General features: G+C 48.3%; 50 protein-coding genes, 7 tRNA genes and 1 rRNA gene (1 of these 58 cut by a window edge). 13 read left to right on the top strand and 45 right to left on the bottom strand.

What is annotated here, in order from left to right; all coding sequences use genetic code 11:
- Window positions 1-413: the 3' portion of a nitroreductase family protein gene (locus KNQ14_RS14975; RefSeq protein ID WP_214861577.1), read on the top strand. 145 nt of this gene lie to the left of the window's left edge; the window shows 413 of its 558 coding nt (coding positions 146-558); its start codon lies beyond the left edge, outside the window; it ends in the stop codon at window positions 411-413.
- Window positions 414-533: 120 nt separating this feature from the next.
- Here the strand turns inward: KNQ14_RS14975 and KNQ14_RS14980 are convergent, their stop codons facing one another.
- Genes KNQ14_RS14980 through KNQ14_RS14990 form a run of 3 tightly spaced genes read right to left on the bottom strand, consistent with a single transcriptional unit; the run spans window position 534 to window position 3503 of the window.
- Window positions 534-1736, bottom strand: a complete 1203-nt coding sequence (locus KNQ14_RS14980) for a CDP-glycerol glycerophosphotransferase family protein (protein ID WP_082874235.1) — start codon at window positions 1734-1736, stop codon at window positions 534-536.
- Window positions 1737-1767: 31 nt separating this feature from the next.
- A complete protein-coding gene (locus KNQ14_RS14985) occupies window positions 1768-2793 on the bottom strand; it encodes a ribitol-5-phosphate dehydrogenase (protein WP_064300479.1) in 1026 nt (341 codons plus the stop codon).
- Complete coding sequence (locus tag KNQ14_RS14990) at window positions 2790-3503, bottom strand: IspD/TarI family cytidylyltransferase (RefSeq protein ID WP_056064491.1); 714 nt, start codon at window positions 3501-3503, stop codon at window positions 2790-2792. The genes KNQ14_RS14985 and KNQ14_RS14990 overlap by 4 nt, the downstream gene beginning before the upstream one ends.
- A 292-nt stretch (window positions 3504-3795) precedes the next feature.
- Here KNQ14_RS14990 and KNQ14_RS14995 point away from each other — a divergent pair, with 292 nt between their 5' ends.
- The 3 genes from KNQ14_RS14995 to KNQ14_RS15005 all read left to right on the top strand — a co-directional run bounded on the left by KNQ14_RS14995 (window position 3796) and on the right by KNQ14_RS15005 (window position 8184).
- Window positions 3796-5568: a CDP-glycerol glycerophosphotransferase family protein gene (locus tag KNQ14_RS14995; protein ID WP_064300478.1), complete on the top strand. Its 1773-nt coding sequence runs from the start codon at window positions 3796-3798 to the stop codon at window positions 5566-5568.
- A gap of 17 nt (window positions 5569-5585) precedes the next feature.
- Window positions 5586-6626, top strand: a complete 1041-nt coding sequence (locus tag KNQ14_RS15000; RefSeq protein ID WP_371743360.1) for an acyltransferase family protein — start codon at window positions 5586-5588, stop codon at window positions 6624-6626.
- 361 nt (window positions 6627-6987) lie between these two features.
- Window positions 6988-8184: an MFS transporter gene (locus KNQ14_RS15005; RefSeq protein WP_214861579.1), complete on the top strand. Its 1197-nt coding sequence runs from the start codon at window positions 6988-6990 to the stop codon at window positions 8182-8184.
- Window positions 8185-8263: 79 nt separating this feature from the next.
- Here KNQ14_RS15005 and KNQ14_RS15010 read toward each other — a convergent pair whose 3' ends face one another.
- The 3 genes from KNQ14_RS15010 to KNQ14_RS15020 form a co-directional block, all read right to left on the bottom strand.
- Window positions 8264-8563, bottom strand: coding sequence for a hypothetical protein (locus KNQ14_RS15010; RefSeq protein ID WP_214861581.1), 300 nt, complete (start codon window positions 8561-8563; stop codon window positions 8264-8266).
- A gap of 67 nt (window positions 8564-8630) precedes the next feature.
- Complete coding sequence (locus KNQ14_RS15015) at window positions 8631-9083, bottom strand: DUF4385 domain-containing protein (RefSeq protein ID WP_056064504.1); 453 nt, start codon at window positions 9081-9083, stop codon at window positions 8631-8633.
- A 49-nt stretch (window positions 9084-9132) separates the two neighbouring features.
- Window positions 9133-9762 carry a TetR/AcrR family transcriptional regulator gene (locus KNQ14_RS15020; RefSeq protein WP_214861583.1) on the bottom strand — a complete coding sequence of 210 codons (630 nt, stop codon included), beginning with the start codon at window positions 9760-9762 and terminating at the stop codon, window positions 9133-9135.
- A gap of 108 nt (window positions 9763-9870) precedes the next feature.
- On the opposite strand from KNQ14_RS15020, the gene kynU reads away from it, so the two are divergent.
- The 4 genes from kynU to kynB are packed head-to-tail and all read left to right on the top strand — an operon-like array spanning window position 9871 to window position 14038.
- Entirely contained in the window at window positions 9871-11148 is a 1278-nt protein-coding gene (gene kynU / locus KNQ14_RS15025) for a kynureninase (protein ID WP_214861585.1), read from the top strand.
- Between the two features lie 10 nt (window positions 11149-11158).
- Complete coding sequence (locus KNQ14_RS15030) at window positions 11159-12538, top strand: amino acid permease (RefSeq protein WP_152995538.1); 1380 nt, start codon at window positions 11159-11161, stop codon at window positions 12536-12538.
- Between the two features lie 23 nt (window positions 12539-12561).
- Window positions 12562-13401 (top strand): tryptophan 2,3-dioxygenase, encoded by an 840-nt coding sequence (gene kynA / locus KNQ14_RS15035; protein ID WP_214861587.1) that lies wholly within the window; start codon window positions 12562-12564, stop codon window positions 13399-13401.
- Window positions 13402-13414: 13 nt separating this feature from the next.
- Entirely contained in the window at window positions 13415-14038 is a 624-nt protein-coding gene (gene kynB, locus KNQ14_RS15040) for an arylformamidase (RefSeq protein WP_214861589.1), read from the top strand.
- 37 nt (window positions 14039-14075) lie between these two features.
- On the opposite strand, the gene KNQ14_RS15045 is transcribed toward kynB, so the two are convergent.
- From KNQ14_RS15045 to cydD, 3 genes are all read right to left on the bottom strand, one after another.
- A complete protein-coding gene (locus KNQ14_RS15045) occupies window positions 14076-14714 on the bottom strand; it encodes a cyclase (RefSeq protein WP_214861591.1) in 639 nt (212 codons plus the stop codon).
- Between the two features lie 124 nt (window positions 14715-14838).
- A complete protein-coding gene (gene cydC, locus KNQ14_RS15050; RefSeq protein WP_214861592.1) occupies window positions 14839-16548 on the bottom strand; it encodes a thiol reductant ABC exporter subunit CydC in 1710 nt (569 codons plus the stop codon).
- The gene (gene cydD / locus KNQ14_RS15055; protein WP_214748309.1) at window positions 16545-18275 is read right to left on the bottom strand and encodes a thiol reductant ABC exporter subunit CydD; all 1731 of its coding nucleotides are present in this window, start codon (window positions 18273-18275) and stop codon (window positions 16545-16547) included. The genes cydC and cydD overlap by 4 nt, the downstream gene beginning before the upstream one ends.
- A gap of 208 nt (window positions 18276-18483) precedes the next feature.
- On the opposite strand from cydD, the gene KNQ14_RS15060 reads away from it, so the two are divergent.
- Both KNQ14_RS15060 and KNQ14_RS15065 read left to right on the top strand, forming a co-directional pair.
- The gene (locus KNQ14_RS15060; RefSeq protein ID WP_214861594.1) at window positions 18484-18966 is read left to right on the top strand and encodes an Rrf2 family transcriptional regulator; all 483 of its coding nucleotides are present in this window, start codon (window positions 18484-18486) and stop codon (window positions 18964-18966) included.
- 22 nt (window positions 18967-18988) lie between these two features.
- Complete coding sequence (locus tag KNQ14_RS15065) at window positions 18989-19357, top strand: nuclear transport factor 2 family protein (protein ID WP_214861596.1); 369 nt, start codon at window positions 18989-18991, stop codon at window positions 19355-19357.
- A 55-nt stretch (window positions 19358-19412) separates the two neighbouring features.
- On the opposite strand, the gene KNQ14_RS15070 is transcribed toward KNQ14_RS15065, so the two are convergent.
- Window positions 19413-19580, bottom strand: coding sequence for a hypothetical protein (locus tag KNQ14_RS15070; protein WP_214861598.1), 168 nt, complete (start codon window positions 19578-19580; stop codon window positions 19413-19415).
- An 83-nt stretch (window positions 19581-19663) separates the two neighbouring features.
- Window positions 19664-20506 (bottom strand): KPN_02809 family neutral zinc metallopeptidase, encoded by an 843-nt coding sequence (ypfJ, locus tag KNQ14_RS15075; RefSeq protein WP_214861600.1) that lies wholly within the window; start codon window positions 20504-20506, stop codon window positions 19664-19666.
- A gap of 193 nt (window positions 20507-20699) precedes the next feature.
- Between ypfJ and KNQ14_RS15080 the strand changes: the two genes are divergently transcribed.
- Window positions 20700-21818 carry a glycosyltransferase family 4 protein gene (locus KNQ14_RS15080; RefSeq protein WP_214861602.1) on the top strand — a complete coding sequence of 373 codons (1119 nt, stop codon included), beginning with the start codon at window positions 20700-20702 and terminating at the stop codon, window positions 21816-21818.
- 60 nt (window positions 21819-21878) lie between these two features.
- On the opposite strand, the gene KNQ14_RS15085 is transcribed toward KNQ14_RS15080, so the two are convergent.
- The 10 genes from KNQ14_RS15085 to KNQ14_RS15130 all read right to left on the bottom strand — a co-directional run bounded on the left by KNQ14_RS15085 (window position 21879) and on the right by KNQ14_RS15130 (window position 29070).
- Complete coding sequence (locus KNQ14_RS15085; RefSeq protein ID WP_214861604.1) at window positions 21879-22538, bottom strand: peroxiredoxin-like family protein; 660 nt, start codon at window positions 22536-22538, stop codon at window positions 21879-21881.
- Window positions 22539-22578: 40 nt separating this feature from the next.
- Entirely contained in the window at window positions 22579-23646 is a 1068-nt protein-coding gene (locus KNQ14_RS15090; RefSeq protein ID WP_214861606.1) for a YcjF family protein, read from the bottom strand.
- A gap of 98 nt (window positions 23647-23744) precedes the next feature.
- Entirely contained in the window at window positions 23745-24227 is a 483-nt protein-coding gene (locus KNQ14_RS15095) for a GNAT family N-acetyltransferase (RefSeq protein WP_371743361.1), read from the bottom strand.
- Window positions 24228-24264: 37 nt separating this feature from the next.
- Complete coding sequence (locus KNQ14_RS15100) at window positions 24265-24702, bottom strand: GNAT family N-acetyltransferase (RefSeq protein WP_371743362.1); 438 nt, start codon at window positions 24700-24702, stop codon at window positions 24265-24267.
- A 107-nt stretch (window positions 24703-24809) separates the two neighbouring features.
- Window positions 24810-25511: a YjjG family noncanonical pyrimidine nucleotidase gene (locus KNQ14_RS15105; protein WP_214861611.1), complete on the bottom strand. Its 702-nt coding sequence runs from the start codon at window positions 25509-25511 to the stop codon at window positions 24810-24812.
- 2 nt (window positions 25512-25513) lie between these two features.
- Window positions 25514-25984: a DMT family transporter gene (locus tag KNQ14_RS15110; RefSeq protein ID WP_214861614.1), complete on the bottom strand. Its 471-nt coding sequence runs from the start codon at window positions 25982-25984 to the stop codon at window positions 25514-25516.
- A gap of 12 nt (window positions 25985-25996) precedes the next feature.
- Complete coding sequence (locus tag KNQ14_RS15115; protein ID WP_371743363.1) at window positions 25997-26659, bottom strand: Crp/Fnr family transcriptional regulator; 663 nt, start codon at window positions 26657-26659, stop codon at window positions 25997-25999.
- A gap of 12 nt (window positions 26660-26671) precedes the next feature.
- The gene (locus tag KNQ14_RS15120) at window positions 26672-27097 is read right to left on the bottom strand and encodes a DMT family transporter (RefSeq protein ID WP_023466686.1); all 426 of its coding nucleotides are present in this window, start codon (window positions 27095-27097) and stop codon (window positions 26672-26674) included.
- A 189-nt stretch (window positions 27098-27286) separates the two neighbouring features.
- The gene (locus tag KNQ14_RS15125; RefSeq protein ID WP_050676896.1) at window positions 27287-28141 is read right to left on the bottom strand and encodes a PPK2 family polyphosphate kinase; all 855 of its coding nucleotides are present in this window, start codon (window positions 28139-28141) and stop codon (window positions 27287-27289) included.
- 74 nt (window positions 28142-28215) lie between these two features.
- A complete protein-coding gene (locus KNQ14_RS15130) occupies window positions 28216-29070 on the bottom strand; it encodes an NAD(P)H-binding protein (RefSeq protein ID WP_214861616.1) in 855 nt (284 codons plus the stop codon).
- Window positions 29071-29192: 122 nt separating this feature from the next.
- Here KNQ14_RS15130 and KNQ14_RS15135 point away from each other — a divergent pair, with 122 nt between their 5' ends.
- Window positions 29193-29525 (top strand): winged helix-turn-helix transcriptional regulator, encoded by a 333-nt coding sequence (locus KNQ14_RS15135; protein WP_371743364.1) that lies wholly within the window; start codon window positions 29193-29195, stop codon window positions 29523-29525.
- A gap of 61 nt (window positions 29526-29586) precedes the next feature.
- Here the strand turns inward: KNQ14_RS15135 and KNQ14_RS15140 are convergent, their stop codons facing one another.
- The 5 genes from KNQ14_RS15140 to KNQ14_RS15160 all read right to left on the bottom strand — a co-directional run bounded on the left by KNQ14_RS15140 (window position 29587) and on the right by KNQ14_RS15160 (window position 32591).
- Window positions 29587-30579: an NAD(P)/FAD-dependent oxidoreductase gene (locus KNQ14_RS15140; RefSeq protein WP_035399314.1), complete on the bottom strand. Its 993-nt coding sequence runs from the start codon at window positions 30577-30579 to the stop codon at window positions 29587-29589.
- 64 nt (window positions 30580-30643) lie between these two features.
- Window positions 30644-31537 (bottom strand): phosphotransferase family protein, encoded by an 894-nt coding sequence (locus KNQ14_RS15145; RefSeq protein WP_214861620.1) that lies wholly within the window; start codon window positions 31535-31537, stop codon window positions 30644-30646.
- The gene (locus tag KNQ14_RS15150) at window positions 31534-31950 is read right to left on the bottom strand and encodes a GNAT family N-acetyltransferase (protein ID WP_214861622.1); all 417 of its coding nucleotides are present in this window, start codon (window positions 31948-31950) and stop codon (window positions 31534-31536) included. Before KNQ14_RS15150 ends, KNQ14_RS15145 begins: the two co-directional genes overlap by 4 nt.
- A complete protein-coding gene (locus KNQ14_RS15155) occupies window positions 31910-32017 on the bottom strand; it encodes a GNAT family N-acetyltransferase (RefSeq protein WP_214861624.1) in 108 nt (35 codons plus the stop codon). Before KNQ14_RS15155 ends, KNQ14_RS15150 begins: the two co-directional genes overlap by 41 nt.
- A 13-nt stretch (window positions 32018-32030) precedes the next feature.
- A complete protein-coding gene (locus KNQ14_RS15160) occupies window positions 32031-32591 on the bottom strand; it encodes an isochorismatase family protein (protein ID WP_023466677.1) in 561 nt (186 codons plus the stop codon).
- A 129-nt stretch (window positions 32592-32720) separates the two neighbouring features.
- On the opposite strand from KNQ14_RS15160, the gene KNQ14_RS15165 reads away from it, so the two are divergent.
- A complete protein-coding gene (locus KNQ14_RS15165; protein WP_158581864.1) occupies window positions 32721-32894 on the top strand; it encodes a hypothetical protein in 174 nt (57 codons plus the stop codon).
- A 37-nt stretch (window positions 32895-32931) separates the two neighbouring features.
- Here the strand turns inward: KNQ14_RS15165 and KNQ14_RS15170 are convergent, their stop codons facing one another.
- The 19 genes from KNQ14_RS15170 to rrf form a co-directional block, all read right to left on the bottom strand.
- Complete coding sequence (locus KNQ14_RS15170) at window positions 32932-33531, bottom strand: short chain dehydrogenase (RefSeq protein ID WP_195866251.1); 600 nt, start codon at window positions 33529-33531, stop codon at window positions 32932-32934.
- 38 nt (window positions 33532-33569) lie between these two features.
- On the bottom strand, window positions 33570-34337 hold the full coding sequence (locus tag KNQ14_RS15175) for an alpha/beta hydrolase (protein ID WP_214861626.1): 768 nt from the start codon (window positions 34335-34337) through the stop codon (window positions 33570-33572).
- 23 nt (window positions 34338-34360) lie between these two features.
- Window positions 34361-34927 (bottom strand): hypothetical protein, encoded by a 567-nt coding sequence (locus tag KNQ14_RS15180; RefSeq protein ID WP_214861628.1) that lies wholly within the window; start codon window positions 34925-34927, stop codon window positions 34361-34363.
- A gap of 115 nt (window positions 34928-35042) precedes the next feature.
- A complete protein-coding gene (locus tag KNQ14_RS15185; protein ID WP_214861630.1) occupies window positions 35043-35654 on the bottom strand; it encodes a hypothetical protein in 612 nt (203 codons plus the stop codon).
- A 190-nt stretch (window positions 35655-35844) separates the two neighbouring features.
- Complete coding sequence (gene glmS / locus KNQ14_RS15190) at window positions 35845-37641, bottom strand: glutamine--fructose-6-phosphate transaminase (isomerizing) (protein WP_023466669.1); 1797 nt, start codon at window positions 37639-37641, stop codon at window positions 35845-35847.
- A gap of 412 nt (window positions 37642-38053) precedes the next feature.
- Window positions 38054-39409: a phosphoglucosamine mutase gene (gene glmM, locus KNQ14_RS15195; RefSeq protein ID WP_023466667.1), complete on the bottom strand. Its 1356-nt coding sequence runs from the start codon at window positions 39407-39409 to the stop codon at window positions 38054-38056.
- Between the two features lie 29 nt (window positions 39410-39438).
- On the bottom strand, window positions 39439-40725 hold the full coding sequence (locus KNQ14_RS15200) for a CdaR family protein (protein ID WP_023466665.1): 1287 nt from the start codon (window positions 40723-40725) through the stop codon (window positions 39439-39441).
- Window positions 40725-41585: a diadenylate cyclase CdaA gene (cdaA, locus tag KNQ14_RS15205; RefSeq protein WP_023466663.1), complete on the bottom strand. Its 861-nt coding sequence runs from the start codon at window positions 41583-41585 to the stop codon at window positions 40725-40727. Before cdaA ends, KNQ14_RS15200 begins: the two co-directional genes overlap by 1 nt.
- Before the next feature lie 79 nt (window positions 41586-41664).
- Window positions 41665-42285, bottom strand: coding sequence for an anti-sigma factor (locus KNQ14_RS15210; RefSeq protein ID WP_023466661.1), 621 nt, complete (start codon window positions 42283-42285; stop codon window positions 41665-41667).
- 16 nt (window positions 42286-42301) lie between these two features.
- Window positions 42302-42865, bottom strand: a complete 564-nt coding sequence (gene sigW, locus KNQ14_RS15215; RefSeq protein WP_023466660.1) for an RNA polymerase sigma factor SigW — start codon at window positions 42863-42865, stop codon at window positions 42302-42304.
- Window positions 42866-42990: 125 nt separating this feature from the next.
- The gene (gene rocF, locus KNQ14_RS15220) at window positions 42991-43899 is read right to left on the bottom strand and encodes an arginase (protein WP_023466659.1); all 909 of its coding nucleotides are present in this window, start codon (window positions 43897-43899) and stop codon (window positions 42991-42993) included.
- 211 nt (window positions 43900-44110) lie between these two features.
- A tRNA-Ala gene (locus tag KNQ14_RS15225) sits at window positions 44111-44186 on the bottom strand.
- Between the two features lie 9 nt (window positions 44187-44195).
- Window positions 44196-44267 (bottom strand) — tRNA-Gly (locus tag KNQ14_RS15230).
- Window positions 44268-44273: 6 nt separating this feature from the next.
- Window positions 44274-44346, bottom strand: a tRNA-Lys gene (locus KNQ14_RS15235).
- Window positions 44347-44350: 4 nt separating this feature from the next.
- Window positions 44351-44434: transfer RNA gene (locus KNQ14_RS15240), tRNA-Tyr, on the bottom strand.
- A 38-nt stretch (window positions 44435-44472) separates the two neighbouring features.
- A tRNA-Thr gene (locus tag KNQ14_RS15245) sits at window positions 44473-44545 on the bottom strand.
- Window positions 44546-44558: 13 nt separating this feature from the next.
- Window positions 44559-44633: transfer RNA gene (locus tag KNQ14_RS15250), tRNA-Glu, on the bottom strand.
- Between the two features lie 2 nt (window positions 44634-44635).
- A tRNA-Asn gene (locus KNQ14_RS15255) sits at window positions 44636-44710 on the bottom strand.
- An 11-nt stretch (window positions 44711-44721) separates the two neighbouring features.
- Window positions 44722-44809, bottom strand: a 5S ribosomal RNA gene (rrf, locus tag KNQ14_RS15260); the annotation flags it as partial.

The raw sequence follows: 44809 nt of genomic DNA on the forward strand, positions 1-44809 counted from the left end.
TCGCAATCGAAGACGGACAAACACGGTATGTCGATGCCTTGATGGAATTACTGACAGCGCGTGGTCAATTCGAGACGAAAACGTCTGAACAACGTCAACAGGCTGAACAAAAATTACGGGAAGTCCCGGTTTATTTAACGGTACTTTGTCAGGTACAAGGGACACCGGATCAACAGCTAGAGGATACACTTGCAACAGCTGCGATGATTCAAAATCTGCAGTTGGTAGCAACAGAACGAGGTCTTGGGTGTTGCTGGAAGAGCGGAAAACACTGGTTCACACCAGAGTATGCCTCACTCGTTGACGCTTCTGAAAACGAACGCGTTCTCGGCGTCATTCAAATCGGCTGGCCTGCCATCGTTCCACCTGTCAAACCGAGAACGTCCGCAAAGGACAAGTTGACGCACTTTTAAGAGGTGCGCATTCTGCGAGCTACCCCTGCTCGCGCCAATCAAGCCCCAATTCAAAAATAAAAACGTTCCGATGACGTCTCTCTCCCCAAACGGAGACGCAATCGGAACGTTTTTCTGTATTCACACTGGTGTTTTCGTATAGACAGGCGCCTCTGGAATCGTGTCATATAACATATGGTCGACGATTCGTTTGGTCGCTTCTCCGTCCTGATACGTAAAGAACTGATTCGCAAATGTCTCGATCTTCTGTGTATCGAATTGCCCACGTTTAATCCAAGCAATGACGTCTTCGAACGTCGACACGATGGGTCCCGGTACGAACGTTTCATATGGGAAGTAGAAATCGCGTTCTGCTTTATACGACTGCAGATCGTTGACGAGAAAAATCATCGGCTTCTGCAACAAGGCAAACTCGAAGATGACAGACGAATAATCCGTAATCAGAATATCCGCAATCTGCATTAGATCATTGATGTCCGGGTAGTCTGTCATGTTAATGATTTGATCCGCATACGCATCCGGTACGACTGGTGGATTGAGAACAAACGGGTGCATGCGAAGCAAGAGGACTGTATCCGGTCCAAGCTCACGACGGAACTTCTCAAAATCGAGCTCTTGATCGTAATGTGCCGTTGTCTGTCCATTTCCTCGGAACGTCGGCGCGAGTAAGATGATTCGTTTCTTGCGCCATTCTGGATATCGGTCATACAACTTTTCTCGAACACGGGCTTGGCGTGCTGTGTTCAGTAGCTGATCCGTCCGTGGAACCCCTAATGGATAGATCCGTTTCTGCTCCATTCCGAAAGCATCCGCATATGGTGCGATACATGCTTCACCGGAAACATAGACCTTGCTATAGTTCCGGTGAATCTGGACCATCTTCAAATAATCATCATCCGGTGAATAGGATTTATCAAGCACACTATAGCCGAACTTTTTAAAGGCTCCGCAAGCATGCCATAGCTGAATGACTTCTGTCCCTTCCCGTAAGGACGACACATATACAGGGTAATAATAATCATCAATGATGAAGTAACGAGCAGTCGCTAACTCGTACGTCGCTCGCATCATATGAAAGACGTATTGAATTTGTCCCGCCAACGATTGAGGGAATCGCTTTAACAAAAAAACGTATTCATACCCTAAGTCGCGTCGTTCGAGTTCATCGTAGACGGCACGAAAGTTATCGACAAGACGATCGGAACGATACGTCGCAAAGACGACTTTTTTCGGTTGAATCGGTAGCCGTTTCGTCAACCAGTACGTCATAGCAAGCAAGTAGTGGACCGTCCGTCGTTGCAATAACCGAATTTTTTGTTTCATAGACGATTCTCCTCTTTTTCAATGCGCATCGTTACATGCACCATTCCATGACCGTCTTTCCGAACCGGTTCGTCAAATCGTTTTCAAACGCTTTATGAATATCTTCGATTTGTCGGATTTGGAATACGCCTGAAACCAGATTCGATAAATAAGCTGGAATATCAGGATGTGCTTGATACAATTCCATCGTCCGTGCGAAATCAGCCGGTGTACTCCGACTTGATCCGTAGACACGAAGTCCTTTTTCAAGAATCATCCGTGTGTTGATCGCGACGGCATCCTCTGATACGCCAAGTAACGCCATCGTGCCTTCCGGAATGATGTAGTCGATCATCTGATTGATCGCATATTGACTGCCAATTCCCCCGACACATTCGAAACCGTGGTTGAAGGAGACATCGGCTGGAATCTGGTCGATGTGGTACGTCTCGTCTGCAAACGAGAAATAATCAAGCTTCGACTGTGTTTTGCCAAAGACGAGTAATTTCGCTTCCGGATACAACTTACGTAGCAAGAGTGCTGTGATGAAGCCAAGATTCCCGTCACCCCACACTCCGAACGTCTCCCGACGCGGATGGGCAATCTTTTCGAAACGAGTCAAGGCATGGACCGATACACTGACGAGTTCAGTGAATGCCGCGACTTCAGGGTCAAGATCAGCCGGTACTTCGACAAGACGATCTGCTTTTAAGAACACATAGTCTTGCATATAGCCATCGTATCCACTCGAACGGAAACGACTCGTTCGCAAATAGTTTTCACCGATGATGTCATCTTCTTCCGTCGGTGTATTCGGAACCATCGCGACGAGTGTTCCCTTCTTGAATGTTCCACTCGGATCATGTACGACTTTTCCGATGCCTTCATGAATCATGGCCATCGGTAATTTTTTCGCCAATACTTCCGCACTACGGCTACCCGTGAAGTAGCGTTGATCCGCGTGACAAATCGACAAATACGTCGGACGCACGACAACCCGATCGGTATTCAATGACCGTTCATCATATGTCACTTCGATTTGACGCGGGGCGACGAGTTGATAGACTTGGTTAATCATTGATGAATCCGCTCCTTCAAGATAGCATTCGCAATCCGTAGGTCGTATGGTGTCGTCACTTTAATGTTGAACAGTTCCCCTGTGACGAGCGCGACATCTTCCCCTTTCAGAAGAAGAATCTTACACGCATCCGTCAAAATCGCTCGTTCTTCCGTTGAAAGCGACTCATAATGCGATTTCAACTTCGTGATCTGGAAACTTTGTGGTGTCTGCCCTTGATACATTTGATCACGAACCGGAATATCTGTGATCGTTTTACCGTTCGTTGACGCGACGATCGTATCGATTGCTGAAATGACTGTGTCGCATGAACCGAATTCTTGTGCTGCTTCAATGTTTTCTTTAATGATGCGGTGCGTCAAGAACGGACGGACAGCGTCGTGTGTGACGATGATATCTTCCTCAGACAGACCGTTTTTCTCTTCGATCCAGTTCACCGCTGCCATGATCGATTCATTTCGATCCTGTCCACCCGGTGTAATGACGAGGCGTTCATCTTTTCCGATGTATTTCTCCAAAATATCGCGCGTATAGTTAATCCAAGCAGTCGGTGTGACGATGATGATGCGGTCAAAATCCTCATGTAATAGGAATTTCTCTACTGTATGGACGATGATTGGACGTTCTCCGATCGATAAGAATTGTTTCGGTCGATCGACATTCCCCATCCGTGTTCCTTTTCCTCCAGCTAAAATGGCTGCATAAATCATCTTCTGGCGCAGTGTCTCGTTGACTCTTTCAAACGAGACGACCTGCTTCCCTCCCTTATGAAATAATCGAATTTCGGTTTTCTTTCCCTAGCGTTCAGGGTATGTGTAATCGTGCAGTCTGTGTTGAAGTGTTATTTTACAAAAACACAAAAAAATAAAGAAATCCCTATTAATTTTAATGTCTCACGATATAATGAGTGGTGATTTCTAGTTTCACTATACTATGTTCACGTAAAATTTAAAAATCTATCATGATTGTGTAAATGCATTGTAATTATTCGAGCGAGGAGAGATGGTTTTGATAGAAGAGACACTGACCCCTACTTTACATGCTGAGGTCACCTACTTGGAATTAGCTGGAACGACGTTTCGTTTCGAAGCACGTTTAAGTGGATTGGCTGATTTTTTGCGTGCCGAACAAACGTTATTTGAAAATCCTACATCGCAACAGCAACCTGAACTTGAGGAACATGACGATGAGTATATTCAGTCTGAACCTACTGAAGCATTGGTACCGCTTGAACGTGCCATCGTCTTCCGTAATAAACGAAACAAACGGACGTTCATTTGCCGCTTTCCATTCGAAGGTGACTGGACGGAAGAGTCCTTTACAGGCGAATTGAACCTGAATCATATCACGCCGACCGGTCGTCCATTGCCGATGGGCTATTTTGATGCGTTCTTCGCCATCGTCCAAGGAAAGACGATCTTACATGAAGCGCCTTTTGGTGACACGCGTTCGTTAATCCCGGTCGCTTACCGCGTCGATACAAAACATAGTAACGCCTTGATCTTACTCGAATATGAACTTGTCGTGCAGTATTCGGAATACAGCAACTCTTTAGGTTTCCATTCCCTGAAGAAAGGCGAATCGAAACGTCTAATCCAAGTCATCGATCGCTATAAGAAGTGGAAGAAGAACATGAAGAAGCGCGCGTTCAAGTTCCGTCGTTTCACATTCAAGGCGATTTATAACGTCACGAAATGGACGCAACCGATCCAAGAGAACAAAGTCATCCTCGCTTCGGATTCACGGAGTGATATCAGTGGGAACTTTGCTTATATCTTGGATGAAGTCAAGCGTCGCGATCTCGATCTCGATGTGAAGACCTTCTTCAAACCGAATCTCCAGTCTCGTCGTGATTGGCGTGACAAGTTTGCCTTGCCATACCATTTAGCGACAGCAAAGACGATTCTTGTCGATGACTTCTATCCGATGATCTATCCGTTGAACATTCGTAAAGGCAGTGATTTGGTTCAAGTCTGGCATGCCGTTGGCGCCTTCAAGACATTCGGGTACAGCCGTCTCGGAAAACCAGGTGGTCCAAGCGCGAACTCGCTTAGTCACCGGAACTATACGAAAGCCATCGTCAGCTCCCATAATGTCGCCCGTCATTATGCTGAAGGCTTCGGGTTACGGGAAGATCAAGTCATCGCGACCGGTATTCCACGGACGGATATGTTCTTCGATCAACCGTTCATCGAGGAAGCGAAAGCACGTATCTATGAGGAATATCCCATCTTCAAACAAAAGAAAGTCATCATGTTCGCGCCGACGTTCCGAGGAAATGGTGCGAAGAGTGCCTATTATGATTTTGATCAACTCGATCTTGATGCGCTGTACGAAGCACTTCATGAGGAGTACGTCTTCGTCCTTAAACTGCATCCATTCATCCGCCGCCGGATGGAGATTCCAGAAGTCTACGCTGACTTCTTCCTCGATTTGACGGATCATCGTGAAATCAATGAGTTGCTGTTCGTCTCAGACATCTTGATCACGGATTACTCATCGACGTGTTTCGAGTTTTCCCTCTTGAATCGACCGATGTTGTTCTTCGCGTATGACCTTGAGGACTATATCTCAAAACGTGATTTCTATTACGACTTCGAGGAATTCGTTCCGGGTCCAATCGTCAAGACATCAGAAGAGTTAATTGAACGGATTAAAAACAAAGACTTCGAAATGCATAATGTCAAAGCATTCGCAGAATATTTCTTTGAACATCAGGACGGGAAATCGAGTGCCCGGTTCGTTGATCAAATCCTGCTGGGTGAGAAAAAATGAATCGCCCCATCAAAACAGTGACCACGCCAACGTACGATCATTGGCTTGGGAACTATAAGGTCTTACTCATCTTCATGGTCGTCTTCGGTCATTTGATCGAGACGTTTCGAGATTTACCGGGAAACGATAGTGTGAGGATGGCGTATAACGTCATTTACTTGTTGCACATGCCCGCCTTCATCTTCATGAGTGGCTACTTTTTCAAACAAGTTCGACCTCAACGCATCCTCGCATTCGTTGCCCTGTATTTCATCTGGCAATCGATTCACGAAATCTATTTGTCCTACACGCAGGATGATTCCTTACGTGAGATGCTCGATGGGTTACTCCATCCGCTCGTTCCGAATTGGACGCTTTGGTATCTGCTCGGGATCATCATTTGGCAAACCGTCACCCCGGCATTCCAGGTGATGCGTTTCCCGCTGATCGTCAGTGTCTTATTTGCCTTGTTGATCAATGCCAATCCAGACTCGATCACGAACTTCCTGTCGTTACAAAAAGTCGTCAGTTTTTATCCGTTCTTCTTGATGGGTTACCTCGTCAAAGAGCGTGGTTGGTTGACAGACGCTGGCTGGCGAAAGCAGATGACGGCACCGATCGGTCGACTGATTGGACTAATCGTCTCACTCTTGATTGCCGTCTTCATGATTGTCTGGACGAAAAACGGATTTGATACGGTCTGGCTCTTCTACCGCGACACCTACGGGGAATTTGAAGTCTCGCTTCTGAAGGGAGCAGCGATTCAATTGTTCCTCTATGCTGTCAGTACGATCATGATTTTCTCGGTCTTGTTGCTCGTGCCACACCGGTCATTCGGAGATCGATTCGACCAGATCGGCATCCAGACGCTTGCGATTTACTTGATTCACTCGTTCATCGTCCGTTTGTTCCGTGATTCGGTTCCACCAGCCATTACGGAGTCGCCCTTGTTACTGATCGGACTGTCCTTCTTGCTCGCTACCGGATTCGTCTGGTTGCTCTCGAGTCGACCCGTCGTGACGATCTTCCGACCGTTGCTATCACCGAACATTAAATGGTTATTAAAAAAAGACCAATAAATCTGAACCGGGGCTGACTCAAAAGTCAGTCTCTACAAAGATAAGGGTGGCAGAATAAAAATCTGCCACCCTTATCTCGTAACACAAAAAATGGCGCGTCACACGCCACTCCTACAGGAAAAGCGCATCTTGCGCTGTCAGAGACAAACAAGACCCGTTTTTCTGCTTGAATGAAGCAGGAAAACTGGCTTGTGTCTCGCCTGAGGAAAGGGCGTGAAAAGACGCGTCATTCTTTTTTGAGTCAGCCCCTTTTTCGAATCCTCAACTCGTCTACATTGACAGGGCCTTTAGCTTGAATCTAAGATAATGAAGGTAAATCAAATAACCGCTTACAGAAAGCGGGTCGAAAGAAGGGGTCCCCTTGCACGCGGATCAACGAAAAAAATTAACGGTCCTCATGATCAACATGTTTATTGCCGTCGGGAGCTTCGGGATCATCATTCCGATTCTGCCCGCTTACTTAGCCTCGATTGGACAAGGCGGGACAGCGGCTGGATTAATGATTGCGATCTTTGCCGGAGCACAGCTCGTCATGTCGCCAATCGCTGGAAAATGGGCAGATCAATACGGTCGGCGCAAGATGATCATCTACGGATTGATCGGCTTGACGCTCTCGATGTTCGTCTTCTATTTCTCGAACTCCGTCACGGTTCTCTACATCTCGCGCGCAATTGGCGGTGCCGGTGCTGCACTCTTGATCCCAGCAATCTTTGCTTACGTCGCGGACATCACGACGATGGATCAACGCGCAAAAGGAAACAGTTACGTCTCAGCTGCGATGTCACTCGGTATCGTCATCGGTCCTGGAATTGGTGGATTCCTTGCCGAATACGACTTAAAATTGCCACTACTCGTCTCAGCCATCGTCTCGGGGGCAGCCGTCTTATTCAGCGTTCTGTTACTTCAAGAAAGTGAAAAACACGATGCGACAGCGATGGCACCAGATGAAGGGTCGATGCTTAAGAAACTGGGAACATCGTTTAAGAAACCGTACTTCGTACCGCTCATCATTACACTCGTCATGAGCTTCGGTCTCATGGCATACGAATCAGTACTCGGTCTATTCGTTGACGACCAATTCGGCGCTTCACCGAAAGACATCGCCATCATGGTGACGTCGACCGGTATCATCAGCGTCATTGCTCAAATCTTCATCGTCGATAAGCTGTCACGTAGTCTCGGAGAAGGAAAGGTCTTGAATCTGTTCCTGTTCATCGCGGCACTTGGTTTCTTCTTATCGTTATTGGCATCAAGTTACGGTGGATTCTTTGCAATCACCCTCGTCATCTTCCTCGCGACGTCAATTTTACGTCCTGTCTTGAATACGATGATTTCAAAGCTTGCTGGAAATGAACAAGGGTTTGCCATGGGGATGAATAATGCCTATATGAGTATCGGGAACGTACTCGGACCGACGCTTGCAGGTGTCCTGTATGACGTCAACATTCTCTATCCGTTTGCACTCGGTCTGATTTTCCTCGTCGTGACGTTCATCGGATCGTTCATCTGGCAAAAACGTCAAGCACGATTGATTGCCAAGGTCGAACAGAGTTCTTAAACGAATCAAAAAAAGCCTCGATTGCTCTATCCCGTCGGACAGAGCAGTCGAGGCTTTTTCGTTTAGCGATATTCGTCCGTCATACGGATTGTTCCTCTGTTCTTGACACGAGCAGTTTCGCAACGATTTCTGTTAACAAGAAAACGAAGACGACTCCTGTAAAATCCAGCGTCAACCACGGCATCAGACCACAGCCGATCAAAAGCGTCCCAATCATTAACGGACGATACGAAGAAAAGGATGGTCCATTCGGACGGACACTCAAAAGGACGCTCACGACACCAAGCACGATGAGCCACGTCACTGAAATATCATAGAAAAAGTGATCAATCAGTAAAAACAGACCAATCGGATACAGCGGAACCCACCAACGGTTCATACCGATACCTCCCGTTTTCTTTTCAGTATCGCATGGTTTGAATTGATTCCCTTTATTTTGAAATGACTTATCCGTACTGCTTTTGATGCGCACGTTTGAGTTCAAGATATTCTTCGTCTGCCCGGATCAAATCCCATTTTTCTTGGAAGATGGCCGCAGATTTTGCTTTTTCTTCGTCGATCTCACGTGTATGCAATTCTTTGGTCTCTTTATCTTTATATTTGCGCCCACCCTTATAGTTCGCGTAACGTCGTGCGCGCGTATGTCCCATCTGAATGAACTTCCGCGCCATATCCATACCGACGAAGTCTCCGTCTTCTTTATAAGCTAAATACATCTCATAAATTTTCTCAGACGATTCCTTCGCGATGTCCGGTGTCTTAAAACGCCAGTGCGGCAAAATCTCACTTTTATAAGGTTCGACGAGTAAGACCCCTTGCTCCCCGCGTCCAACCCGGTACTTTTCCGGCTCCTTACGAAAATCCGTCGTCTTGAAATCGAGATCGTAATCAAACGCCATCCCGGTCACGCTCCCTTCTACTTCGAAACGTTCCCTTCCCGTCCATTCATCAATCCTCGATCCGGTAGAGTCCTTGCGTATAAATCGTCGCTAAGACGTGCGCGATCTCTTCGATCGTCGCTGTCGCCTCTTCGCGGACGACTTCGAATAAATACATCTCATTCGCAAAGAACCAACCACGGGCGACGAGTTTCGAGTCGACATCCTGCCGCGCAAGTCCTGTCTCCTGCGCATACTGGATATCCTGACTGATCCGATCAATGAACCGTTCCCGAATCGCTTTCCATTTCGCACGGACGATGTAAGACACGCCGATTGCTTGCTCGACAATCCGTAGTATCGCTCGTTCTTCTTCCGCGAGACGCAAGAAATCCGTCGCTTGCGTCACGATGCGTTCCTTTGCCTCGAGCGGCGTCGTCGGTTCGAATGTTCGTTCCGCGATCGCGTGGAAGCGGCTCATGACATCTTCCATCAGGACGACGAGCAGCTCATCTTTCCCTTCGAAATGGACATAGGCTGTTCCGTAGCCGACGCCCGCTTGTTTAATCACTTGTGAAATCGTTGCCGTTTGAAACCCTCGTTCTAAGAAGACGTCACGTGCCGCACTCAACAGTTTCTCGCGTGTCCGCACTGTGCGCAGATGACGTTTATCGATTTTTTCTGGTTGAGAAGATGACATGTCCTTCACTCCTTTTGTTTTCTCTATTCGATAATATTGACACAATGTCAATTTGTTTGCTACGCTTTTGTCAAAATTGATTGAGCATTCATTTGAGGAGGATGACGTATGACACTGCAAGCAAAACGGACCGATGCTGTTGCTCGGGACGAGCAAGATGCACTCGCTGCCTATCGTGATGAGTTTTATCTGCAACCGGGTAGTATCTATATGGACGGAAACTCGCTCGGCTTATTGTCGAAGCGTGCCGAGAAGACGTTGCTCGAGTCGCTATCAGACTGGAAAGAACTCGGAATCGATGGCTGGATGAAAGGACGTCATCCTTGGTTCGAATTATCGGAACGTCTCGCTGCTCTCAACGCTCCGCTCGTCGGCGCACAAGCAGAGGAAGTCATGGTCACTGGTTCGACGACCGTCAATCTCCATCAACTCGTCGCAACATTCTTTCAACCAACAGAAGGACGAGACAAGATTTTAGCGGACGCGCTGACGTTCCCGTCAGACATCTATGCCCTTCAAAGCCAACTTCGCTTACGTGGCCTGGATCCGGAGACACACCTCATCCAAGTACCTAGTCGGGATGGTCGCTTTTTAGAGGAAGATGATATCATCGCCGCGATGACGGATGATATCGCGTTGATCGTCTTGCCGGCTGTGCTTTACCGAAGCGGACAAATTCTCGACATGGAGCGTTTGACGAAGGCGGCACACGACCGTGGCATCCTGATTGGTTTTGATGGTTGTCATTCCGTCGGAGCCGTTCCCCACGCGTTCCATGACTGGGGTGTCGATTTTGCCTACTGGTGTAATTACAAGCACTTGAACGGCGGTCCTGGAACGGTTGGTGGATTATTCGTTCACGAACGTCATTTCGGAACGTTGCCTGGTCTGACGGGCTGGTTTGGTTCGCGGAAGGATAAGCAGTTCGATATGGATCATACGATGACACCGGCGGCGCATGCCGGTGCCTTCCAAATCGGCACACCACACGTCTTAAGTCTTGCTCCACAAATCGGTGCATTAGAGATGTTTGACGAAGTCGGTATCGAAGCCGTTCGGACAAAATCACTCGCGCTGACGCAGTACATGATGGACCTTGTCGAGCAGGAACTCACATCGTACGGTTTCGTCATCGGAAATCCGATCGATGATAAACGCCGCGGGGCGCATCTCAGCCTCGAGCACCCGGAAGCAGCACGGATCTGTAAAGCACTCAAGGAAAATCGGATCATTCCCGATTTCCGGGCACCAAACATCGTCCGTCTAGCACCCGTCGCGCTCTACAATACGTTTACCGATGTCTATGACGTCGTCGCGACACTTAAACGAATCATGAAAGATAAAGAATACGAACGTTTCGCGAATGAACGCGAAGTCGTTGCTTAAGGAGTACACCATGGAACAACCTACTGAACTACGGCGTGAACTCAAGACACGCCAACTCACGATGATTGCAATGGGCTGTGCGATCGGTACCGGTCTTTTCCTCGGAAGTGGGCTTGCGATCGGACTTGCCGGACCGAGTGTTCTGATCAGTTACGCAGTCGGCGCTTTCATCGTCCTACTTTTAATGGGCTGTCTCGCTGAAATGACGGTCGCCCATCCGACATCTGGCTCGTTCGGTACGATTGCCGAACGATACATTAGTCCATATGCGGGTTTTCTCGTCCGCTATTCATACTGGATCGCAAACGTTCTCGCGATCGGCGTTGAGGTCAGTGCGATCGCTATCTATATGAAATACTGGTTCCCCGACGTTCCCGGGGTCGTCTGGATTCTCGTATTTGCTGCCGCGTTGATTTACATCAATGCCACGACAGTCAATACGTTCGCGACCTTCGAATACTGGTTCTCGGTTATTAAGATTAGTGCCATCTTGCTATTCATCCTGCTTGGCGCCTACTTGGTCATCGGTAGTCCAAGTCCTGAGATTGGTCCTCAAAACTTCACAAATGACGGTGGATTCATGCCGTTCGGCTTCTCAGGTCTCTGGATCGCGATCTTCATCTCCCTGTTCAGCTTCCTCGGAACAGAATTGATTGCCGTCACTGCTGGTGAAGCGAAGGATCCAGATGTTGCTGTACCGAAAGCATTAAAAGCGACGGTCTTCCGCCTCTCGACGTTTTATGTCGTCACGATTGCTTTGATGTTGATGATCGTCCCATGGCAACAAGCAGGCGGTGTCGATCAAAGTCCGTTCGTCAAAGTAATGGAGATGCTATCGATTCCATATGCAGGCGGTATCATGAACTTCATCATCCTGACAGCGGCGCTGTCTGCGATGAACAGTCAACTGTACGCTTCGACACGGATGATGTATTCGTTATCGAAGGCAACGTATGCGCCAAAAGTATTTGGACGCTTGAATCGAAAAGGTGTACCGCTCTTCGCACTCGCCTTATCGACACTCGGCATTTTTCTCGCAGCAATCATCAGCAGTCAATCGAGCGTCTCTTATCCATTCATGATGGGGATTTCGATGTTCGGGGCGATTTTCACATGGTTCATGATTTTCATCTCCCATCTGTACTTCCGTAAAGCCTGGGAACGTGAAGGTGGACGGACGTTACCGGTTCGGATGATGGGCTATCCCTATCTGACGGCCCTCGGTGCATTGTTGTTATTCGCACTCGTTCTAACGACATGGTTCACGGATTTCCAAATCGTCTTGAAGTTTGGTGTACCGTGGTTAGTGTTCTTATCGATCGCCTATTTCTTCTGGAAACGGGCGCATCCAGAACAACCACAGACCGCTGAAAAACGAAAACTGAATTAACTTGATAAAGGGGATGAACGGGAATGACAAAGACAGATCCTACGTCTATTGAAGCATCGATTCAAACGGATTTTAAGAAAGATATGTCCTACGGGGATTATTTGCAACTGGATCCATTGCTCACGAGTCAACATCGCTTATCGGGGCATCATGATGAGATGCTGTTCATCATCATTCATCAAACGAGCGAGCTATGGATGAAGCTGATCCTGCATGAGATGCGTGCAGCGACGCAAGCGGTCGCAAACGATGATCTCGAATCATCGTTTAAGATGCTCGCACGGATTTCAAAGATTCAGCACCAGTTGATTCAGTCGTGGAATGTCTTGTCGACCTTGACCCCTGCCGAATATCTGGAATTCCGTGACGCGCTCGGTCATTCGTCCGGTTTTCAGTCGTATCAAAAACGTCAAATCGAATTCGCGCTCGGTTTCAAGAATGAGCAGATGCTAAAAGTCTATGCACATGATGAAACACTCTATCCGATGATGCTCGAAGACTTGAAGACACCAAGCATCTACGATGAAACGATTCGCGCGATGGCGCGTCATGGACTACCGATCGACGAGTCCGTCCTTGAGCGTGATGTCACGCAAGACTGGACGCCAAATGCAAGTGTCGAGGCCGCTTGGGCAAGCGTCTATCGAGATGTCGAGCAATACTGGGATCTGTATGAACTCGGTGAAAAACTACTCGATATCGGAAGCCAGCAACAGATGTGGCGCTTTAACCATATGAGTACCGTCGAACGGATCATCGGACAAAAGCCAGGAACGGGCGGTTCGTCTGGTGTCAGTTATCTACGGCGTGTGCTCGACCACCGGTTCTTCCCGGAACTGTGGTCGGTCCGCACGACATTATGAGGAGGATGAAACGATGACACGATGGATTGATGTTTCACAACCACTTGATCGTCACGTCACGACGTGGCCGGGGGATACACCGTTTGAAGCCACATTGACATGGAATAAGGCAGACACCGGTTCCGTTAACGTCGGCAAAGTTACGATGAGTCTGCATACCGGTACCCATGTCGACGCGCCGTTTCATTTTGATGATGCTGGACAAAAAATCATCGACCTGGATCCAGACCTCTACATCGGACATACGCGTGTCATTTACTTACCAGGGCGTACAGACATCACAGCCGCTGATTTAGATGGCTTTGAGCTAAATGACGTCCAGCGCTTGATCATCAAAACGGATGGTTGGATCGACAAATCAACGTTCCCAGAAACGATTCCCGTCTTGACTCCAAGTCTTGCTGAACGTCTCGGAGAACTCGGGATTTCGCTGATTGGTCTTGACTTACCAAGCGTCGATGCGATTGATAGCAAGGAAATGGCAGCCCATCACGCACTGGCACAGCATGGAATCCATATCCTCGAAGGACTCGTCCTCGATGCGATCACGCCTGGTGATTACCACTTGAATGCCGTCCCGCTCCCGCTCGTCGACGGCGATGGTAGTCCCGTTCGCGCCTTACTTCGTCCATACTAAAAAATCCGTCCAGCAGCCTCTCTGCTGGACGGATTTTTTACTGATGTAGCGGTTCGAATAGACTGGCTTCGATCTGACGAATGACATGTCCGAGAACTGCAAGTGACGAATCGACCTCAAATCCTTGATCGAGTGAATGATTCGCTCCTTCGATAACATCGATCATTAATTGTGATGTCCGACACGTTTCAAGTGCTGCCTCATCATAAAACTTATCGGCCGTGCCAATGACGATCAGTCCAACTTGCGACGAGGTGGCGATTCGTTCAACCACTTCATTTAGGACGGGTGTTAAGAAAACGAAGCGTGCTGTCTGTAGACTCGGCTTAGCAAGTAACGCGGCAAGCGGAATCGTTCCTAACGATTTTGCGATAAACTGAACGTTTTCGTATGGATGCGTCGCAAGCACTTCCGAGACGACAGCGTCAACTCGGCGCGTCATGCAGGCATTTGATTCAGCGTCTGACATTGAAAATAGCTCTTCTGTCACATAGTGAATGCAGATGACATCGATGCCTCGCGCGAGTAATGCCATTCGACTGTAGTAAAAGTATGGATGGTCGTATACGTACGATGCTCCCGAAATCAAGAAGCAGACCTGTTTGGATCCCATTTGAAAATGATCATATGAAACGGTCGTCTGATCGACGACGATGGATGATTGTTTGATATGCATGAAATCCCCCTATGTTTTTTCTAGACTTTACCATTTCAGAAGTAGACTGTCATGTCTTTTCAGTTCTTCCAAGCTAAATAAAAAAGGCAATGAACCTTACTTGATTCATTGCCTTCCATACTTTTTATCCAATCGGAGCAAACACCGACTGCTCGACTTGTTTTAACTCATAAAACGCCCCTTGTCGTGTCATCAAATCGGCATACGTTCCGACTTCGATGACTTGTCCTTGATCCATGACGATGATTTGATCCATCGCTTCAAGACCCGCTAAGCGGTGGCTGACGAGGACAAGTGTCGCATCCGTTGCTCGCGCAAACAGTCGCTTGAGAATCATCTGTTCCGTCAAAGCATCAACGGATGACGTCGGTTCGTCAAGCAAGTAAAGCGATGCTTCTCGCAAGAGCACGCGGGCAATCGCTAGCCGCTGTTTTTCTCCTCCGGATAAGTTCTCTCCTTTTTCAAACACACGATCACTCAACTCGAATGTCGTTAATCCGACATCATCGAGTGCTTGTCGCATCGCTTCATCCGTCGCTGCTTCGTTTGCGAGAAGTAGATTATCACGAAGTGTTCCATAAAAGTAGTGATTTTGTTGCAGGACGACATTCGCGTGCTGCCAGAGTCCTTCCGGATCAACCGTCCGACTATCTTGACCAGCAATCGTTAATCCGTCCGCTTTATACATCCGTAACATCAATTGCAGTAACGTGGATTTCCCGGAACCACTCGCCCCGACGATCGCCGTCTTCTTGCCGGCAGGAATCGAGACGGTGACGTCACGTAAGACCGGACGCGGTGCATCAGGGAACGTGAACGTCAACGCGTTCGTTTCAAAGGATGGTGCCTGATTGAGAACAAACGTGTCATAAGTTGGCTCTTCTTGCTCGGTCACGACTTCATCAAGTCGTTTCGCAGCATGCCGGCTGTCTTCAAAAAAGCCGGGTAAGATCGCCATCGGTGCCGCATTTTCAAAGACGGTCAGCGATGTCATGACGAGTAAAGCGAGGAAAACTCCCTCGAGTTGTCCGCTTGCGACGAGATAGGCACCGACACCAAGGACAAGCCAAGAGATGATCAACGTCACCATCGTATTCAAGGCCAGGTTCGAGACAGCGTGTAAACCATTACGTTTCTCTTCCTCGACATACCGTTTCGCGACGGCATTCAAGTCCTGTTCCTTTTGGTCGAGTTGTTGGTAAATCTTCAAATCACGATAGCCTTGGAATAACTCTGTCACTTCTGTCGACAAGTCACCACGTCGAACACGGACTGAACGGGCGAAGCGTTGTTCACGGTACGCGAACCATCCCGGAATCAAGAAACCGGTCAGAATTAAACCAAGCAACAGAATCCCGGCAATCGTCCATGAGAAAAAACTGACGAAAAAGATCGTACAGAAGAAAACGAGCAGTAACACGATAGGTGGATAGAGGACACGTAAGAAGGTATTTTGTAGACTCTCAACATCCCCGACGATCCGCGCAAGTAAGTCACCACTGCGGTACTTACCAAAAATCCCTGGCGCAAGCGGCTCGAGACGACGGTAAAATGACGTTCGGATGTCACTAAGAATCGTAAACGTCGCCCGGTGCGAATAGTAACGTTCCGCATACCGACTGACGGCGCGCGTCAGACTCGACACTTTTTGCAGGGCGATCAAGACGGCGAGTGTCTGGATCGGTGGCAACAAGGCTGCCTTTGAAATCAGGTAACCACTTGCTGCGAATAAACCGACCGCTGTCACACCGGCGAGGACACCGAAGAAGATCGACCAGGCGATATCGCGTTTTTGATGCACCATCAACCGAAAGACTCCTAATAATTCCTTCATCGTGTTTCCTCCCCTCTCTGGACGCTACGCATCCGCGCATATTCCGAATCGCGACCAAGCAATTCATCATGGGTGCCACGATCGACGATTCGTCCGCCGTCGAGAACGACGATTTGATCCGATCGTTCAATCGTATGCAAACGGTGCGCGACAGTGATGACCGTTGCCGATTGTCCGAGTTGCTCAATCGCTTGTTGGAGCAGTCGCTCCGTTTTGACATCAAGTCCAGTCGTCGGTTCATCAAAGACGACGACGTTCGGGCGTTTCAAGAACGCTCGTGCTAACGCAACACGCTGTTTTTCGCCACCCGATAGACCGCGTCCACCTTCTCCGATCACCGTGTCGATCCCTTCAGGCAACGTCGCAATCAACTCCTCGAGCCCTGCCGCCTGCGCCGCTTCGAAAATCTCTTCCGGCGTCGCTTGACGAAGCTCACCAATCGCGATGTTTTCTGCCAGTGTTCCGGCATACAGATACGGATGTTGAGAAATGTAGCTCAACTGACGAAACCAGCTTGTTTCCTCCACCTGACCGCGCTCGGTTCCGTCGAGTAGAATCCGTCCTTCTTGTGGATCCGCGAGTCCGGCAATCAACTGCAAGACGGTCGATTTACCGGCCCCACTGCGACCGATCAACGCTACCTTTTGATACGGCTCAATCGTAAGCCCGATATCTTGCAAGGCAAAACGTCCTTCTTGGTACGTAAAGCCGACTTCATCCAAGACGATTCGTGGTGGACGGTTCATCGAAAGTTCTGATTGCCCAAAGGCAACAGGACGATCGTCTGCCGTCAATTCGGCTGCGATCTGTTTCGCTGCCGCGACACTACCGCGTCCCGTATGGAAGGCAGCTCCCATCTCTTTTAAGGCAAGATAGTATTCTGGTGCCAACACGAGCATCAAGAACGCTGGGATAAAGGTGATGCTTTGGAACAAAATCAAGCGCAGACTGACCTCAAGTGCAATCATTCCCATGCTGAGCATCGAGATGAACTCAAGCATCAACGACGACAAGAAGGCGAGCTTCAAGACCGTTAACGTCGCATCTCGGAAATCAAGACTGCTTTTTTCGATGACGTCACGTTGTCGTTTTGCACGACCAAATAACTTCAAGGTCGTCAGTCCCTGCAACGTATCAAGGAACGTTCCCGAGAATGCCGTCATCTTCTCGAGTTGAGCATCCGCCCGCTTTTGCGTCATGATGCCGATGATGATGTAGAACAACGGAATGAACGGTGCCGTGATCATCATGACGAGACCGGTGATCCAGTCATAGCTGAATGCCGCGATCAAGACCATCAAGGGAACGATCGTCGTCTGGACAACTTTCGGCAAGTACTGACTGTAGTAGCTGTCCATCTCGTCTACAGCGTCGAGCAAGACACTGACCTTCTGTCCCGCTTGCCCTTGTAGCATCATCTCGACCGAACGACCTGTGTATTTCGCGACGAGTGCTTCCCGGAGTGCCTGCTTCATGTGTGCCGATAACGTCGTACCGAGACGACCGTTCCAATACGTCACGGCGACTCGGAGCAATAACATCCCGAGGACGACGAGCAGTAACGGAATGACAGCTTCAAACGGTTGTTCTTTTAGGAAAATGCGATCGACCGTCAACACGATGCCGTATGACTGACCGACGACTGCGACCCCCATTAAGAAAGCCGCAATGATGAATTGAATGAGAATATTACGTGGAATCTGGACGATTCCTTTTAATGGATTCATATACAAACGTCCTTTCACAAAGTGTGAACGACTTTTAGTGAATATTTTCACATATCGTACATTTAGTATACCGAATCCGGAACGGGGATGCCATGCAGATGCTGTCGAAAAGGTGTGACGGTTTTGTGAGAGCATATCATTCGACAATTTTTCATTATCGAACTATTATGGATATACATTATCCACGTTTAACGAAAGGAGTCTTTCTATGCAAATGAAAACAGGAGTCGAGCAATCCGTTTATGCGATGTTGCTCTTAACCTTCCTGCCGGAGCGCGCCGTTTTGTCCGGTGAGTTCATTAGTCAGCAACTTGGTGCTTCACCGACCTATTTCCAAAAGCTCTTACGAAAACTCGTTCAGGCGGATCTGTTGTATTCCGTACCTGGTGTCAAAGGGGGCTTTCGCTTGCGACGTCCGGCAGAAGAAATTCAAATCTTCGATGTCTATCAAGCCATTGAGGGCAAACAGACATTGTACGCGTCAAGTGGTGTCTTTGAAGATTTGATGGGGATTCAGGAACAGGAGATCGGTCTGCTCTCGAATCTGATGACAGAGGCAGAAGATGCGTGGCAATCGACGTTGAAGCGCGAATCGATCGGCTCGATCCGTCAAGCGATTGATGCCTCCTGTCCACCGGAGCATTTAGAACGATTGCATGCGTTAATCACAGACCGGATGATGACACTTTAATGTACAGAAAGAGGTTTTTACTATGGTATTGAATCGTTATTTCGACTTATTCGACGCGTCACGCACAGACGCACAAGCTTTCGAGGATCTCGTTTCCTTATTCACGACAGACATCACGTTCGTCCTGAACGGACAACCAAAGCACGGCATCGACGCCTGGAAACAGTTCGTCCGTCATGTGTTTACGGCGAATCAAGACATTAAGCACATGTACGCAGGCTGGGAAGAAACAACACCAGGAACATATGAAACACGCTGGGCAGTTTGCGGAAAACGGGCAGACGGTAGCGTCTTCACGCAAGACGGAAAAGATATCGCACGTCTTAATGAAAACGGACGGATCGCTTACCTGGAGAACGTTCCAGATGATCCGACGATGTTCCGTTCATAAGATTGCTTTTAAATAGCGAAAGAGGCTGACATGTGAGTCAGCCCCTTTTTGGTATTTAACGTTTCAGTACAAGCCGTTTCAATAAATAGCCCGTGATGACGAGTAACGACGCAATCGCGATATAGACCATGTAGACCAACAAGTTTGGCGCAAATCGTGACACGATGTACGTCAATACGACGACAACCGTATACAGCAACAAAAATAGACTGATGTGCTTCAACTTCAACACTCCCCTTTGAATCCTTCTCTCTTCTTTACGGAAACGACTGGAAAATGTTTCAAAAGGTATGTCTTTACTTCGTTTTATAGATTCTTCGCTTTGAATGTGTCTCCACCTTCGATCGTGCCGTTATCAAAGCCTTTTTGGAACCAACGCTCTCGTTGCGCCGATGTGCCGTGAGTGAAACTTTCCGGTACGACATATCCTTGTCCTTTCTCTTGTAACGTATCGTCCCCAACAGCATTGGCTGCTGTCAACGCTTCTTCGAGATCGCCTTCTTCGAGCAAGTTTTCTCCTTGCGCGTGATGCGCCCAGACGCCGGCATAATAATCTGCCTGTAGCTCGAATCGAACGAGGTATTTATTGAACTTCTCCTCACTCATTTGCTTTCGAAGTGGCATGATCTCATCCGATTTTCCGAGTAACGTCTGGACATGATGCCCGACTTCATGCGCAATGACATAGGCCATCGCAAAATCGCCCGGTGCTCCGTATTTCGTCTGCAGTTCATTATAAAAGCTTAAATCAATGTATAATTTCTGATCACCGGGACAGTAAAAGGGACCGACGGACTTCCCTGCTTGTCCGCAAGCCGAACTAACTTGATCCGTATATAAGACGAGTGTCGGTTTTTTATAGGTCTTACCATCTTCTTTAAATTCTTTCGCCCAGACTCGTTCCGTATCGGCCAAGACGACGGAGACAAAGTCCGCTGCTTCTTTTTCCTGCGCTGTTTCCTCATACGTCGTATTTTGCTGATCCCCACCGGTTAAGTCTCCGAGTAGTTCAGTTGGATTACCACCCATCAATGTGATGACGATCAGCAGGATGATCCCGACACCACCGCCGATACCGGCGATTCCTTTCCCACTCATTCCCCGCCGGTCCTCGACGTTCGAACTCCGTTCTCTTCCCTTCCATTTCATGCGCTTTCCTCCTACCCGTTTCGTTATTGTTCTTTACCCAAAAGCTTTTATACGTAACGCTTCAGGACATCATGGATGAAACAGAAGTCTATTGATTTGATGCATTTTCTAGGAATATCCTTCTACTGTAGAGAAGATTAGTAGCAGAACCGATCTTTCGGATCCAATTTTTTCTACGCAAAGGAGGTACGACATGAAACCTCATCTACTTTTTTTATCTTGGCGTGATGCTCGACATCCACAAGCCGGAGAAGCTGAAACTTTTATTCATGAAATGTTGCGGCGTGTCAGTACTACCTACCGAGTTACCCATTTGTCTGTCTCATTCAAGGGCGGATCACCGACGGAGTATCGAGATGGTATCACTTACCTCCGTTATGGTACGACAGCTTCTCTTATTCCATATGCACTTTATTATTACTGGTCTTATGCTAAAACGATTGATTTAGTTCTGGATCATTTGAATGGGTTTCATTTCTTCACACCACTTTATGTTCCACGTCATAAACGAACTTTATTTCTTTATCAATTGATTCGTGAGCGTTGGTCGACGACGCTTGTGTTTCCTTTTTCAAAGCTTGGCGAATGGACAGAGACTCGACGGTTAAGCTGGTATAAAGATAGTCATGCCTTGACTGTCAGCCCCTCTGTTGTAGACGAACTACAAAGTGCTGGTTTTACTAACAGTCATATCACGATGTTGCCGCCAGGACTTTCCTTTTCCCCGTGGTCTGAACAGGAATGGGAGTTAAAAGAACATGTTCCAACCTTTCTATATATCAACCGTCTGAACGAAAAAGAACTTCAAGATGCGATTGGGGCATTCCTCATGGTCCAACGTGAGTTTCCTGAGACACGCCTCTGGCTGATTGGTATCCGTAACAGCTCTCATCTTTTGCAATACCTTACACTTCCCCTTCCTAAAGAAGTGAAGGATGCTATCACATATTACGATTCAGTCACTGAAACAGAAACGCGCCGCATGATGAGTCGTGCCACCGCTCTCCTTTTCCCTTCCATACGTGAAGGCGTAGGTTTTTCTATTATTGAAGCGGCGGCGGTCGGAACACCATCCATCGTATATGATGCTCCTGGTGTCCGAGACGCCGTTCAGTACGGCATGACAGGCTACATGGCTAAAAACAAAACACCTGGTGCACTCGCTGCCGAAATGCGAGCTTGCTTCCGAGATCCAGAGGAGTACGAAGCCATTCGCATCTCCGCTCATCATTTTGCACGGGCAATGGATTGGCAACAGACTGATCTCAAATTTCAAGAATGGCTGAGACGAGTACTTCTTGATACAAAATAAAGGGAAACTTCAAACGGTCTGACTTCTCCCAACAAGTAGAGAGAAGCCAGACCGTTTAAGTCAATCTTCATACTTTTTATTCTGTTCAAGGTTTTGGAGGATGTGTTCTGGATCAACGCGTTTTGTATAATCCGATGGTACTTCTGCGAAACGAATCACACCGTCCGTATCAATGATGAACGTCGCCGGTTTCGGTAACTGCCAATCCTCATTTCCGTTGTGCTTCGCTACATCAAGTCCCGATGCTTTGTAAATTTCAATCAAATAATCTGGCAGGTCGAACACCAAATCAAATTGACGGGATACATGTAAATCAACGTCACTTAAGACATGGAAACTTAACGCATTCTTGTTTGCTGTCTGCTCAGCAAATTCAGGTGTCTCCGGACTGATTGCAACGACAGTCGCTCCCTGAGCACGAATACGGTCGATTTCCCGTTCATACGCGCGAAGCTCGAGATTGCAGTATGGACACCAGCCACCCCGATAGAACGTCAAGATGACAGGACCTTGCTCGAGTAATGTCTCGATCGCCACAGGCTTGCCGGATACATCGGGTAACGTAAAGTGTGGAATCGTATCACCGACACCTAAACCTTTTGCGATACCAGAAGCAGCCAGCTCAGCTGTCGCTTCCGCCATCAATCGTTGTTTCTCAGCAGGTGCCTTTTGTCGGAATTCCGATTGATACTGTTTGATTTCTTCGAGTAATCGTGTCATATGTTCTCCCCCTTTGTTGCTGTATAGAATAACAGGGAGATTACTCGTTTGTCTCTTCTGACGACTCCTCCGCCTTCTTCCTGAATCGTTTCACAAACCCCATTAGTTGTTCCGGTGTCAGCTCGAGCTTATTCTCATAGACATATTTTGTTCCATATCCGAGTGCAAGGGTGGCGGTCGAAGCAACGCCCGCGGCAATGACGGCACCATACCCCGGAACGAGCTTCGCTATTTGCCGAAAGGCGGTTTTTCCGGAGTTTCCGACGATCGTCACGACAAGCAACTCCTTCGCACTTTCTTTGGATAACTGCCGTTCATACAGATTCGATAACTTGAGCATCAAGCCGATTTGAATTGAAGTCAGCGGAATGATATCAGCTCCCGGAAACGGCACGGCACCAATCGCACCAGCGGCTGTTCCTGCACCTACGATCCAATTGTTGGCGATCTTCCCGCGAACGGTCGGATCCATCTGGCGAACGAACACATTATCCTTGTCGAACTTTTTTAAGATATCGAGGACCTCCCGGCGGAGCCGATCAATGTTCGTTCCTTCTCGTGCTGATACGGGAATGATTTTGGGTCCTGGTAGTTTTTCTGCAATATGGTGGACGATCGTGTCGACATCATCCGTCGCATCCATCTTCGTCACGACGATCAAGACATTTTGGTTATGTTGATAGATTTTTCGAAAGTTTTTCGTCTCCGTCTCAGATAAGACGGTACCTGCCGCATTTAAAAAATAAAGGATGACATCGGCACTTTGATAGTAAGTCCACGTCGCTTCCGAGTTCTTTGTATTGGCATCATTCAATCCTGGTGTATCGACGAAGATGACTTTATCCTCCGGATGCTGCCGGACTTGATCGATACGAATCGTTTCACCCGGGCGCGCCCCGACCGTTGCGACTTCGCGACCAAGAATCGCGTTCAAGGTTGAGGATTTCCCCGCATTGACGTCTCCGATCAAAGCAACCGTCACGTCCTGCTCCAGCGATTGATTGAAATCCCGTCGCTCCGATTCAAACGACTGATCAAAGATTTCCTCCAGTTTGCGTTTCCGTTTTTGTTGATTGGTCTCGAGTCCTTCACCAAAAAAATCATCCATCGTGATCCCTCCCCCTTCTTCTGCTGTCTGTCTTTTCCCGTTATCCCTCGCTTTCAACACAAAGAAGACAAGGGAACATTGCGTCCACTTGCCTAATTTTAGAGATATGTGCTGCGTCGCTCGAGCAATACCGTATCGCGCCATCTGCCTCCGAGCCGACCAATTCGCTCCCGGCGACCGACTTCCCGAAAATCAAAACGTTCATGAAGGCGCAGACTCGCTTGATTTTCCGGAAAAACTTGCGATTGCAACGTCCAGATCCCGGCTGCTTCACTTGCTTTAATGACGTCTTCCATCAAGCATATGCCGACACCTTTACCGCGTGCTTCTTCCGCGATATAGAGGCTGATTTCAGCGACACCAGCGTATGCCGGAATCGAAGAGAATGGACTTAACGCGACCCAGCCGAGCAATTGCTCGTCTTCAATCGCAACGAGACGGCTGTGTGCATGGTGATGCTTCGTCCATTCTTCGTACGGTAATGCTTCCGTGCGAAATGTCGCATTCTCCGTCTTTATTCCTTGTTCGTAGATTCGAACGACTTCTGGATAATCCGATTCTTTCATTAGTCGAATGTGCAAGGTGTCTCCTCTATTCGTTCTATCATCTCATCAAGTTTTATACTTCTAATCGCACTGCCATTTCCCGACCGAATCGATCCCCGTGGTCGATGAAGCCGAGACTTGCATACAGACGGTGTGCCGCCTGATTATCCGGCCGATAGCCGACGACGATTCGTTTTGCAGCAGGTAACGCGCGCATCTCGTCAATCACGGCTTGCATCGCTAATCGTCCGATCCCGTTCCCTTGCTGCGCTTGATCGATCATGATGCGGTAAATCCAGTAGCCGTCGAGTTCTTCTAGCTCCGTGTTGTACATCACAAAACCAACGACGGCTTCACCTGCCATGATCGCCCGAAGGACAAGGCTAGGTTCGAACTTCGCTTGCGCGATCGAGTAGACATTCGCTTCCATGAAGTCTTGCTGTTCTGCTGTCAGTGTCAGCTCACAACACGCTTCCCAGTTTTCTGCTGTTACCGGTACAAGTTGAATCATGTTCATTTCCCCTTTTAGTTAGACGGGAGTTGCCTCCAGCGTCTGTTGATCACATCGTTGCACAGTGATCGCCCCCTTTCCTTCTCTCTCCTATCGGTTGGTTTGATTCATTGTTGAAGGACTGCTGCGTTTTCAAGCAAAGCAGGTAGTTCGACTAACGAAGTAATCATAAACGTCGGCGTGATATCCGTTGCTGATTTTCCTTCTGGATTAAACCAACACGTTGCGATACCGGCTTGATTGCCACCTGCGATATCAGCTGACAAGGAATCCCCGACGATGATCGTTCGCGCTGGGTCGAATTGCGGAATTCGCGCAAACACATGATTGAAGAATCCTGCCATCGGCTTTTGAAAACCCGTCTCCTCTGAAACGAAAATCCCTTCAAAGAAGTCCGTTAATTCGGCGCCCTCGAGCCGTGCGCGTTGCGTCTTCGAAATACCGTTCGTGACGACGTACATCGTGACGTTTCCGGCTAGCTGCTCAAGCAACTCAGTCGCACCCGGAATCAATTCCGTTCCTTGTGCGAGATATCCGCGATACGTTTCGTCAACTTCTCGTCCGTCGACCGTCCGTCCTTCTTCCGCGAAGAACGTCACGAACCGCGAGTGAATGACTTCCTCGCGTGTCACCTCGCCTCGTTCGAGCGCTTTCCAAAGTGCTTGATTGAGTGTTTTATAGCGCGCTTCTCGCTCCGGCGTCCACTGCAACTCTTGTTGCTCGAGCAGGCGGCGAAAGGCAGTCCGTTCCGTCGCTTCAAAATCGAGTAATGTATGGTCAATATCGAATAATACCGTTGTGTAAAACATATTCAAGCTCCTTTTCGTACGTGTTGTACAGTCGTTGTTTTCCCGCCCAGTTGAAATAACAGCACGCCGCCACCAATCAATAGCACGCCGAGCGCTTTTGTCCATGTGAACGGAACAGCTTGTAATCCGAACCAACCGAGCGTATCCCACAGTAAGGCAAACAGGATTTGTGATACCATGACGATTGAAATCGCACGACTCGGTCCGAGTTGTTGAACGCCTTGCGTCACACAGAGGACGACACCGACACCGATGATTCCGCTGAACCAAAACCAGGTTTGCGCCTCTTTTAGGGCAAATAGTTGTGATCCTTCGACGATTAAACCAATCGTCAGTGAAGCGAGGAACCCGAGTCCAAGGACTAGCGTCGTCGTCGCCCAAGCACCAACGTGTTCTTTGACTTTTGCGTTAAACGTATTTTGAATACAGACGAGCATGCCCCCACAAAGGGCAAGGATGATTCCCGTAACCATGTCGCACCTCCTTCATTCGTAAATGCTTTCTCCGACTCGCTCCATCAACCCGTCTCGATCAATGATTTCAATCGTATACTGCGTCCGGCGAATCAATCCATCGTCGACGAACTGACGTAAGACACGATTGACGTGACGATAACTCGTTCCGATCAAATCTGCCGCATCGACGAGTTCCTTACTCGCAAAAGCATCCGTATTAGGTGTCATCGACAACAAATAACTGGCGAGCCGGACTTCAACCGGGTACAACAGATTGAAGCTGAGCGTATGCGATTTTAATTCAAATTTTTTCGTGATCGTCTCGAGTAAAAATAATAAAAAGGCAGGATGATGGACACGTGCTTCTTCCAAATCCGGATAAGCAATGCGTAAGACGGTCACTGATGTCACTGCCTCGACCGTGTTCATCAAATCAATCTTTCGGACGAACTCAATATCGCCGACGAGATCAAACGGATGCTTGAAGGACAACACGAGACGTTTCCCCGTTGCCGACATATGCGTGATCTTTAATTTCCCTTCGACGAGCAGGTAGAGTTCATGCGCAATATCGCCTTGTCGGCATAAAACCTCACCCGGTGCGAACGTCTGAATGTGCATCGCCTTGCGTAGCGATGCGTCAAAAACATGCGTTAACTGATACCGCTCCAAATAGCTCACAATGTCCGTCACTTCTTCTCCTCCTTAGCTCTTTAAGATGAAGATGCCTGCGACCATCATCAAGATGCCGATGATCTGCGGTCCCCGCAGTCGACGTTTCATGACACCGAACCAGCCTCTCCCGTCAATCCAGAGTGCCAGCGCTAATTGCGCCAATAAAAAGAGCGAAATCGTCAAGGTCACGCCCATCCGGTGGACCGCTGTCATGTTGCTAAATAATATAATCGCCGCAAAGGCTCCCCCTGCCAGATAGAGCGGTTTGACACGTCGCATCGCTGAAAAACTGCGATCCCGTAAGACGATCGCTAAGAGGATCGCAACGATGAACCCAGTCATCTGGGTGATCGTCGCCGCTTGCCATGTCCCGATCGTTTGACTGATCCGGGCATTGGCGACACTTTGGAGCGTTAAGAAAAAGCCACCCGCAATCGCAAATAAGACACCACGCATGTGCATACTCCTCTCTTGTTCCATGATACTTTCATTTAACGAGAGTCACTCTGATTTGAACAGGACATTTGTCCTGAGATGTGAATAAGTTCATGCTTCATGATAACTGAAAAAATTCATACAAAGCCAAATGCATCAAAAAAAACGATTGTTCTCAGCAAGAGAACAATCGTTTTTGGTGTAAATGATTTATGCTTCTTCTTCCAATCGTTTAATCGCTTCATCTAGTTGTTCCTGATCCTCTTCCGACAACTTCGGATATTGCGGATCAATTTCCTTCAAAACGTCATTCATGACTTCGGTGACGATATAGCGAGAATACCATTCGTCATCTGCCGGCAAGATGTACCATGGTGCATACGATGTCGACGTCGCCGAGACGAGTTCAGCAAAAATCTCATGGTATTCGTCCCAGTGCTTGCGTTCTTCAATATCACTGAACGAAAATTCAAAGTTTTTCGTTGGATCCTTCAGACGAGTCAATAATCGTTGCCGTTGCTCTTCTTTTGAGACATGGAACAAAAACTTGACGACCCGGAAGCCGTTCTCGACGAGATAGCGTTCAAAGTCATTGATTTGGCGATAGCGCATCTGCCAGACATCTCCGTCATCCGGCTTTTCCTCTTCCTCGAGCAAATCATGGATGCGTGGCGCAATGACTTCCTCATAATAGGAACGGTTCAAGATGCCGACTTCGCCTTTTTCCGGTAGTCCTTCGTGGATCCGCCATAGATAGTCGTGTTTTTGCTCCGTATCCGACGGTTTTTTGACGGAAATCGTCCGGAGTCCTTGTGCGTTCAAGTTAGAAAAGATGTAGCTGATTGCCTCATCCTTCCCCGCTGCATCAATCGCTTGCAGGATGACGAGGACGCCGTTCTTCTCTTCGGCATGTAAACGCCAGTGTAACTCTTGTAACGTCTCGACACTTTTCGGAATCCGCTTCTCTCGCAATTCCGCTTCCGAAATCTCATGTTTTTCTGATGTCGGGTAATTCGAAAACGAGACTTGCTCGCCTTCCTTGACACGATAGGATGACAGTTTCATGGTAGGGCTCCTCCTTTAATTGCTTCTAAAGGGGATTTACCCTACTCGTTCATCCTGAAAACGTTCAGATGAACTTATCTTTTCAAAAGGAGACGGACTCCCTCTTCTAGCGTCGTCACAGGACGACCGAGTAATTCTTTAAAATCAGTACTTTCCACCGCAAGGGTTCCGGCTGCGATATCTGCCTGGATACCCGTCAACATTGGAATCAAGAAGTCAGGTAAGCCAGCTGCTTGCATCCGCTCGCCATAGGTCGCGCTATCTACTTCATCTACAGCGACCGATCGGTTAAGTACTGTTCCGACTGCATTCGCGAGTTCTGCTTGTGTATGCAACGGACCTGATAGTTCATAGATCGCTTTTGGATGCTCGATCGTCAGTCCCGTCGCAATCGCTAGCGCATACTCCTCTTGTAACGCCCATCCGACTTTGCCTTCACCTGCTGCTGTTAACCAGTCTGCACCTTGTGCGACGGCATCCATCGTTCCGAGTTCATTTTCGAGATACCAGTTGTTGCGGAAAAAGACATACGGGATACCTGTCGCTTGAATCGCTTCTTCTGTGACCCGATGTGTTCGCGCAAGTCCGTTCGTGCTCTGTGCCGCATTGGCGATACTCGTATAACCGATCAGCTTGACGCCTGCCGCTTGTGCTGCCGTGACAGCGGCTTGATGTTGCCGGATCCGTGTTGCTTCTTCACCGTCCGTCGAGATGATCAGCAGACGATCGATACCTTGAAACGCGTGTCCGAGTGTTTCCGGCTGATCGAAATCACCATGCCGGACGTCGATTCCTTGCGCTGCAAGCGACGCTGCTTTTTCAACGTCACGGACACTAACCGCTACATGTTCGTTGCCGACTTGTTCACTGAGATGTTGCACGATGCGCGCCCCTAATTTTCCGGTTGCTCCTGTAATTAACCATTTCATGATGAAACCACTCCTTTGAAGTTTGATGTTGTTCTTCATGATACGCCAGGTGATACACTAAAAAAAGTAGGCACTTATCTGAAACTAGGTCCCTCAAAACGAACCAATGGGAGAGGATGAACGTGGCTGTATTCGATTCAACAACTAATCAACGGACGGCTTGTCCAGTCACTCGGGTCCAACAGATGGTCGCTGGCAAATGGAAGATCATCTTGCTCTGGCACCTGACACACGGGACGCATCGTTTTCATGAACTGCAACAATTAACAGGCATCTCTAAAGGAACATTAACGCGTCAGCTTCGCGAGCTCGAGGCGGACGGTTTGATTCAACGACACGTCTTTGGCGAAGTTCCTCCTCGCGTTGAATATTCCCTGACGGATGCCGGACATAGTTTTTTACCGATTGTTGACCAAATGGCAGCTTGGAGTGAGCAACACTTCCAGGGGGAATGATCGTGAGTAACAAAAAAACATGCGCTTCTTCTCGATTCAGAAAAGAAGTGCATGTTGTCGTTCATTCCGTCGCTGTCACCGTCTGACGTAAGTGGGTATCAATCGCCTCTGCGACGCGTAATCCGGAGATGACAGCACTCTCGACGCGCGTCCGCCCTGACGCATCATCGGCTTCAAGGAACGCATCCCCGGCAAGCCAAAGCGGATGTGCCGCTAGTTTCAAATGCGGTGTCCGGTAAACCGCACGTGCCTGAGCGTAACGCCAACGTTTGAGCTGACGCGAAACAATCGTCACCGGTCCGAGTTGCTGTTGTAACAGCCGCTCGACTTCAGCGAGTGTCTCTTCTTCCGGACGCTCGTACCAGTCTTCACTGAAGCGGGCTGTCATATAGACGCTCAAGAGTGTCGTCTTCGAAATCTGCTTCTCGGCATTATTGACGAGTTTTAACATCCCATCGACGAGTTGTTCGTCTTGTAGGCCGACTTCCCCGATCGTCAGTCGCTCCTTGATTTCAAACAGACCCACGAATGTCGGCTCGAACGTCACTTGGCGCAACTGCTCATGATCGTCATCTCCAAGCGCCAGATCAGAAGACTGCAACAGTTCATATGCTTGCGGCACAGGCGCCGTCACGAGTAAGGCATCATACGTACCTTGATGATCCGTCGCTTGTGTGACGAGTTCGTCCTCTGTTGCCGTAATATGCGTGACCTGTTCATTCAACTGGACGGGAATCCCTCGACCAATCGCTTGTACGAGTTGATTCATGCCATTCGTTGCGACATAGCGTGGAAAATCCGTTCCAAACCACTTACGAACCCATCCCTTCTCAAGCCATTCGTCGACTTCGCGTTCCAACTCTTCCGTCCGAACTGTGAAGAAGACGGCACCATGATCCGCTGTTCCTTGATCAATCCGACGAGTTGCCATTCGCCCCCCGACGCTCTGGCTTTTTTCGATGATTTCAACAGCATGTCCTGCTGCCTGCAATTGACGTGCCGCAAAGATTCCGGCGAGTCCACCACCGATGATTCCGATTCGTTTCCCTGTCATCTCGCTTCCCCCTCATATTCCTCATTTCCCTAAGTATAGAGGTTTCTTCCAAGACATGGGTGAATCAATACCCGTCCGATATGCTCGTCGTCTGTAATTCCTGCTCGATGAGCATGATGTTCTCCTCAAAGAACGCCCGGTGCTCTTCTAGTCCACGTTTGATACACCACCCAACGGCCGTGAGTGCTTCCCACAAACGATAGTATGCTAGATACGTCTCGATCGGCACGTCTGGGTGTAACATCGCGTATCCTTCTTGAAATGCCGTGACGTAAATGGAACCGAACGTATTGAGATTACGGACGATCTTCGTGAAGTCCATCTCGACGGCCCCGTAGCGGGTCGTCTCGAAATCGATCACCCCTGTGACTTGATCACCTACCGTCAGTAAATTTGCTAGGCGGAAGTCACAATGTGTGGCAACGGGACGTGAAGGCTCCGGTAACGACTGTTCTCGTCTGACTAACTCTGTTTGGATGTTCTCTAAAAAAACCGGATCGAGTTCGGTCGTGATGAACGGCATGAATCCATCGAGTTTTTCATTCCGGAAGCGTCGCCAGTCCTGAACCGGATAGGCATAAAATCCATCTTCCGTATACTCGCCGTAAGCTTCTCCTGTACACGTATGCAGCATTGCGAGCGTTCGACCAATTTCGTACGCCAATTTTTTAGTCATCGTGATCGGTGCCTGTCCCGGTAAGGCAGCAAGTACGAACGCCCCTGTCGTCTTCCCGGGAGCTGCTTCAGCTAAGATGTGCGGCACGGGTACAAATCGTTCTAGTGCATGAATCCAGCCACGTTCCCGGTACCACTTTTCAGCCGTATACGGGCGCTTTAAGAAAACGACCTGACCATCCGTTAGGACGAGACGATCGACTTCAGAACTATACGATTCGTCGACAGTCGCGCATGCTGCGACGTCGAGTTGAAAATGTTCAATCCATGCGTCTCGTGTCATTCTGTCGTCCCCACTATTTTCTGTAGCGTTTCACCTGGTAGACCGTCAATCGGTCCAACATAGGTCGATTCAAAACCTAATCCGATCAAAATACGGCGCGATGCCTCATGCGCTGGATCAATCGTTGCCGTGACGACCTGTAACTCTTCTTCTGTCGCTAACTGTAAGAGACGCTCTGCAATCGCTGTGCCGTATCCGCGTCCCCACTGATCGGGTAGCAGCATGTAACCGAGCTCTGCTTCGAACGGTTGCGTTTGACTCCGGGTCATGTGCCCGATTCCAATCCATGTCTCTTCGGTATAAATCAGATACGATCCGAGTCGGTCGTGCTGCTGTTGTTCAAGGATTCGGTCAAAGCGTTGTTTCGTTTCCTTATCTGTTAATGCCCTGTTCCGTGATGTAACGCATGACACGTTCGTTTTGGACGAGCGTCGCGTAGCGATCGTAATCGGACGCTGTTATTTTTCGTAATTCAATCATCTTATTCTCCTCTTCATGTCCGGTAGTCATTGTGGGTTGGGGTGAAGACATCTTCCGTCGACGGACGAACAATCGCAAAGTGCTCGACGTTATAATGACCGTGCAAGACTTGATTGTGGTGGGCGATCATTTGCTCCGGCGTCAGGACATCGGAGCCGTTCGTCGTATGCCCGTCGGCGACGAGTGTGACATCAAAGCCGTGCACCGTCGCACTGCGCACCGCGGTATCGATGCAGTGTTCCGTCTTACAGCCTAAGACGATCAGATGTTCAATCGATGCTTGGCGTAGATGATCGAGCAAGGGTGTATCATGGAACGCATTCGTCGCCGCTTTATCGAACGTGACACTGGACGCTGGAACGGGAATCGAGTCATGGACTGCAAACCCAGGTCCTGTTCCGCCAGCGACGTCCAAATCCCGAATGAAGACGACCGGAACGTTTCGTTCGTCTGCTTCAAGCACGACCGCTTCGATGACGTGCGCGACTTGCTCTTTTAAGTATACCGGTCGTTCTTCTGTGTTTCCGTCGACGAGTTCCTGTTGAAAATCAATCACTAGGACTGCTTGTTTCATCGTCATGTTCCTCCTTGTAAAATCGACTGCTTGTTTCCTTCCCGTTCATCTGAATGATTTCCTGCTCTTGACGGGCGTGAAACTTTTTAGCTGTTGGATTCGTTAAGAAGAAGGAAAGGATGTGTCTGGATGATTTGGTTTGGCGTCATCTTCTTATGTGTGCTTCTCGTCAATCTGACACTGGAGAAACTGATCATGAACCGGACGATGACAGGTAGTTGGTTCGTACGCAACTTACTCATTTGTCTTGGGATCACTCTATTACTATTCGGAATCGAACGTTATGTCATATCCGGGTTCTAAAAAAGCAGGTAGCGATTTTCGCTACCTGCTTTTTTAGTTAATAGACTTCGTAATTTTGCCCTGTCTGTGCCCCTTCGACACTCTTTTCGAACGCCGTCGCGACACGTGACGCCGGAACGGCTTCAAAACCACGGAAGAAGGGTCCGTACTTTTCAAGCGACTCGATCAGTACGTTCGGACTGACACTGTTGATCCGAATACCTCGTGGCATCTCGATCGCTGCTGCGTGAACGAACGCTTTGACCCCACCGTTCGCAAGCGCAGCGGATGCGCCTTGGCGAATCGGATCGTCCATCATGATGCCGGTCGTCAGCGTAAAGCTTCCCCCGTCTCGTACTGACTCTAAACCAAGCAAGACAAGATTGACCTGACCTTTTAGTTTACTGTCGATTCCGATTTGATTAAGCTCCGGTGTTAAGTCCGTCAATGGACCGAAATGAGCACCACCTGTGGCACTGATGACGGCATCAACAGAACCGACTGTTTCATACATCGCCCGAATACTTTCCTCTGATGTGATGTCGACTTGTACATCCGCTCCGCTTCGTCCGGCACGAATGATGTCATGCCGCTCACTCAGCCGTTCGACGACTGCCTGCCCAATCGTTCCGCTTGCTCCTACTACTAAAATTCGCATGATCCTTTCCCCTTTCTCGTCTAACTTACCTATCTAGCCTACTGCACAGCAGATGGTGGTTTCAAGGAATCTACCGGATGCGTCTTCAAGAAGATGAGGATTTCTTCGAACAAACGTTGTTTATCCCGATCGAGTGTCAGTAGATGTTTACTGTTCGGAAGAAGAACCTTTTTCTGATCTCGGCTCGGCACCGTCGTTTCGATTCGCTCGAGACTCGCATGATAGACGGCATCATCTAAGGCGCCAAGGAATAGAGCGATGGGCTGCGTGATCTTCGGCAAGACGACTCCTGTGTCGAGAATGAACTGTTGTAGTGCCCATAAGTCTTTTTCTGGGCGTGGAAAATGACGGTCGACAAAGTCTACGATCCACTCCGGTGAACGATCGTCAAACTGAAAATACCGTTCCGTATACCGACGGACGCGGTGCTCGAGTCCCGCAATCGTCCGCTCAAGAATCGGCGTCGAGAGTAAGATGAGTCCAGCGCATCCTGACTGTTCTGCTAGTCGAAGTGCCATTACTCCACCGAGTGATTGTCCGATCAAAAAGATGTCTTTGTGTCCTCGATCTTGTAAAAACGCGAGTCCGACTTGCGCGGACTGCCAGACGTCTTCGATCGTCGTCTCAAACAAGCGCTCCGGCGATTCCCCGTGCCCGGCGTAATTGGGCGCGTAACAGGTATAGCCGGCTGCATGTAAAAAACGAGCGAGTCCCCGCATCTCATTCGCACTTCCCGTAAAACTATGTAACAACAAAACAGCAGGTCCGGGTCCTTCTAAGTACAGATCCTTTGATTTCGTAATCAAGTGCGCCCCTCCTTTTCATCTCTTCACACTTCCTCCACCGAAGCATCCTCCCGTAACGACTCTATAATCCGAAAGCCTGGGTAGTTCGCTTCGGATCGTCGTTCGCCACTTGACCGATAATAAGCATTCCAGTAACTGATCATCCGGTCTTCGATTCGCTTCATGTATGCCGGATCATCCTCGACGAATCGCCGCTTCACTTCCGGATCCCATTGCTCGATTGCGGGTACGATGATGTCGACGATGTCACGGACGTATTCACTAGCAAGTTCGATGATATAGGCAAGAACCCATCCGTCGTGTGGATGGTTTTTAAGTAACTGCTGAAGATACTGCTCACGAACATGACCATCATGGTGACGGGTGTAAAGGCAATATAAAATCGTCTGCTGAGTCGGCGTCAGTTGCTTGATCCGCTCCGAGTCGATTTCTGATAAATACAAACGCATCGGAATCTGTATGTGTTCCTGCTCTATATTTACTTCGATCGCCCCTGGTGATAATCGTGTCCATCCAAACGGTAGACATGCTTTAACGACCCGAACGTCCTGTTCATATCTCTTAGGAAATGCGGTGATCCAGCGGTTCATCCTATTCTCCTCTCATATAAAAAATTCCAAACGGTAGAGGTTTAAAGTTACTACCGTTTGGATGATTCACTTTGAAGTGATTAACATCAAAATAATAAGTTAAAATCGATAATGATTATTTTAAATGTCTTAACAACTCTTTTGTAGCTTCTAATCTTATCGTTTCATCCTCAGAACCCTTCATTAGAGTTCTTAACACATCAATGGCTTCATTTAAAATCTCATCGTTGTCTAATTTCATCGAAACTTTTTCTTCCTCTAGATAATCTTTAGATAAATGTTGAACTAAACCGGACTCCTCTAAACTTTCTTTCGATTTACAAATCGTTCGAATATTTTTTAATAATGATTGCATAGATGCGCTGAGTTCATTAAACGGAATATCTACTTTCCATTCAACAGGACGTGTATGAGTCATGAACTTATCTTCGTACTCTTTTTTCCATTTATAATCACCTATAAATCCTACATGTACTATTTCTTTTTCTCTAATTAAAACAACATCACCATTTTTCATTTCATTAATAAAAGAGTTTACTAACCCTAAGTTGGTTGATAACGACTGTCCCTGATAGCCTAAATCAGATAAAACATTACGGATATCTTCCTTGTTAAAACCAGTTAAATCACCAGTTTCGCTCCATCCAATAGCTATTTCATTTTTTGTTAAAAAATGATCAATACGTTCAATATTATGCGGTTTACTGCGCAACATGAAAATTGACATTTCGAATCTCTCCTCTTATAACTATTTTATTACTAAGTTATCTATAAGTTACAACTAATATAAAAGAAGATCATTAAATTGTCAATATATAAGAATCGAGTATAAATATATAAAAAAAACGAGTAAGGCCAGAGAAATTTCTGACTTCACTCGTTTAAAGTTTAACTTTCCTTACATACATTTAAAAAATTTATTCAACCGTTACCGACTTCGCCAAGTTACGTGGCTTATCGACGTCACAGTCGCGACCTAGTGCCGCATAGTATGAGATCAATTGAAGTGGTAAGACAGACAAGAGCGGTGACAAGAGTGGCTCGACTGCTGGGATGACGAATGCATCCGTCGGCAATTCAAGACCTTCTGCTGCGATGACACACGCATTTGCCCCACGTGCGACGACTTCCTTGATATTCCCACGGTTGTTGAGATGAACGTGTGGTTGTGTCACGAGCGCGATGACCGGTGTGTTGTCTTCAATCAAAGCGATCGGACCGTGCTTGAGCTCTCCACCCGCGTATCCTTCTGCTTGGATATACGAGATCTCTTTAAGTTTCAATGCGCCTTCCATCCCGACGTATGCATCTTGTCCACGACCGATGAAGAACGCGTTGCGTGACTCAGACAAGTATTCTGTCGCGATTTCTTGGAAGCGATCCTTTTGAGACATGACCGACTCCATCGCACTTGAGATTTTACCGAGTTCCTTCATAAGATCGAAGTTGACGGCAACCCCTTTTGCTTGAGCAAGGTCAAACGCAAGGACAGCAAGAACAGCGATTTGAGCTGTATACGCTTTTGTTGAAGCAACAGCGATTTCTGGACCTGCATGGAGTAACAATGTTGCGTTAGCTTCACGTGACAATGTTGATCCTGGAACGTTCGTGATTGTGAGCGCCGGGTGACCGAGTTTCTTCGCTTCGACGAGAACAGCACGGCTATCCGCTGTTTCACCTGATTGTGAAAGGAAGAGGAAGAGCGGTTTCTCTGTCAATAATGGCATGTTGTATCCGAACTCAGAAGAGATGTGCACTTCCGTCGGGATGCCTGCGATTTGTTCGATCAACTGTTTTCCGATCAAACCAGCATGGTAGCTTGTTCCGCAACCGATGATGTAGACGCGGTCACGACCGAGTACGAGATCACGGACTGATTGATCGAGTGTGATGTCGCCTGCTTCGTTTTGATATTTTTGAACGATGTTCCGGATGACTGCTGGTTGCTCATCCATCTCTTTGAGCATATAGTGCGCGTACGTTCCTTTTTCGATATCTGATGCATCGATTTCAGCCGTGTACGCTTCACGCTCTTGGACGTTCCCGTCGAGATCTTGGATCGTCACGCTATCACGCGTCAAGATGATCATCTCACCATCATGCAACTCAACGAATTGATCCGTTACTTGCAACATTGCCATTGCGTCTGACGCGACGACGTTGAACGTACCGTCACCAAGACCAACGAGAAGTGGTGATTTGTTTTTCGCGACGTATAAGACGTCCGGGTTTTCTGCATCGATCAATGCGAGGGCATACGAACCATGCAAGACGCGGAGTGTTTGACGGAATGCTTCCGCGACGTCACCTGTCTCGTTGAAGTTCTTTTCGATCATCTGAACGATGACTTCTGTATCCGTGTCGCTCAGGAGATCGACGTTCAATTCTGCTTTTAGTTGCTCATCGTTTTCGATGACACCGTTGTGCACGAGTGTGAAACGTGCTGACGCACTTTGGTGCGGGTGCGCGTTTGGTACGCTTGGGACACCGTGTGTCGCCCAACGTGTGTGTCCGATTCCGACTGTGCCGTCTGCCTCAGCAGGAACGACTTCGCGTAGCGCAGCAATCCGGCCTACTTCTTTATGGACTTGAACGCCGTCGTTGACGAACGCAAGACCTGCCGAGTCATAGCCGCGGTACTCGAGCTTCTCGAGACCTTTTAATAAAATTTCCTTCGTGTTGACCTGTCCGATCATACCTACGATTCCACACATGTTACATCTCTCCATTTACAAGTATTTCCCTGAAGAGGAAACGGCTCTTTTCGAGAGGGTCCCGATCGGTCTGTTTGTCCGTCCAATCACTTGGACGATTTCAGAACGATTTACGGTATGGACCTGTTACCGGGAGGCATCCGCCGAATGATTCGATAAACCTCCACCTCGTCAGCTTTCAACCTACGAAGAAAGCCCTGGCGCTTTTTAGTTCCGTCTGACCCCGTTTCTGTCCGACTTCACCATCATACGAACTTTACTTTGAAAAAGCAAGAAAGGTAACGTAGTTGTAACTATTCCCGATATTTCACTAATCAATACGTATAATCCCTATTTTTTGTAAAAATCTCAAGCTGTTTTTCTAAAATAATTGTAAAAAAAGAAGCAGAGCAATCGCTCTGCTTCGGGTTTCTTAGTTTTCTTGTAACGCATAGTTCTCACGAACGACGTTCGCGATCCGCTCGACGTACGCATCACACGCTTCTTGTGTCGGAGCTTCCGCCATGACACGAACGAGTGGTTCTGTTCCTGACGCACGAACGAGGATCCGTCCGTTGCCCGCCATTTCCGCTTCAACTTCCGCAATGATTGCTTGCACGGCAGGACCGCTCATTGCGCCATTTTTATCTGAAACACGGATGTTGACGAGACGTTGTGGGAAGATCGGCATCTCAGCTGCGAGTTCTGATAACTTCTTCCCTGTCGCTTTCATGATTTGCAACAACTGGACGCCTGACAACATGCCGTCCCCTGTCGTTGAGTAATCCATGAAGATGATGTGCCCCGACTGTTCGCCACCGAGCGTATAGTCGTTCTTACGCATCTCTTCGACGACATAACGGTCACCGACTGCTGTCTGAAGCGCCGTCATCCCGTTTTCTTTGACGGTTTTATGAAAACCAAGGTTACTCATGACCGTCGCAACGATCGTGTTGTCTTTCAGACGACCAAGTTCGTTCAAGTATTTCCCGCAGATGAACATAATTTTATCACCATCGACGATATCGCCGTTCTCATCGACTGCAATCAAGCGATCGCCGTCGCCATCAAATGACAAACCGACATCTGCGCTCTTTTCTTTGACGAAGGCAGCAAGGTGTTCAGGGTGTGTCGAACCGACACCATCATTGATGTTGAGTCCGTTCGGATTCGTTCCGATCGTCGATACTTCTGCTTCCAAGTCACCAAATAGACGTGGTGCGAGGCTTGACGTCGCTCCGTGTGCACCGTCAATCGCGACATGGATGCCTGAGAAATCTTCATCCGATGTCTGACGAAGCATATGCAGATACTTTTGTGCGCCCTCAAAATAATCATGAACGAAGCCGAGTTCTTTTCCGGCTGGGCGTGGCAATGTATCTTCTGCTTCATCGAGTAATGCTTCAATTTCAAGTTCTGTTGCGTCATCAAGCTTAAAGCCGTCTGATCCGAAGAACTTGATCCCGTTATCTTCTACTGGATTGTGCGACGCGGAAATCATGACTCCTGCTGTCGCATCCATTGTTTTTGTCAGATACGCGACACCTGGTGTCGAGATGACACCTAGACGCATGACTTCTGCACCGATCGATAACAGACCCGCGATAAGTGCGTTCTCAAGCATTTGACCAGAAACACGTGTATCGCGTCCAATTAAGACTTTAGGTCGTGTGCTTTCGTGTTTTGTTAACACGTAACCACCTGTTCGACCGAGGCGATACGCCAGTTCCGGTGTCAATTCTACGTTTGCGACGCCGCGTACGCCGTCAGTTCCAAAATACTTACCCATATGTTATTTCCTCATTTCACTAATTTGTTTTAATTGGTCGGAACGGATGTCCGAGGCACGGCTTTTAACGTGACATCCATGTTATCCGGACGCAAGACATCGAAGGCTTTCGACGTCTGGTATGAAATCGGCAATCCATGTGTTCCTTCTTTTAGTCCTGTCACGTCGATGACCGCTTTAATGTCCGTCGCATCAATCGATGCTAGATCCGATTCTTTCCCACGGACAACGACATCCATCGTTTGGTTATAATCAATCGTATACTTCGACTCATCAAACCCGTTCAACGTGACCGTCACACCCGGGATCGTTTTCTCTGCTCGATCCTCGACGGTTTCTGTCGTCGATTTCGCATTTTCCTTTTCAACGACGATATTGACGGTAACCTGTGTCGGATCCATCGCCGTCGCGTTTTCCGGTTCCACGAGTTTGACGGTTTTTTCCGTCGTCTTCGTCAATCCCTTAAGCGAGACCGCTTCTGTATCAACGGAACCAATCCGTTCCAACTCTTCTTTTGTTCCATATAGACGAGCTTCCGTCGTGACGGGAACGATCTTGACAACGGTATACCCTTTTTTGACGTTGTCTTTTGTCTTCACATTGATTGGTACCGTCTTACTTTCCTTATAGATCGGTACTGTGATTTCTAATTGCTCCGGTTGATAAGATGCATTAATCGTATTCCCGTTCGCATCCGTCGCTTTAGCATTGAACGTCTCTTTGAACGTCTCTGCCCGACCGGTCACATCAATCGGTACTTGGATTGCTGAAATCGCCTGTAACTTCTCCGCGCCTCCCGTGACTTCAACAGTTTGTTGGTTCGGTTGCGCTTCCCCAGCGACATATCCTTCAGCGATTTTGTTTTTATTGAGTAAGGCGACTTGTACCGGTACTTCTTTCGTAATTTTCTTATCGAGGAAGACTTCGATCGTCTGTTGTTTCGGCGTCACTTCGACATCTTTTCCAAAGCCAGTCGGTGTGACACGGACACGATGATAGCCCGGGTCGAGACCTTTCAAATCAATCGATAACCCAAAATCTTGAACAAGCCGGAGCATCGTCAAGCTACTCGAAGGACCTTTTACGGTGACCTCCATCGTATTTGGAATATTATAGGCGACCCATTGCGATTCATCATACTGGACCGTGACCGGTACGTCAAACTTCGTCGAGCCTTGTCCTGCGATCGGTAACAGACTAGCGGCATCGCTTTTTCCCGTCGTATTCGAACCTGCGACCATCAAATACAACATGACGGCTAAGGCAACAGCAACGATGCGTAAAAACCAGCGCTCATTGAACCACTTTTCGAACATTATTTTTTCGCCCCCATCCAGTTCAAGAAGGAAGTATTCGTCGGTTCGGCCTTGACGATCGTCTCAAGTAACTTCGTCCGCAAGGATTCTTCGTCGAGTTCCCGGTATAGACGTCCATTGATGGCGAGTGAGACACCACCCGTTTCTTCCGAGACGACGAGCGTGACACTATCCGTCACCTCACTGACACCAATTGCTGCGCGGTGACGTGTTCCAAGCTCTTTTGAGATATGTGCACTCTCAGACAGCGGTAAGTAACAAGCGGCTGCTGCTAACTTGCCTTGCTGGACGATGACGGCACCATCATGTAAGGGTGTATTCGGAATGAACAAGTTGATCAGCAACTGACTCGTGATTTGTGAGCCGAGCGGAATACCCGTCTCCACGTATTCACTCAGTCCAGTCTCCCGTTCAATCGTCACGAGTGCCCCAATACGCCGTTTTGACATGTACTGAGCAGACGATACGAGCGCATCGACGATTCGAATTTGTTCATCTTCATCACTGACCGCACTACGCGAGAAGAATTTACTCGTTCGTCCTAAATGTTCCAGTCCACGCCGGAGTTCGGGTTGGAAGATGATGATAATCCCTAGTAACCCATAGGTGATGATTTGATTCAGTAAGAATTGCAGTGTTTTGAGTCCAAAAAAGCCACTCAGGAACCAACTGATCAAAATGACCGAGATCCCTTTAATGAGCTGGACCGCTTTTGTTCCTTTGACGATGATCATGAGACGGTAAATGACGAACGTCACGACCGCAATATCAATCACGTCATTAATATAATCGTACCAATGTACGTTTTCTCCCAGTTTCAACAATTGAAATTGAAGTGGTTGCCAGCTGAAGTAATTCACCAACCGTGCCCCCTAACTCATCTGATTTAAACAGTTTCCATTATAGCACAAAGGGACGAGTTCGACTCGTCCCAGCTGATTATTGAAATAGACGCTTGATTCCGTACCATACGCGTTCGAATAATTGATCGATTTCCTTGATTTCTCCGGTCACGCTACCAGCACTCGCCGTGTACGCTTTCCCGTCAACGGTCATGACGTCGCCATTGACTTTCCCTTCGATGCGGACGTTCCCGCCTTCGACATAGAGATCTTGATCGACTGTGACACCTTTCGGGACAACGACCTCACCATTTTGAGCGACGATGCCTGGTGCATTCGTATAAGATAAGTCATGTTCTTCCTGTGCCATATAACCACCAAGGCTACCGACCGACAAAAGTAAGAAAACAGCCGCTGCCGCGAGCAATGGATATTGCTTCATCTTCCCTCCAAAACGAGACGGTTGCGGTTGGTGCAGCAAAGCAGCGCTTGGCGTCTCCACCTGTTCAGGCAATTGTGCCAGCACGCGGGATGTAAAATCTGCCGATAATTTAGGCGCTGGAAGTTGACGCAGTCGAGCATCAAGGAGCCGATACTCTTCGAACTCGTCCATCGCGTCTACTTCTCGTAACTCTGCTTCTAATCGCTCGAATTCCTCAGGTGGTTGGTTTTGATCTAAATAATCCTGGATCCGTTCATGTACATGCTCTCGTGACATGGTGAGTTCCTCCTTCTCATCGTTTGGCAAAATGCTTCTTCAGCGCTTCTCGTCCACGATGAATTCTAGTTTTGACAGTAGCGACAGGTAATTCGATCATTTCACTGATTTCCTTTAGCGAAAGATCCTCTACATATTTCAGGACGAGTGGGACACGGTATTTTTCTGGTAAAGCCGCAATCGCGTCCCCGACTTCGTTTCGTTGCTCGTTATCGACCACTTGGTCCTCCGGCAAGGTGTCCTTGCTCTCGAGTTGTGAATACAATGTCAGTCCTTCAGTACCTGACATCTCAGCATCAAGAGAATAATCAGGTTTCTTTTTCCGTAATCGGTCAATCGATACGTTCGTGACGATTCGGTACAACCAAGTCCGGAACTTCCATTGTGCATTATACGAATCAATTTTCGTAAATACACGGATGAAGGCTTCCTGTGTCGCATCCTCCGCTTCCATTCGATCGCGCAAGACACGGAAAGCCACAAGAAAGGCACCTTCCTTATATAGATCAACAAGTGCCGCGAATGCATCACGGTCTCCCTGTTTCACTCGCTCAATTAAGCGTAGTGTCGTTTCTTCCACTTTGAATACCCCCCGCTCTATGCGGTCAATCTCTTATACGAAGTCGACCGATAAATGTTTCATCTCCTTTTAAATTGTAACAAAAAAAACTTGAACCCCGATGAAAAGAGTTCAAGTTCTATCCATTATTTTACTAAGCGATGTGTTTCCATTGCCAAAAGTAGATCTCCGATTAGTTCATTCGCAAGTTCTGCTGTTCCGTTTCCTTCTTCAAGCAACGGATTCACTTCAACGAATTCAGCTGCAATGAAGTCTTCTGCCGTTGCGCAATGCTGGAGCACCGTTTTCGCATCGTCTAAGAAAATACCGTCGGCGACACGTGTTCCGGTACCGACGACGAGTGATGGATCGAGACCATCCATATCAAAGCTAAGATAGAACGCATCCGTCGTTTCCTTCAAATAGGCAATCGCTTCTTCCATGATCGCGTCCATTCCCCGAGTTCGGATCGCTTCCATATCATAGACACGAATACCAAGACGATCAATCAGCTCTTGTTCGCCTGGATCAACGTCACGTAATCCGATGAAGACGAGATGTTCCGGTTGCAGTTTGACATCGGTTCCTCCGACTTCCGTTAAACGCTGATGTCCTTCCCCAAGGGCGACAGCGAGCGGCATGCCGTGGATGTTACCAGACGGTGATGTTTCCGGTGTATTCAAATCACCGTGTGCATCGAACCAGATGACACCAAGACGGGGTACAGTCTGACGTAACCCTGCAATCGTTCCGATCGCCATGCTGTGATCGCCACCGACTAATAACGGAAAACGTTGCTCCGATAACGCGTCACGTACGATCAGGTGCAAGTCATTCGTCGTATGGACGACGCCTTCAAGACGTTTTAGCTTCGGATCTTCTTCCCGGACTGCATCCTCGGATAAGACAGCCGCTTCCCCGTAGCGTACTGCTTCTTGTCCCCGTGCTTCAAGTGTCGCGAGTAGACCGGCTTTTTCGACAGCAGCAGGTCCGTGTTCAGTGCCTGGCTTTCCTTGTCCATAACGGTACGGTACGCTGATATACGCGATGTTCATTCGTTATTCCCCCTATGTCATAGTCACTTCTACATGTATTGTAAGCGGTAACAAACAAGTGGTTCAACTCAACAAAAAAACGCATGAATATACAAAAAAACACCGTGAAGGGAATCACGGTGTTCTTGCGTACGTACTCTGGTTATGCTTGGCATTTCATATAAAAAAAACTTAAGACGAACGAAACTCGCTTAAGATCTTTAAATAAAATTGGTGGAGCCTAGCGGGATCGAACCGCTGACCTCCTGCGTGCAAGGCAGGCGCTCTCCCAGCTGAGCTAAGGCCCCGAAAGAAAAAGCGGAAGACGGGATTCGAACCCGCGACCCCGACCTTGGCAAGGTCGTATTCTACCACTGAACTACTTCCGCAAGAAATGAGCCATGCAGGATTCGAACCTGCGACCCTCTGATTAAAAGTCAGATGCTCTACCAACTGAGCTAATGGCTCGACATGGTGGGGGGGGGCGGATTCGAACCGCCGAACCCGAGGGAGCGGATTTACAGTCCGCCGCGTTTAGCCACTTCGCTACCCCCCCAGTTTGTCTAGGAAACTTATACGATTGAGAAAAAACAGTGCCGGCAACAGGAGTCGAACCCGCGACCTACTGATTACAAGTCAGTTGCTCTACCAGCTGAGCTACACCGGCACAAAAAGTATAATGGTGACCCGTACGGGATTCGAACCCGTGTTACCGCCGTGAAAGGGCGGTGTCTTAACCGCTTGACCAACGGGCCATTGGCTCCGCAAGTAGGATTTGAACCTACGACCTACCGGTTAACAGCCGGTTGCTCTACCACTGAGCTATTGCGGAATAAATTAAATGCCTGGCAACGTCCTATCCTCACAGGGGGAAGCCCCCAACTACTTTCGGCGTTCAAGTGCTTAACTTCCGTGTTCGGCATGGGAACGG

The sequence above is a fragment of the Exiguobacterium sp. s161 genome, assembly GCF_018619045.1.
GTDB lineage: Bacteria > Bacillota > Bacilli > Exiguobacteriales > Exiguobacteriaceae > Exiguobacterium_A > Exiguobacterium_A indicum.

Excerpts from the sequence above, each read along its gene's own strand:
- KNQ14_RS15030 (WP_152995538.1), top strand. The coding sequence starts at position 11,159 with ATGGAACAACCTACTGAACTACGGCGTGAACTCAAGACACGCCAACTC.
- KNQ14_RS15165 (WP_158581864.1), top strand. The coding sequence starts at position 32,721 with ATGATTTGGTTTGGCGTCATCTTCTTATGTGTGCTTCTCGTCAATCTG.
- KNQ14_RS15015 (WP_056064504.1), bottom strand. The coding sequence starts at position 9,083 with ATGGCGTTTGATTACGATCTCGATTTCAAGACGACGGATTTTCGTAAG.
- KNQ14_RS15120 (WP_023466686.1), bottom strand. The coding sequence starts at position 27,097 with ATGCGTGGTGTCTTATTTGCGATTGCGGGTGGCTTTTTCTTAACGCTC.
- kynB (WP_214861589.1), top strand. The coding sequence starts at position 13,415 with ATGACACGATGGATTGATGTTTCACAACCACTTGATCGTCACGTCACG.
- KNQ14_RS15080 (WP_214861602.1), top strand. The coding sequence starts at position 20,700 with ATGAAACCTCATCTACTTTTTTTATCTTGGCGTGATGCTCGACATCCA.
- KNQ14_RS15130 (WP_214861616.1), bottom strand. The coding sequence starts at position 29,070 with ATGAAATGGTTAATTACAGGAGCAACCGGAAAATTAGGGGCGCGCATC.
- KNQ14_RS14980 (WP_082874235.1), bottom strand. The coding sequence starts at position 1,736 with ATGAAACAAAAAATTCGGTTATTGCAACGACGGACGGTCCACTACTTG.
- KNQ14_RS15200 (WP_023466665.1), bottom strand. The coding sequence starts at position 40,725 with ATGTTCGAAAAGTGGTTCAATGAGCGCTGGTTTTTACGCATCGTTGCT.
- glmM (WP_023466667.1), bottom strand. The coding sequence starts at position 39,409 with ATGGGTAAGTATTTTGGAACTGACGGCGTACGCGGCGTCGCAAACGTA.
- KNQ14_RS15140 (WP_035399314.1), bottom strand. The coding sequence starts at position 30,579 with ATGACAGGGAAACGAATCGGAATCATCGGTGGTGGACTCGCCGGAATC.
- KNQ14_RS15180 (WP_214861628.1), bottom strand. The coding sequence starts at position 34,927 with ATGAACCGCTGGATCACCGCATTTCCTAAGAGATATGAACAGGACGTT.
- KNQ14_RS15210 (WP_023466661.1), bottom strand. The coding sequence starts at position 42,285 with ATGTCACGAGAGCATGTACATGAACGGATCCAGGATTATTTAGATCAA.
- cydC (WP_214861592.1), bottom strand. The coding sequence starts at position 16,548 with ATGAAGGAATTATTAGGAGTCTTTCGGTTGATGGTGCATCAAAAACGC.
- KNQ14_RS15045 (WP_214861591.1), bottom strand. The coding sequence starts at position 14,714 with ATGCATATCAAACAATCATCCATCGTCGTCGATCAGACGACCGTTTCA.
- KNQ14_RS15110 (WP_214861614.1), bottom strand. The coding sequence starts at position 25,984 with ATGGTTACGGGAATCATCCTTGCCCTTTGTGGGGGCATGCTCGTCTGT.
- kynA (WP_214861587.1), top strand. The coding sequence starts at position 12,562 with ATGACAAAGACAGATCCTACGTCTATTGAAGCATCGATTCAAACGGAT.
- KNQ14_RS15160 (WP_023466677.1), bottom strand. The coding sequence starts at position 32,591 with ATGAAACAAGCAGTCCTAGTGATTGATTTTCAACAGGAACTCGTCGAC.
- KNQ14_RS15145 (WP_214861620.1), bottom strand. The coding sequence starts at position 31,537 with ATGACACGAGACGCATGGATTGAACATTTTCAACTCGACGTCGCAGCA.
- KNQ14_RS15085 (WP_214861604.1), bottom strand. The coding sequence starts at position 22,538 with ATGACACGATTACTCGAAGAAATCAAACAGTATCAATCGGAATTCCGA.
- KNQ14_RS14990 (WP_056064491.1), bottom strand. The coding sequence starts at position 3,503 with ATGATTTATGCAGCCATTTTAGCTGGAGGAAAAGGAACACGGATGGGG.
- KNQ14_RS15185 (WP_214861630.1), bottom strand. The coding sequence starts at position 35,654 with ATGTCAATTTTCATGTTGCGCAGTAAACCGCATAATATTGAACGTATT.
- KNQ14_RS15155 (WP_214861624.1), bottom strand. The coding sequence starts at position 32,017 with ATGATTGAATTACGAAAAATAACAGCGTCCGATTACGATCGCTACGCG.
- KNQ14_RS15020 (WP_214861583.1), bottom strand. The coding sequence starts at position 9,762 with ATGTCATCTTCTCAACCAGAAAAAATCGATAAACGTCATCTGCGCACA.
- rocF (WP_023466659.1), bottom strand. The coding sequence starts at position 43,899 with ATGAACATCGCGTATATCAGCGTACCGTACCGTTATGGACAAGGAAAG.
- cydD (WP_214748309.1), bottom strand. The coding sequence starts at position 18,275 with ATGAATCCATTAAAAGGAATCGTCCAGATTCCACGTAATATTCTCATT.
- KNQ14_RS15100 (WP_371743362.1), bottom strand. The coding sequence starts at position 24,702 with ATGATTCAACTTGTACCGGTAACAGCAGAAAACTGGGAAGCGTGTTGT.
- KNQ14_RS15125 (WP_050676896.1), bottom strand. The coding sequence starts at position 28,141 with ATGAAACTGTCATCCTATCGTGTCAAGGAAGGCGAGCAAGTCTCGTTT.
- KNQ14_RS15060 (WP_214861594.1), top strand. The coding sequence starts at position 18,484 with ATGCAAATGAAAACAGGAGTCGAGCAATCCGTTTATGCGATGTTGCTC.
- ypfJ (WP_214861600.1), bottom strand. The coding sequence starts at position 20,506 with ATGAAATGGAAGGGAAGAGAACGGAGTTCGAACGTCGAGGACCGGCGG.
- glmS (WP_023466669.1), bottom strand. The coding sequence starts at position 37,641 with ATGTGTGGAATCGTAGGTATGATCGGACAGGTCAACACGAAGGAAATT.
- KNQ14_RS15090 (WP_214861606.1), bottom strand. The coding sequence starts at position 23,646 with ATGGATGATTTTTTTGGTGAAGGACTCGAGACCAATCAACAAAAACGG.
- KNQ14_RS15170 (WP_195866251.1), bottom strand. The coding sequence starts at position 33,531 with ATGCGAATTTTAGTAGTAGGAGCAAGCGGAACGATTGGGCAGGCAGTC.
- KNQ14_RS14995 (WP_064300478.1), top strand. The coding sequence starts at position 3,796 with ATGGTTTTGATAGAAGAGACACTGACCCCTACTTTACATGCTGAGGTC.
- KNQ14_RS14985 (WP_064300479.1), bottom strand. The coding sequence starts at position 2,793 with ATGATTAACCAAGTCTATCAACTCGTCGCCCCGCGTCAAATCGAAGTG.
- KNQ14_RS15010 (WP_214861581.1), bottom strand. The coding sequence starts at position 8,563 with ATGAACCGTTGGTGGGTTCCGCTGTATCCGATTGGTCTGTTTTTACTG.
- KNQ14_RS15105 (WP_214861611.1), bottom strand. The coding sequence starts at position 25,511 with ATGTTTTACACAACGGTATTATTCGATATTGACCATACATTACTCGAT.
- kynU (WP_214861585.1), top strand. The coding sequence starts at position 9,871 with ATGACACTGCAAGCAAAACGGACCGATGCTGTTGCTCGGGACGAGCAA.
- KNQ14_RS15065 (WP_214861596.1), top strand. The coding sequence starts at position 18,989 with ATGGTATTGAATCGTTATTTCGACTTATTCGACGCGTCACGCACAGAC.